The 57,671-nt window shown below is 58.0% G+C and carries 47 protein-coding genes and 1 pseudogene (1 of these 48 running past the window's edge); 28 read left to right on the top strand and 20 right to left on the bottom strand.

Annotated elements, in window-relative coordinates; translation table 11 throughout:
* A protein-coding gene (gene secD, locus VGN12_22335; protein HEY4312203.1) for a protein translocase subunit SecD crosses the window boundary here: on the top strand, positions 1–725 show its final stretch. The gene continues 2,530 nt to the left of window position 1, outside the view; 725 of the gene's 3,255 nt are visible here — the last part of the coding sequence; the start codon falls outside the window, past its left edge; it ends in the stop codon at positions 723–725.
* Positions 726–976: 251 nt separating this feature from the next.
* On the top strand, positions 977–1,648 hold the full coding sequence (locus tag VGN12_22330; protein HEY4312202.1) for a LysM peptidoglycan-binding domain-containing protein: 672 nt from the start codon (positions 977–979) through the stop codon (positions 1,646–1,648).
* A 9-nt stretch (positions 1,649–1,657) separates the two neighbouring features.
* Here the strand turns inward: VGN12_22330 and VGN12_22325 are convergent, their stop codons facing one another.
* Positions 1,658–2,590, bottom strand: a complete 933-nt coding sequence (locus tag VGN12_22325) for an alpha/beta fold hydrolase (GenBank protein HEY4312201.1) — start codon at positions 2,588–2,590, stop codon at positions 1,658–1,660.
* A gap of 337 nt (positions 2,591–2,927) precedes the next feature.
* On the opposite strand from VGN12_22325, the gene VGN12_22320 reads away from it, so the two are divergent.
* From VGN12_22320 to VGN12_22310, 3 genes are all read left to right on the top strand, one after another.
* A complete protein-coding gene (locus VGN12_22320) occupies positions 2,928–4,886 on the top strand; it encodes a vWA domain-containing protein (GenBank protein HEY4312200.1) in 1,959 nt (652 codons plus the stop codon).
* A gap of 299 nt (positions 4,887–5,185) precedes the next feature.
* Positions 5,186–5,569, top strand: a complete 384-nt coding sequence (locus tag VGN12_22315) for a carbon storage regulator (protein HEY4312199.1) — start codon at positions 5,186–5,188, stop codon at positions 5,567–5,569.
* Positions 5,570–5,596: 27 nt separating this feature from the next.
* The gene (locus tag VGN12_22310) at positions 5,597–6,547 is read left to right on the top strand and encodes a polyphosphate kinase 2 family protein (protein ID HEY4312198.1); all 951 of its coding nucleotides are present in this window, start codon (positions 5,597–5,599) and stop codon (positions 6,545–6,547) included.
* A 17-nt stretch (positions 6,548–6,564) separates the two neighbouring features.
* Here the strand turns inward: VGN12_22310 and VGN12_22305 are convergent, their stop codons facing one another.
* A complete protein-coding gene (locus VGN12_22305; GenBank protein ID HEY4312197.1) occupies positions 6,565–8,613 on the bottom strand; it encodes an alpha/beta fold hydrolase in 2,049 nt (682 codons plus the stop codon).
* A gap of 263 nt (positions 8,614–8,876) precedes the next feature.
* Here VGN12_22305 and VGN12_22300 point away from each other — a divergent pair, with 263 nt between their 5' ends.
* Positions 8,877–9,338 (top strand): MaoC family dehydratase, encoded by a 462-nt coding sequence (locus VGN12_22300; protein ID HEY4312196.1) that lies wholly within the window; start codon positions 8,877–8,879, stop codon positions 9,336–9,338.
* Between the two features lie 62 nt (positions 9,339–9,400).
* Positions 9,401–10,210 carry a hypothetical protein gene (locus VGN12_22295; protein HEY4312195.1) on the top strand — a complete coding sequence of 270 codons (810 nt, stop codon included), beginning with the start codon at positions 9,401–9,403 and terminating at the stop codon, positions 10,208–10,210.
* A gap of 57 nt (positions 10,211–10,267) precedes the next feature.
* Here VGN12_22295 and VGN12_22290 read toward each other — a convergent pair whose 3' ends face one another.
* Complete coding sequence (locus tag VGN12_22290; protein ID HEY4312194.1) at positions 10,268–11,287, bottom strand: TIM barrel protein; 1,020 nt, start codon at positions 11,285–11,287, stop codon at positions 10,268–10,270.
* A gap of 216 nt (positions 11,288–11,503) precedes the next feature.
* On the opposite strand from VGN12_22290, the gene VGN12_22285 reads away from it, so the two are divergent.
* The 4 genes from VGN12_22285 (at position 11,504) to VGN12_22270 (ending at position 17,624) form a co-directional block, all read left to right on the top strand.
* Complete coding sequence (locus VGN12_22285) at positions 11,504–12,799, top strand: Gfo/Idh/MocA family oxidoreductase (protein ID HEY4312193.1); 1,296 nt, start codon at positions 11,504–11,506, stop codon at positions 12,797–12,799.
* 149 nt (positions 12,800–12,948) lie between these two features.
* Positions 12,949–14,355 carry an aminotransferase class III-fold pyridoxal phosphate-dependent enzyme gene (locus tag VGN12_22280; protein HEY4312192.1) on the top strand — a complete coding sequence of 469 codons (1,407 nt, stop codon included), beginning with the start codon at positions 12,949–12,951 and terminating at the stop codon, positions 14,353–14,355.
* 169 nt (positions 14,356–14,524) lie between these two features.
* Positions 14,525–16,927 carry a molybdopterin-dependent oxidoreductase gene (locus VGN12_22275; GenBank protein HEY4312191.1) on the top strand — a complete coding sequence of 801 codons (2,403 nt, stop codon included), beginning with the start codon at positions 14,525–14,527 and terminating at the stop codon, positions 16,925–16,927.
* 10 nt (positions 16,928–16,937) lie between these two features.
* Entirely contained in the window at positions 16,938–17,624 is a 687-nt protein-coding gene (locus tag VGN12_22270; protein HEY4312190.1) for a TetR/AcrR family transcriptional regulator, read from the top strand.
* Here the strand turns inward: VGN12_22270 and VGN12_22265 are convergent.
* The 3 genes from VGN12_22265 to VGN12_22255 form a co-directional block, all read right to left on the bottom strand.
* The gene (locus VGN12_22265) at positions 17,621–20,431 is read right to left on the bottom strand and encodes a beta-1,3-glucanase family protein (protein ID HEY4312189.1); all 2,811 of its coding nucleotides are present in this window, start codon (positions 20,429–20,431) and stop codon (positions 17,621–17,623) included. The genes VGN12_22270 and VGN12_22265 overlap by 4 nt on opposite strands.
* A 268-nt stretch (positions 20,432–20,699) precedes the next feature.
* The gene (locus tag VGN12_22260; protein HEY4312188.1) at positions 20,700–22,094 is read right to left on the bottom strand and encodes an FAD-dependent oxidoreductase; all 1,395 of its coding nucleotides are present in this window, start codon (positions 22,092–22,094) and stop codon (positions 20,700–20,702) included.
* Positions 22,095–22,165: 71 nt separating this feature from the next.
* Entirely contained in the window at positions 22,166–22,624 is a 459-nt protein-coding gene (locus VGN12_22255) for a DUF417 family protein (GenBank protein HEY4312187.1), read from the bottom strand.
* A gap of 799 nt (positions 22,625–23,423) precedes the next feature.
* On the opposite strand from VGN12_22255, the gene VGN12_22250 reads away from it, so the two are divergent.
* The 4 genes from VGN12_22250 (at position 23,424) to VGN12_22235 (ending at position 27,936) form a co-directional block, all read left to right on the top strand.
* Entirely contained in the window at positions 23,424–24,140 is a 717-nt protein-coding gene (locus tag VGN12_22250; GenBank protein ID HEY4312186.1) for a hypothetical protein, read from the top strand.
* A gap of 104 nt (positions 24,141–24,244) precedes the next feature.
* Positions 24,245–25,135, top strand: coding sequence for a hypothetical protein (locus tag VGN12_22245; protein HEY4312185.1), 891 nt, complete (start codon positions 24,245–24,247; stop codon positions 25,133–25,135).
* 63 nt (positions 25,136–25,198) lie between these two features.
* Positions 25,199–26,134: a hypothetical protein gene (locus VGN12_22240; protein ID HEY4312184.1), complete on the top strand. Its 936-nt coding sequence runs from the start codon at positions 25,199–25,201 to the stop codon at positions 26,132–26,134.
* A 443-nt stretch (positions 26,135–26,577) separates the two neighbouring features.
* Positions 26,578–27,936, top strand: coding sequence for a DUF4375 domain-containing protein (locus VGN12_22235; protein ID HEY4312183.1), 1,359 nt, complete (start codon positions 26,578–26,580; stop codon positions 27,934–27,936).
* Positions 27,937–27,999: 63 nt separating this feature from the next.
* Here VGN12_22235 and VGN12_22230 read toward each other — a convergent pair whose 3' ends face one another.
* The 3 genes from VGN12_22230 to egtB form a co-directional block, all read right to left on the bottom strand.
* Positions 28,000–28,680 (bottom strand): type 1 glutamine amidotransferase domain-containing protein, encoded by a 681-nt coding sequence (locus VGN12_22230; GenBank protein ID HEY4312182.1) that lies wholly within the window; start codon positions 28,678–28,680, stop codon positions 28,000–28,002.
* Positions 28,681–28,826: 146 nt separating this feature from the next.
* Entirely contained in the window at positions 28,827–29,825 is a 999-nt protein-coding gene (egtD, locus tag VGN12_22225) for an L-histidine N(alpha)-methyltransferase (protein ID HEY4312181.1), read from the bottom strand.
* Positions 29,826–29,840: 15 nt separating this feature from the next.
* Positions 29,841–31,103 carry an ergothioneine biosynthesis protein EgtB gene (egtB, locus tag VGN12_22220; GenBank protein ID HEY4312180.1) on the bottom strand — a complete coding sequence of 421 codons (1,263 nt, stop codon included), beginning with the start codon at positions 31,101–31,103 and terminating at the stop codon, positions 29,841–29,843.
* Positions 31,104–31,399: 296 nt separating this feature from the next.
* On the opposite strand from egtB, the gene VGN12_22215 reads away from it, so the two are divergent.
* The 6 genes and pseudogenes from VGN12_22215 to VGN12_22190 all read left to right on the top strand — a co-directional run bounded on the left by VGN12_22215 (position 31,400) and on the right by VGN12_22190 (position 36,360).
* Positions 31,400–32,131 (top strand): ATP-binding cassette domain-containing protein, encoded by a 732-nt coding sequence (locus VGN12_22215; GenBank protein ID HEY4312179.1) that lies wholly within the window; start codon positions 31,400–31,402, stop codon positions 32,129–32,131.
* Positions 32,128–33,669 carry a glycine betaine ABC transporter substrate-binding protein gene (locus VGN12_22210; GenBank protein HEY4312178.1) on the top strand — a complete coding sequence of 514 codons (1,542 nt, stop codon included), beginning with the start codon at positions 32,128–32,130 and terminating at the stop codon, positions 33,667–33,669. Before VGN12_22215 ends, VGN12_22210 begins: the two co-directional genes overlap by 4 nt.
* A 194-nt stretch (positions 33,670–33,863) precedes the next feature.
* Positions 33,864–35,516: a cellulase family glycosylhydrolase gene (locus VGN12_22205; protein HEY4312177.1), complete on the top strand. Its 1,653-nt coding sequence runs from the start codon at positions 33,864–33,866 to the stop codon at positions 35,514–35,516.
* Positions 35,482–35,643 (top strand): hypothetical protein, encoded by a 162-nt coding sequence (locus tag VGN12_22200; GenBank protein HEY4312176.1) that lies wholly within the window; start codon positions 35,482–35,484, stop codon positions 35,641–35,643. Before VGN12_22205 ends, VGN12_22200 begins: the two co-directional genes overlap by 35 nt.
* A 12-nt stretch (positions 35,644–35,655) precedes the next feature.
* Positions 35,656–35,979: pseudogene (locus tag VGN12_22195) on the top strand (DUF1214 domain-containing protein).
* A 168-nt stretch (positions 35,980–36,147) separates the two neighbouring features.
* On the top strand, positions 36,148–36,360 hold the full coding sequence (locus VGN12_22190) for a hypothetical protein (GenBank protein HEY4312175.1): 213 nt from the start codon (positions 36,148–36,150) through the stop codon (positions 36,358–36,360).
* 431 nt (positions 36,361–36,791) lie between these two features.
* Here the strand turns inward: VGN12_22190 and VGN12_22185 are convergent, their stop codons facing one another.
* Complete coding sequence (locus VGN12_22185; protein HEY4312174.1) at positions 36,792–39,542, bottom strand: PAS domain S-box protein; 2,751 nt, start codon at positions 39,540–39,542, stop codon at positions 36,792–36,794.
* A 384-nt stretch (positions 39,543–39,926) separates the two neighbouring features.
* Here VGN12_22185 and VGN12_22180 point away from each other — a divergent pair, with 384 nt between their 5' ends.
* The gene (locus VGN12_22180; GenBank protein ID HEY4312173.1) at positions 39,927–41,135 is read left to right on the top strand and encodes a DUF763 domain-containing protein; all 1,209 of its coding nucleotides are present in this window, start codon (positions 39,927–39,929) and stop codon (positions 41,133–41,135) included.
* A gap of 77 nt (positions 41,136–41,212) precedes the next feature.
* Here VGN12_22180 and VGN12_22175 read toward each other — a convergent pair whose 3' ends face one another.
* Both VGN12_22175 and VGN12_22170 read right to left on the bottom strand, forming a co-directional pair.
* Positions 41,213–41,578, bottom strand: a complete 366-nt coding sequence (locus VGN12_22175) for a hypothetical protein (GenBank protein ID HEY4312172.1) — start codon at positions 41,576–41,578, stop codon at positions 41,213–41,215.
* Between the two features lie 396 nt (positions 41,579–41,974).
* Positions 41,975–42,184, bottom strand: coding sequence for a hypothetical protein (locus VGN12_22170; GenBank protein ID HEY4312171.1), 210 nt, complete (start codon positions 42,182–42,184; stop codon positions 41,975–41,977).
* A gap of 108 nt (positions 42,185–42,292) precedes the next feature.
* On the opposite strand from VGN12_22170, the gene VGN12_22165 reads away from it, so the two are divergent.
* A complete protein-coding gene (locus VGN12_22165) occupies positions 42,293–42,574 on the top strand; it encodes a hypothetical protein (protein ID HEY4312170.1) in 282 nt (93 codons plus the stop codon).
* 65 nt (positions 42,575–42,639) lie between these two features.
* Positions 42,640–44,172 carry an FAD-dependent oxidoreductase gene (locus VGN12_22160; GenBank protein ID HEY4312169.1) on the top strand — a complete coding sequence of 511 codons (1,533 nt, stop codon included), beginning with the start codon at positions 42,640–42,642 and terminating at the stop codon, positions 44,170–44,172.
* A gap of 55 nt (positions 44,173–44,227) precedes the next feature.
* On the opposite strand, the gene VGN12_22155 is transcribed toward VGN12_22160, so the two are convergent.
* A complete protein-coding gene (locus VGN12_22155; protein HEY4312168.1) occupies positions 44,228–45,619 on the bottom strand; it encodes a GNAT family N-acetyltransferase in 1,392 nt (463 codons plus the stop codon).
* Between the two features lie 69 nt (positions 45,620–45,688).
* Between VGN12_22155 and VGN12_22150 the strand changes: the two genes are divergently transcribed.
* Positions 45,689–46,093, top strand: coding sequence for a DUF2171 domain-containing protein (locus tag VGN12_22150; GenBank protein ID HEY4312167.1), 405 nt, complete (start codon positions 45,689–45,691; stop codon positions 46,091–46,093).
* Between the two features lie 160 nt (positions 46,094–46,253).
* Here the strand turns inward: VGN12_22150 and VGN12_22145 are convergent, their stop codons facing one another.
* Positions 46,254–47,531 (bottom strand): M28 family peptidase, encoded by a 1,278-nt coding sequence (locus VGN12_22145; GenBank protein ID HEY4312166.1) that lies wholly within the window; start codon positions 47,529–47,531, stop codon positions 46,254–46,256.
* Positions 47,532–47,579: 48 nt separating this feature from the next.
* The gene (locus VGN12_22140) at positions 47,580–48,866 is read right to left on the bottom strand and encodes a CHAD domain-containing protein (protein ID HEY4312165.1); all 1,287 of its coding nucleotides are present in this window, start codon (positions 48,864–48,866) and stop codon (positions 47,580–47,582) included.
* Between the two features lie 152 nt (positions 48,867–49,018).
* Between VGN12_22140 and VGN12_22135 the strand changes: the two genes are divergently transcribed.
* Genes VGN12_22135 through VGN12_22125 form a run of 3 tightly spaced genes read left to right on the top strand, consistent with a single transcriptional unit; the run spans position 49,019 to position 51,948 of the window.
* Positions 49,019–50,377: a DUF2252 domain-containing protein gene (locus VGN12_22135; protein ID HEY4312164.1), complete on the top strand. Its 1,359-nt coding sequence runs from the start codon at positions 49,019–49,021 to the stop codon at positions 50,375–50,377.
* 14 nt (positions 50,378–50,391) lie between these two features.
* The gene (locus VGN12_22130; GenBank protein ID HEY4312163.1) at positions 50,392–50,772 is read left to right on the top strand and encodes a rhodanese-like domain-containing protein; all 381 of its coding nucleotides are present in this window, start codon (positions 50,392–50,394) and stop codon (positions 50,770–50,772) included.
* Positions 50,773–50,811: 39 nt separating this feature from the next.
* Positions 50,812–51,948 carry a Gfo/Idh/MocA family oxidoreductase gene (locus VGN12_22125; protein ID HEY4312162.1) on the top strand — a complete coding sequence of 379 codons (1,137 nt, stop codon included), beginning with the start codon at positions 50,812–50,814 and terminating at the stop codon, positions 51,946–51,948.
* Positions 51,949–52,295: 347 nt separating this feature from the next.
* Here VGN12_22125 and VGN12_22120 read toward each other — a convergent pair whose 3' ends face one another.
* From VGN12_22120 to VGN12_22100, 5 genes are all read right to left on the bottom strand, one after another.
* Positions 52,296–52,820, bottom strand: a complete 525-nt coding sequence (locus VGN12_22120) for a hypothetical protein (GenBank protein ID HEY4312161.1) — start codon at positions 52,818–52,820, stop codon at positions 52,296–52,298.
* A gap of 46 nt (positions 52,821–52,866) precedes the next feature.
* Complete coding sequence (locus VGN12_22115) at positions 52,867–53,271, bottom strand: BON domain-containing protein (GenBank protein HEY4312160.1); 405 nt, start codon at positions 53,269–53,271, stop codon at positions 52,867–52,869.
* Between the two features lie 587 nt (positions 53,272–53,858).
* Entirely contained in the window at positions 53,859–55,469 is a 1,611-nt protein-coding gene (locus VGN12_22110) for an ATP-dependent DNA ligase (GenBank protein HEY4312159.1), read from the bottom strand.
* A complete protein-coding gene (locus tag VGN12_22105) occupies positions 55,466–56,503 on the bottom strand; it encodes a ligase-associated DNA damage response exonuclease (protein ID HEY4312158.1) in 1,038 nt (345 codons plus the stop codon). Before VGN12_22105 ends, VGN12_22110 begins: the two co-directional genes overlap by 4 nt.
* 13 nt (positions 56,504–56,516) lie before the next feature.
* Entirely contained in the window at positions 56,517–57,572 is a 1,056-nt protein-coding gene (locus VGN12_22100; GenBank protein ID HEY4312157.1) for an ATP-dependent DNA ligase, read from the bottom strand.
* Positions 57,573–57,671: the final 99 nt, after the last annotated feature.

The following is a 57,671-nucleotide window of genomic DNA, read 5'->3' as shown; positions in this document are numbered from 1 at the left end:
AGTGGCACGTCCGCACCACGCTGCCGACCGACATCGCCGAGAATGTCTTCAAACAAGTGGATGATGAGCTGGCGCGGCAGCCGTACTTCCCCGCGTCCAGCAATATCGGCGCCGCGGTGGCCTCGGCCACACAGCAGCAGGCCGTAGTGGCGATGCTCGCCAGCCTGGTACTGATCCTGGCGTACATCTGGTTCCGCTTTTCGCAGGTCATGTTCGGCGTGGCCGGCGTAGTGGCCGTGGTTCACGACGTGCTGGTCACGTTGGGGGCCTTGGCGCTCAGCACGTGGCTCGCGCGGATTCCTGGCCTGGAATTCTTGTTGATCGAACCGTTCAAGATCAGCTTGCCGATCATTGCGGCGTTCTTGACGATCATCGGTTACTCGCTGAACGATACGATCGTGATCTTCGACCGCATCCGCGAGATGCGGGGCAAGAGCCCGATCATTTCCGTCAAACTGGCCAACGCAGCCATCAACCAAACGTTGAGCCGGACGATCCTAACGTCGTTGACGGTGTTCATCGTTGTGCTGATTCTGTACGCGGTCGGCGGCGAAGGCATTCACGGCTTTGCCTTTGCGTTGGTCGTTGGTGTCGTGGCTGGCTCGTACAGCACGATCTACATCGCGACGCCAATCGTGTTGTGGATGAATCGCGCGGAAGAGGCGTCGGAACTGCAGCGGCGGACCAAAGAGCAGGGCGTTCCCCAACGCACGTCGCACGCTTAATCGCAATCAGCGCGGCCAGCGGCAGCGTTTGGGAAGCGGCGAGAGTTAAGCGGCTTGCGGTGGGCTAAATCGTCCGCTGGTGCGGCTTACGCGGGGCGGCGCGAGTGGGCCGTAAGGTTCGCGTTCTCGTCACAGCCGGAATTCCGCACCACGTTCTGCGGTGGCGCTATCGCGCCGACCGATGCCCGGATGATGGAACACTCTCGTTCCGTCGATCATTGCGCCGTGGTGTGAGGACAGCGAGGCCGCTGATGCCCGTGCAGAAGAAGCTCTTCGTGGTGGCGCTTGTCGTCCTGGTGGGTGTCGGGGCGGCGTTCGCCTTTCGCAAGAAATCCACGCCCGACGATGAGCAAGCCGTTGCGCCGGCCGGGAATCCCACGGCGCGGGCTGAATTATCATTGCCGCTCGATAAGCCGGCCCCCGTTTCGCACCTGACTGGTCGCATCGATCCGGCCGAGCGGGCGACGGACCTGGGCGGCGCGACGTCGACGTCGGTTGGCGATCGGGCAGGGTTTGGCCTTTCGCCGATGCCTAGCGCAAGCGGCGGATATTCCTCGATTCGACCCGCAAGCGAGGGCGCGGCGTCTGTAGGCGGGACAATCGATGCGGCGCCGGCGAACTCGGCGGTGCCGTCCGGAGCGGGATTTCACGAGCTGCGCCGTCACAAGATCGCGGACGGTGACACGCTTTCCGGATTGGCCGTGCGCTATTTGGGGAGCGCGGACCGGTACCGCGAGATCTACGAGCTGAATCGCGAGGTGTTGGCGAATCCCGACTTGTTGCCGATCGGCACCGAGTTGAAGATTCCCGCCCTCGGCTCGAAGGTATCCACTCCCGGCAGCATCAATAACCGGCCGATGGTGCCCGTGGCACCGCGTCCCACGTCCAGTCCGCCGCCCCTGACAAGCGCCGGAACACCCTGATCCGGCGGGTTACGGCAGCTTGCGATTTTGCCACAGGTAGGGCTGCTTCGCGGCACGCTGTTCGATGAACTCGGCGATGTTGTTCATCAGGCCGTACTCCTTGAATTCCTTACTGAGCAGTTTCGTGCCCTGCAGTTTCGTGGGAATGCGGCTGTCGAAGAACAGGTCCGCATCTTCCTGCTTGATCGGCGGGGGGTGAAATTTCTTGAGCGTGTTGTTGATCTTCGTGGCCTCACGCAGGGCCGTAGGGTCCTGGTTGCCGACCGCGATGTAGAACGAGACGCGCGTCCGCACCGTACGGTCGTTGAGGGCTTCGAGCATCCGCATCGACTTGAACTTCTCAGGCGGCGACAGCATCACGATCGCCTTGACGTCTTGTCCTTGCTTGCCGATGGCCAAGGGGGGCCAGGCCCAATCATCGATGGCCCAGTTGGCGGCCACGACGGCTCCCATATCCGCGCCCACGAGACACAGCTTATCGATATTCAATTCCCCGGCGTTATTCTTGCCCATGAGGAATTTCTTGGCCGCTTCGACGTCGTCGATCATGCCGGCGAACGCCGAGATGTGCATGTTGGCAGCCAAAAGTTGCCGCTGCGTCTCGGGAACCAGTGTGCTTTCGCCGTGGCCGCGTAGATCGGGGGCAATGACGGCGCAGCCTTGTTCTTGCAGGAAGTCCCCCAAGACGTTGAAGTCCTGCCGGACACCGCCGTAGCCGTGCAGCAAAATGACCGGCACGCTCTCTTTGCCATTCGGCCCCGGCCAGAACGTGGCCTTCAGCACCATCTCGTCTTCGGACGAGAGGGTGACCTCTTTTTTCGGGTCGAGCTTGGGCTTTTCCTCTTGCGCCAGGGCCGTCGTGCCCCCGCTTGCCACGACAAGCAAGGCCACGGTCAGCAATTGCGCAAAAATCCGAACGCTCGATTTAAAAAGCGGTGTCACTGATGATGCGTCGTGGTAACGAGCCATGCCGATTTGTGGGCCAACTGCCTGCGCGTTTGAGCCGCTATAAAGACCCGCGTTTATAGATACGACGCGAATCCCTTCGAGAATTCATGGTAGATACCCCGAATTGGGCGGTCAAACAGAGTACCTAAGATCGCCTAGAAGACCGCGGCGCCTCTGGCGTTTCACTTGCAATCGCCGCGAAAACTCTTGACAATAAAGCTAGGGGACCGATTCTGATCGGTCGTCGGAATTCGGCCGGGCCAGCGCGCTACCGGAACGGCGCACTCCGGCGGACGATGCGTGTGAATACGGGTCGAAGAGGTGGCCGTCGATGAGCGGCGCTGTTCGAAATTGGTTGCAGTCCGTTCCCATCGAGCGGGACGGTATCTCTTGGGCCGCCAGCCTGTGCGTCCATCTGACGTTGTTGGTGGCGCTCGCCCTGGTTTGGCAAAGCCTGCCAGGCCGGGAAACGGCCGTCATTCTTTCCTCATCCGACGCGGCCGATGCCACGGCTGACCTGCAGGAAGTGCAGTACGCCGAATCCACGGCTGCGAGTGAAGCCGTGGGCAACGGAGGTCTTGAGGGAACATCGATGTCGCTCGCAACAGGGCCGAGCCTGGCCGACATTTCGCAAATCGAAACGGGACAAATGGAGGCCACGGACGTGGCATCCGTTGATATGCCGGTGATGGCCGAACTCTCGGGCGCATCGAATCTGAACGATCGCCTGGCCGTGGCTGGCGATGCCGGGGTGGGAGTGAAGGGGGCCGAAGGAGCGGTCGACCGCATCACGCAAGAGATTCTCGTTTCGCTCGAAGAACGACCCACGCTGGTCGTCTGGCTGTTAGACCAATCGGAGAGCATGCGGCCCCAGCGAACCGCGATCGAGAATCGTTTCGAACACATCTACAAGGAATTGAACGTCATTCAGTCGCACGGCGAGGACGCTTTTCTCAAACATGGCAGCGCGCCGCTGCTGACCGCAGTGGTCGCCTTTGGACAGGACATCAACTACTGCACCAAAGACCCAACCGACGACCTCGAGGCGATCAAGAAAGCGATCCGCGATATCCCGGTTGACGAAAGCGGTATCGAGTTGACCTTCACGGCCGTGACCGAGGCGGCCAAGAAATATCAAAAGCTCCGTTCGGGCGGGGCGCGCCGCAATGTGATGCTGATCGTGGTTACGGACGAGGCGGGCAATGACGAAGACCGACTCGAATCGGCCATCGATATGTGCAAGCGGCACGCCATGCCGGTGTATGTTATCGGCGTACCTGCTCCCTTCGGACAGCGGCAGGCCTATGTGAATTACGTCGATCCTGATCCCAAGAATGGCCCGCAGATGCTGCCCGTGGATCAGGGGCCCGAATCGGCGATGCCTGAGAATGTGCAGTTGGGATTCTCGTCGCGCGATTGGGACCCCAAGGCCGTGATTGACTCAGGATTTGGACCGTATGGGCTGACGCGGCTGTGCGTCGCTACGCACGGCATCTATTTCGCCGTGCATCCGAATCGACCAACCTCGGCGGGCAAGGTGAAGGACACCGCGGCGATGGCAACGCGGGTCAGCCAGTTCTTCGATCCTTCGATCATGCGCAACTATTTGCCAGATTACGTGGCGCCGCGGCAGTACGAGCTGATGCTGAAAGAAAACGCAGCACGGGCGGCACTGGTCAAGGCATCGCAAAGCTCGCTGGTCGAAGCGATGGACCGGCCGCGATTGATGTTTCCCAAACGAAGCGAAGCGGGTTTGAAGCAAGAATTGGACGTCGCGCAGCGCGCCGCCGCGATTGTCGAACCGCGTCTGCAAGATTTGTACGGCATTCTCAAGATGGGTGAGAAAGATCGTGCCAAGCTGACCGGTTCGCGCTGGCAGGCCGGCTATGACCTGGCGATGGGGCGGGTGCTGGCGATGATGGTTCGCACGACGACGTACAACATGCTGCTAGCCAAGGCCAAAGGGGGCATGAAGTTTGAAAAGGATGACAGCGATACCTGGGTACTGGCTGCGGCCGATGACGTAACGGCGTCGAGCGCCTTGGAAAAGATGGCCGCCCAATCACGCGAGTATCTGACCCGGGTAAAGGATCAGCACCCCGGCACTCCCTGGGCTTATCTGGCCGAACGCGAGTTGACGGAACCGCTCGGTTGGAAATGGACCGAGCGCCACGTGGGTTACGACGAGCCGCGCAAGAACAATGGCGGCGGCGGCAATGGTGGCAATCCCAACGATCGACTGCGCAAGTTGGATAAGCCGAAGCCGGTACGCGAGAACGTGAAGCTGTAGGCGTTCCTGGTCTCGTTCCCCCTTCATGCGTTGCTCGCGACGCTAGTGTGCCGGCAAGGTTTGCGCGATCGCGCCAATTCCGCCATTCTCAGCCGTTCATTCGGTGCCTTTGGCAAGAGTTTACAAAGTTTTTGTAAACATGTGTACACTGCTTTCGGTGGCTTCCGGGGCTAAAAACTCCGTAACTCTCGGTCCTGATTGGCTGTACGCCGTGCGAAATGGGATTGACGCACGACTGGCACGCGTCCTGCATTAGAGACGATTCGAAGGCCAGCACCAGAAAACAAAGGAGTGTGACCATGCTCGTGCTATCGCGAAAGACGCGGCAGCAGATTCGGATCGGCGACGATATCACCGTGACCATTCTGCTCGTGAAAGGGCAGGTGGTTCGCGTGGGAATAGAAGCTCCCCGTGACGTACGAGTGCTGCGAGCCGAGCTCCCGGTCTTTGATGACGAACCGGAAACGGAACCGACCAAGGGCAAGGGCGAATCGACCCGCCCCGCGACCCAAGACGTCGAACCGAATGAGAGCGCTCGCCCCCAGCGTCGCGTACGCACCGACGGAGCTTCGCGAACCTCGCCGGGTTTGCTCGAGTTGCGTCGCCGCGGCAGCCTGGCCGGCCTGACACGTCCCGGCACACGAACATCGACGGCCCTGCGGCCGCTGTTCGATCGCCATTAGGAAGCACCTCTTGATTCGGCACCTGTGATGTGCGCAAGCGCGCTGGCCCGCCAGGGCTCGGTGGACCATAATCAGCAGCTACGGTCCATTGGGCTGCTGGCTGGCCGGCGCGAAGCTGCGAACGGGCCACGATTGTTGCCCGAACCCAGCGAGCACGCACGCATGTCACAGGCGGAGAAGTTCAAAGCTGGATCGCTTCAACCGGGTAAGAAATTCGCGCTCGGCGATATCGATCCGGCGTCCGTAGGCGGGCTGAACAAAGAGGAAGCAGCGCTCGCTACCGAGACGAATATCAAGGCGATCGATGAGTTGTGTTATCGACTCTACGCCGAGGGGCGGCGATCGCTGTTGATCGTGCTGCAAGGGATGGACACCGCCGGCAAGGACGGGGTGATTCGCAAAGTTCTGTCAGGCGTCGATCCAGTCAACTGCCGCGTCACGGCATTTAAGCGGCCGACAGCCGAAGAGTTGCGCCATGATTTTCTGTGGCGCATTCACAAGGCTGTACCGCCGCATGGCGATATCGGCATCTTCAATCGTTCGCATTACGAAGATGTTCTCGCCCCACGCGTCCATCACCTGGTCGCCGAATCGGAATGGAAGAGCCGGTACGATCGAATTAACGACTTCGAACGGCTGCTGTCCGATGCCGGTACGACGATCGTCAAATTCTTCCTGCATATCAGCCGGGACGAGCAGCGCCGGCGCCTGCAAGCGCGCTTAACCGATCCGCACAAGCGCTGGAAATTCGAGCAAGGGGATTTAGCCGAGCGCAAGTTGTGGGACGAATACCAGAGGGCGTACGAGGATTTACTCGTTCATTGCCATAGCGAGCATGCGCCGTGGTACGTCATACCGGCGGATCACAAATGGTTTCGCACGTTTGCCGTCAGCACCGTCCTGCGGCAAACGCTCGAAACGATGGATCCGCAGTTCCCCAAGGAGCAACCGGGGCTGGACGACGTCGTGATTGATTAAACGATCGCGCCGTGCGCTCAGCGCCGCACCGGCGTGACCGGCGGCAACGGGGTCGGGCCCGAGGTGGTGACGGTTTGCAACCGGGGCGGCGGCGCATGCGGGAAGCTGCGTAATTCGTCCAGATGCAACAACAAGATGCGCTGGACTTCGAGCACGCTGAGCGGGTGGCGATGTACGGTCAGATGATCGGCCTCGACCTTGAGGTCGCTTTCGACAGCGTCGCAATGGGCGCTTTCGATCGAGACGACGCCGTCGCTGCCGCTGGCCAGTTTGCCGACGATGCCCTGGTCGGGCACCTCGCCCCAGATGTTGTGGAACTTCACCCACGGCGGCCGTGGCGCGGCGAGCATCACGGAGAAGATCGGATCGTCGGGTGCCAGCGATTGGATGCTGGTAGTCACTTCGACGGGCGACGGATCGTGCAGCTTGCCGGGATTCTGGCGATACAGATCCTGCCGGCCGCGCACGATCTGGTCGGGCATGGAAATCAGCCGCGCGGCCAGCCATTGGGCCGTGCTGTTGGCGAATTTGCTTCCGTGATGCGGCGTGGCAATGGTGATGACGCGGCGGATCGAAGGATTGGGATGGAAATAGAACTCTTGCGACAATTGCTGGCGGTCCGCGTCGGGGACCTTGAGGTCGGCGAGCGGGTAGTCGCTGACGGTGCGCCAGAACGCATCGCCGCTGTCGACCGTTTGCAGCTTGGCCAATAGCCCGCCCATGCTGTGGCCGACGAGCACCATCTGATCGAGCGCCGGATCGATATGCCGGGGATCGAGCACTTCGCGGACTTTGGTCAGGTCGCTGCGCAATTGGGCGGCGCTGACCCAGAACGGTTCGCCGCTGGGGTATTCGTAGAACCAGAATTGGAAGTTCTTGCGTATCTCGGGATTGCTGCGCAGGTCGTTGAACATTTCCATCCACGTGAGCGGGCTGGACCACAGCCCGTGTACCATCAGCACGGGGATTTTGCCCGCGTCGTACGGCTCGAGCATGTACAGGCCGCGCGTCTTCTGCGATTCGTCGGGATGCAACAATCCGTTGGTGGCTGCGCTTTCCAAGCGTGGATCGTTGAGTAAGTAGGCCAACGGCGTGCTCAGGTCCGTCTCCAGCGGCACGCGTCGCCCGCCTAGCACGATCTCGGATGAGACCAGTGGGTCGTACAGTTCCAGCACGCAATGATGCTGCGTCTTGCCACCGTCGGCCGGCTTGTCGCCGTCGGGCAAGACGCGCAACAGCGCACTGACCGGGAAGCTCAACTCAGGCGGAAAGAATTGCGCATCGGGACGCTCGGGTAGATGGTTCTTGCGGATCGCGATCAAGGGAACGCCCAGGCCATAGTTGTGGAACTGGTTGGCGAGCCCGCTGATTTCGAAGTCCGAGACGAACTCAAAGCGGTCGAAATCATCGGGCAGCCAGCGTCCGCCGTGAATGACGACCGTGACGTTCCATTGCTGCGATTCGGATTCGATCTTATGCGTATGTCCTGGCAGCAGTCCGCCGCGCCCGCGGACGATGCGCAGAGCACTTTCGAGCGCTCCGTTGTAGACGTCGCAGGCGCCGCGAAATTCGGGATCGTAGGTATTGCGGTTCCGCGCAAAACGCTCGTCGAACAGATACACGTAGGCGTTCGCCACGGCCGCTCCATACAGGTCGAGCGCCATGCCCTGATCGCGCACCTCGATTTTCTTCGCCCCCAGGTAGTTCAACTCGGCGAGCGAGTAGATCTTCTCGGCCGAGGGGGCCCGGTCAGCGACTGCTTGCAGCTTGTTGACCACGATCCGGGGATCGGTCTTGTTCAGGTCGCGCGTCAGATCGTATTGCCGCAAGATTTGCAGTGTGCGCTCGGTGGGTTGCGGCCCCTGATAGGAGGTCAGCTTCAGCCGATCGACCAGCGGGCTGCGCGGTACGGTGCGAACTTCGACATAGCGGGTCGCGGCGCAACCGCTGGTGAGGAGCGGCAGAAGAAAAAGCAGTCCGTGCCATGCGCGCCGAAGGGCGCGCAGCGGCGCGCGTCGAGCGGAAGAATCTGTCGATTCGTTGGTGTGCCCACCGCTGGAGATCATGACTGCGCGCAATCTGGGCCCGGCATGCAATTAAGACATTCGACGACGCGGTTTCCCGCGCGCTGCCGCATGACCTGCCCGAGAGGTCGCGGAAGCCTCGCACAAATAGGCAATCGCGAGCGATAGGTCAACGTCGCTCGCACGACCTTGGTTAATTAGGGGGAATAGGGTAGAGTTTGGTTTGCGTGTTTTGCCAATTGGGCACGGCAGCGTAAAATCGAGGACCGCCCGAGTTGGGCTCAATGACCTCTAAGGAACCAGGTATGCCGCCGCGTGTGATCGACGGGCTCGAAGGACTTCAAGCCCTGGTGGGCAAATCACTCGGGCAGAGTGAGTGGTTTGAAGTCACCCAGGAACGCGTCAATCAGTTTGCCGACGGCACCGGGGACAACCAGTGGATCCATTGCGATCCGGAGCGGGCCGCCCGCGAGTCCCCCTATGGGACGACGGTGGCGCACGGTTTTTTCACGCTGTCGCTCAGCCCTGTGCTGGCGCAGCAGATTTATAGCGTGACCGGGTTGAAGCTGGTGTTGAACTATGGGTTGAACCGGGTGCGCTTTCCGAGCCCGGTTAAGGTGGGGTCACGGGTGCGAATGTCGTGCGAGTTGCTGGAATTGAAAGTGATGGGGCCGGGGGTGCAGGTCGTCACGCGAAGCGTGTTCGAGGTCAAAGGGGAAGACAAGCCGGTTTGTGTCGCCGAATCCGTGGTGCGCATGTTTTTCTAGCGACTGTTTTTTACGACCGCGCAGGGCAGCGGGCGTCGTCGCGACGGATGCGGGAGCAGAGTGTGACAGGGTCAGTGCGGGCCAGTTTTTTTGCAGTGATCGTCAGCGGCCTGACCGTCGCCGTGGTTTGCTGCGCGCAAGATGTCGATCTCGACGCGCCGCCGGCCCGGAAGAGTCATCCCTGGGCGCGCTTTCGTCCCGGAAGCTGGAAAAAGGTGAGCCTGATTACCGAAACGTTCGACGCTGACGGAAAGTTGATCAACACCAGCGTTGCACGGACGCGGACAACCCTTTCGGGCGTTGACGACAACGGAGTAACTCTGAAGGTCGAGGCCACGGTCGACCTGGCCGGCAAGCAGGTGCAGTCCGAGCCGCAGGTCATGCTGCAAGGGTGGCACGGTGAGACGCCCGAGCGCGAAACCACGGTGACGGACCTGGGCGAGGATTCGGTAACGATCTCGGGCAAGCGCATTCCGTGTCATGTCGAACAGGCCGAAACGACCACGGCCGGCGGACGAATCGTGACCAAGACCTGGCTCTCGGAACGCGTCTCGCCCTATGTCCTGCGGCGCGAATCTACTACCTACGATCGAGATAATGATGAAATCGTCAGTCAGACGCAAGTCGAGGTCGTTGCTCTGTCGCGCGCGATTCGACTGTTGCGCCGGCATCGCCAGGCGGCCGAGCTGCGCGTCGTGCATACGCACCCTGGCGGGATCATCCGCACCACGCTGCTGTCCAGCCTTGAAGTGCCGGGGGGCGTCGTCTCGCACGAATCGGAAGAGTTCAATGCCGATGGACGGCTGGCACGCCGGAGCAAATTACAACTCGTCGGCTTTGCCGGCGAGTTCCAGCCGACGACGTTGCGGTAAGCAACGTGCAGGCAATGTCTGAGAGGATGCCGCGCACAGTCTCGCAGGCGATTGCTCTTAAAACCCGCGTGCGGCGCGGATGTCGTCGAAATCGCGAATGTGGTAGTCGATCTTGGCGAAATCGAGCGTGCGGCACAGGCTGCGCAATGCCACACCCATGCCGTCCGGCCCACTGAAGCCGCCGAATTGGCCGCCCCCTTTGATGTGCGGTTCCATGTCGAGGAACACACCTGGAATGCCGCGGCGACGAAGTTGCTGCGTGAGCTTGGGGAGCGAGTCGCGGAAATCACGCAAGATCAGCTCATGCGTCCCCTGTCCCTGTTCGACGGGAACGAAATTCTTAAGCGCATCTTCATCGACATGTCCCTGCCGCGACGGAGTGCGCGGGTGGCGATAATCTTTGATGTGCATCCAGCCGATGGCCGGCTTCATTGCCAGGTATTGTTCGTAGGTGTCGATGGTCGTGTATCCCTGGCAGAGGATATTCGCGGCGTCGAAGATCAGCATCATTGCTGGGTGATTCACCTTGCGGTGAATCTCGGCCATGAGTTGTCCGGTTTGACCGACCAGGTTCGCCTCGATTTCGAGTCCGAAAGTCAGGTCCGAGCGGTGGCACGTTTCGGCGATCTGGCCGAGTTGATCGATGGCTTGCGGAAGATGCTTTTTGGGGTCCGAACCCTTGGGAGGATAAAACGAGAAGCCGCGGATCAGCTTCGTTTCGAAGGCGTGTGCCAGCTCGCACGCTTTCTTGACGTCCTTCTCGAGGTACTTCTTGAACGGCACGTATGCGTTCTTCGTACCGTCTTCCTCGTCGAGCAGCTTGACCTTGCCGATCGGAGAGCCGAGCGACGCCACGTTCAGCCCGTATTCGTCTTCGAGATGACGAATCTGTTGAATCTCTTTGAGCGTTAGCTTCATGACGTTCTTGATGCCGCTGCCGGCGTCGATGAAGCGGATGCTGTAATATTGCAGCCCCAATGCGGCGAGCGCCGAAAACTGCTGGACGGCTGTCTTTTGATTGGCCGCTTCGTCAGCGAAAGCGCTTAGGATGACGCGGGGCCCGTCTTGATTGCTCATGGTCGTGCTTCCAGGGCGGCGCCTGCCGTAAAGCGAGGCGCGAGTGCGTGCGCGAGAGGAAAGCGGCCATTGTGCTGCGAACGGGCCCTTTACACAAGGCTTTCGGTCTTGCCGGACGGTCTTGTGTTGCCGTGGGGGTGCAATCGCAAGAAGGGCTTGATATCGTGATGAATTAACGATCAACGCTCCCGCCCTTAACCGTTCGCCACCTTTCTCATGACGCCGCGCCCCACCGCTCCGATTCCTCGTCACGAACTGCGCGTCGGCATGGTCGGGCTGGGAATGATTTTCGACGAGACTTATCGGCCGTTTTTCGAGTCCGCGGCACGGGCCGGGCTGTACGACCCAGCGTTCGGCGTATGTGACGTCCGCTTAGCGGCGGTGGCCAGCCGCACGGGGAGCCGCGCGGCGGCACTGGCGAAATCGGCTGGCAACTCGCTGGGCAGCTTTGCAAGTTTCAAAGAACCTAACTCGATCGGCCAGTTGCTGGCTGCGGACGTCGACGTGGTCTGCGTTGCCACGCCCGATGATCGTCACTTCGCGGCAGTTAAGGCGGCGCTTTCGGCCGGCAAGCACGTGCTCGTCGAGAAGCCCTCGGTGCTGACGCTGGCCGAGCTCGACGAGCTTGAGCGTCTGGCGATTGAGCATCAGGTGCTGGCGAAGGTGGTGTATCACAAGCTACTCGACCCCGATCATAAGAAGCTGCGCACTTTAGTCGCGGATGGCGAGTTACAGCACGTGAACAACGGCTATTGCACGTTGCTGGAACCGAAGAGCATCTCGGGCGGACAGTTCACCGAGTGGATTAGCGGGCGCAACCCGGGCACGTATGTGGCCGTGCATTACATCAAGTTGATCGATTTCACCTTCGGTGGACGATTGAAGAGCATTGCCTGCACGGGGCAACGCGGGCTGGTCGGGCCGGCCGACGGTCCGACGTGGGACTCGACGCAGTTGCGGTTGATCTACACCTACGACGATGGTCGCGAAGCGGCGTTCGATATCCATACCAGTTGGGTTACGCCAGATAACTTTCCGGGCTATGTCGAACAGGAAGTGCAATTCCGCTTCGACAATGGCGTGTGGAACGCGCATAGCCGTAAGCGTGGCGTGGAATGCACCGTTGAAGGTCGGACGCCGCTCGCGCGCAAGATCACGATGAACAACCATTACAACGGAACGTTCCTCGAACCGTGGCAAGAGCGGTCGCAGCGCGGTTACGGCATCGAAGTGCTGGAACGCTTTGTGCGCGAAGTGGCGACGGTCGAGTTCGCCGGGCCGGCTGAGGCACGCGACGAGCGACTGCAAGCCGCGCGAACGTTGGCGTACAATGACCTGTCTGCTGATCGACAAACCGTGGCCGCGGTGCAGGGCATGGAGGCGATTCTCGCCCGACATGCCGCCGGCGAACCGAATTGCGTGGTCGAGGTCGATCATCCGCAGGGCGGGCTGGTGCTCTTGCGACCTGGAAAAAGCGAGCTCGAGGTGCTGTATGAGGGGCGCGTGAATTAGCGGCGCGTGGCAGCATTTTGTTTGTGGCTAAGGCTGAGCACTGCCCCCTCACCCTACCCTCTCCCCCCGCGGGGGAGAGGGGTAAACGAGACAACTTTATTCGCGGTGGTTCTTTATTCGCGATTGTTCGTAAGACGAGAGTGACATCTATGGCCCAATCTTTTGAATCCGCGCTGGCTGGAGTGATCGAACATCGCGGTGAAGAGCAATCGAACTCGGTGCGGCGCCGTGCCGCGGCGGTCGAGCCGGTGGCACTGCGAACTTATACGCCGACGTTGACCGTCATCGAGCGCAGTGCCGGATCGTATCACTGGACGCCCGAGGGGCGGATGCTGGCCGACTTCAGCTCGGGCGTGCTGGTGGCGAATCTCGGCCACAATCCGGCCGGCTGGTGGCGACGCGTTATCGAATACTTGGGCATGTGGGACTTCAAACAGTCGGGCGAGTTTTTTCCGGCTGTTCCGCTGACGGCATACAACGCCATCACAGAACTTGATACCCGTGCCAGTGAACGGCTGATTGCACTGTTGCAAAGCCAGCCTGGTGGTGGGCGCTGCGAACAAGTGATGTGGGCGGCCAGCGGCAGCGAGGCGATTCAAAAGGCGTTGTGGACCGCGCTCGATCGCCGGCCTGGCAGCGACATTATCCTGGCCACGCGGCATGGGTTTCATGGCAAGAAAGGATTGGCCGGCGCCGTGACAGGCTGCGAGACCGATCCCGAGCGCGATCCACGCGTGCGCTTCATCGGCTTCCCGCGCGAAGAGTGCGAAAACATCGAGCGGCGCCGACAGCCGCTCGGTCTGGCGCCGTATATTGCGGACCTGGTGGCGTGCCGGAAGGAATTCGGCGAGCGGATCGCGTGCTTGATTACCGAGCCATATCTCGGCGGAGGCGGTTCGTATCATCCGCAGAAGGAATATCTGCAGTTGCTCGAGCGCTTCTGCCGCGACAACGACATTATCTTCATTCTGGATGAGGTGCAGGCCAATTTCGGCCGCACTGGATCGCTGTTCGCGTTTACCGAGTATGGCGTCGAGCCGGATCTGGTGGTGCTGGGCAAAGGGCTAGGAAATGGCGTGCCGGTGAGCGCCGCGGTAGGGCGTGCCGACTTGTTCGCGGCGATGCATTACGGCGAAGGTTCCGATACCTGGAGCGCGAATCCACTGTCGAGTGCCGCGGTGCTGGCTACACTCGACGAGTTCGAAGGCCGCGACATCATCGGTCATGCGCAAGAACTGTCGGCGGTGATCGAAGAGGGGCTGTCACGGCTGTGCGAACTGCCGTGCGTGGCCAACGTGCGTGGCGAAGGTGTGGTGTGGGGCGTTGAATGCGCCACGGTCGGGCAGTATTCGGCCGCGCAGGTGGCAGTTGCCGCGGTCGAAGCCTGCTATCGCGGCGACGATGCCGGATTGGCCATCCATCTGCTGGGGCCATTGGCCGGCAAGGTGCTGCGCGTCAGCCCACCGCTGGTGATGCCGCTGGATGAAGCGCGCACGTATTTCCATGCGATGTATTCGATTTTTGCGGCGCTCGCTGGGCGACTGCAGTCGCGTTGAGGCACGGCCGATGGCCTTGCGATCGTCAATGGGCGCCGCACGTAACACCTCCGTCGACTTCGGTTTTTCTTGCGGCCGATGAGATTATATCTATAATCCAATTCGTTCCTGCGGCCTGAGTCCGTTTCCATTCGATTCGCTCCCGAAGTCTTCTGCTGAGGAGTGCGATATGCCTGGCCATGACGCAACGAATTCCCAGGATGACGTGTCCCGGCTTACAAAAAATGCTGCGGATGTCGGCGGCACGCACCACACGGCCTGCATTCTGTGCAGCTTGAACTGCGGCATCGAGGTCGCTGCGGTCGATGGCCATTTGTTGCGGATTCGCGGAGATCGCGCACATCCGATGTCGCAGGGTTATACCTGTCAGAAAGCGTTGCGATTGGATTACTATCAGAACGGCCGCAGTCGGATAACGCGCCCCTTACGTCGCGCAGCGGACGGGACCTTCGAAGAAATCTCGTGGGCGACGGCCATTGCCGAAATTGCCGCCAAGGCCCAGTCGATTCGCGCCGCACACGGTGGCGACGCTTTTGCGTATTATGGCGGCGGCGGGCAAGGGAATCATCTCGGCGGGGCCCATAGCACCTCGCTGCGGGTCGCACTCGGCACGCGCTACGTCTACACGGCGTTGGCGCAAGAAAAGACGGGCGGCTTTTGGGTCGACGGGAAACTTTTCGGCGATCAGGCCTGCCATCCGACTGAAGACGTTGAGCACGCCGATTTTTTGCTTGTGATCGGCGCGAATCCCTGGCAGTCGCACGGTTTCCCCCGTGCGCGACTCGTGCTGCAGGAGATCGCCAAAGACCCGCGTCGAAAGTTGGTCGTGGTCGATCCGCGCCGCACCGAGACGGCGGAACGTGCCGACGTGCATCTGGCCGTGCGACCCGGTGGCGATGCCCACCTGCTGCTGGCGATGCTAGGGACGATTGTGCAAGAGAGACTGGTCGATCGGCAGTTCATCGCCGCGAGAACCGTCGGCTTCGCCGAAGTCGAGGCGGTGCTGCAAGCGATCCCGGTCGACGATTACGCCCGCGAGGCAGGGCTCGATCCGCACGCCGTGCGCAGCGTGGCCCGCGATTACGCGCAGGCTGAGCGGGCATGCATCCGCACCGACTTGGGGCTTGAGCATTCAACGCATAGCACGCTGAATACTTATCTGGCCAAGCTCTTGTTTCTGATTACGGGCCATTTCGGCGAGCCTGGCACGAATGTGTTTCACTCTGCCGTCGCGCCGCTCGTCCGGCATTCCAAGGATCCGAGCGAAGGGGGAAGAACGACCAAAGTCACCGGCGCGCAGGAGATCGCCGGGCTCTATCCGCCGAATGTGCTGCCGCTCGAGATCGACAACGATCATCCGCAGCGTATTCGCAGCGTGTTCGTGGAAAGTGGTAATCCGCTGATCACCGGCGCTGACACGCGCGCCTATCGGAAGGCGTTTAATAAGCTGGAGCTGCTGGTCGTAATCGACGTCGCCTTGACCGAAACGGCGCGGCTGGCGCATTACGTGCTGCCGGCGGCGACGCAATTCGAGAAATACGAGGCGACGTTCTTCAACCTAGAGTTCCCCGCGAATTACTTTCATCTCCGGCGACCGGTGTTGGCGCCGGCCGGAGAATCTTTGCCCGAGCCCGAGATCCATCGTCGCTTGGCCGTAGCCATGGGTGCGTTGCCCGATCGTTTTCCCTGGCTGCGGAAAGTCGCGAAGATTGATCGCATGTTTCCACGGTTGCGGTTGTTTCCCCTGGCGCTGGCGCTGACGCTCAAGCGGCGACCAAAGCTGCGGGCTCATTTGCCGCTGGTGCTACACGAGACGCTAGGAAAGGCATTACCCAATGGTGCGTCCGCAGCGGCGCTAGTCTGGGGCCTGTGTCAGAATTTTGTCCGCCGTTACGGCAAGGCTTGTGTCGAGCGGGCCGGCATCAAAGATCAGGGGGCCGGATTAGCCGAGGCGCTGTTTCAAAAAATCCTACACAGCCCGTCAGGCACGCTCGTCAGCATGCATGAATATGAGGACACGTGGTCTCTGCTAAAGCATCCCGACGGACGAATTCAGTTAACGATTCCCGAATTGTTGGCTGAAGCGCGATCGCTGGCGCTGATCGACTCCGCTTGTCGGGCTCCGGGTGCGGCAGATTTCCCGCTCGTGCTGCAGGCGGGCGAGCGGCGGAGCTATAACGCGAACACGATTTATCGCGAAGCGTCATGGCGCAAACAGGATCCAGACGGCGCTCTGAAGGTGCACTCGACAGACGCCGCGCGATTGGAGTTGGAGGACGGCGGTCGCGCGTGGTGCGAATCGTCACGGTCCGCAGTTTGCGTACGCGTAGAAGTCACCGACGAGGTCCGCCCGGGACTTGTCTCACTACCGCATGGCTTCGGAATGTACGAAGGGGGCCCTGGCGACGAATCACGGAACGGTCCGGCGATCAATTTCTTGACTGCCAGCGACCACTGCGACCCGCTGTCAAAGGTTCCGTTTCATAAGCACGTGCCCGTGCGGGTGCGGCCGGTCGCACCCGACGAAGAGGCGGCGGTCGGGGAAATACGTGAAAGCTTGCTAACGCCCTGAGAACCTGCCGATGGCTCGTTATAGTCCGGAACACAAAGACGAAACACGACGGCGCATGGTCGAAGCCGCCGTAACGACGTTTCGTCGCGACGGGGTCAGCGCGGCCGGCCTGAAGCAAATCATGGAGGAGTTGGGGCAGACGGTCGGCGGATTCTATCGGCACTTTCCCTCGAAATCGGACCTGGTGCAGGCAGCCGTCGAACACGGCGTCCAACAATCGCTCGACACGATGCGGATGATTCCCGAGGATGACCAGTTCCCTTGGACCGAACGCTTCACGGCCGGCTATCTCAGCAGCGCCCATTGCCAGGAGTTGGCCAATGGATGCGTCTTCGCGGCGCTGGCGTCGGATATCGCCCGCGGTGACTCAAGGGTAAAGCAGTCTTGCGAGGCAGGCCTGCAACAGTTGTGGGCCGAGCTGGGGCGCCATCTGCCGGCCAACGGAGCGCTACCGGTCGAGGAACTATGGGGCCTGGTGGCGCTGGAAATTGGCGGGCTTCTTTTGTCGCGAATGGTCGAGAGCGCCGAAACCTCGGCCGAGATCCTGGCCAGTTGCCGCCGTACGGCGCGACGAGTCTTGGGCTCGAAGCGACAGAATAAGAATGAACGCGTAAGCGTGGGACCAAGGCACAAAGCCGCGTCCAACAAACAGACGAGAGGTAAACTTTCGTCTGTTTCGAAATCGAGAAAGACCTAAAACTTCTTAGCAGGTCCCGTTTGCGTGACGCGGCCTGCCTGCGATTTCGCCTGGGCAGCTTTGGTATCCATCGCGCGGGCGATGTCGTCGAGGATCTCGTCCAGGTCGAGCAACGCCTGCGCGGCGCCCGATTCGTACTCATCGCTCTTGGGGGGCAATTCTTCGACCGGCGCCGTGCCATGCCCACCCCGGCCGAGTTGCTGAAACAGTCCGAGCGGGCCGGTTTCGAGCGAGTCAATACGTGTGACGCCACCAAACGAATTGATCGCGCCGTCGACCGGCATCCAAGGGACAGCATTCGCCCAGGATGTATAGGTCGAGGCGGGCACGTCCGTCGCGGGCAGTGCATTTTGACCCAGCGCTGAGACGTTAACCGTTTGTCCAATCGAGGAGAAATTCAAGGCATCAGTCCCCGGCAGGAAGCCGACAAACACGATGAACATGTCGCTGAACTGAGGGATGCTGTTGTCGTTGAAATCGAGTTCGATGATGTTGCCTCCGACCTCGAAGTTTTTGAACGTGAAGGTTCCGATGCCGGTCACCTGGTCCGTCGTGACGGTGTAGGTATGTAGCTGCTCGGCTTCGACGAATTGGATTCTCACCGTGGCACCGTAAGGAAGCCCCTGGTCGTTGACCGTTTCGAACGTAATCGAGTTGGTCGCGCCGAGTACGCCGGACGTCGGTTGCGCCAAGATTTCGATGTCGGAGGGGTTCGTGGGATTGTGGCTGGGCGAAGGCGTCGTGCTCCAGGGCATCAGGTTGATTTGCACGGCAGTAAAATTCGCCTGGAAGTTGGTCGAATCGCCTCCTTGATCGTCGTACGGGTATCCGTAGGCCAGGCCATTGATGCTGACGCCGGACGTCGGATTGGTGGTGCTGTTCTGATGCAAGAATCCTGCATACCAGTTCGACGTGCTATTAGGGGCGTAATACATCGGAGGCGTCTGCGCGGTGCCCGTGGCCGCGCTATCGATGTAGGTAATGGCGGGGTTTACGCCGTCGTTCAGTGCGGTGCCGACCAATTGGTAGCCGCTGCCCGACGTTAAACTGCGATAAATGTTGTACTGTGTCGGTCCATCAGCATCGCCCTGCGTGGGACCGTCTTCGGGCGTCCAAGAAAGGGTGACCTGGCCGTTGGTGGACGTGGTGGTGGCGGCGCGCTCGATGCTGGTCGTGGTTTCGCCAAAGGTATTCGTGGCGGTGATGACGTAGTAGTAGGTGCCTGCCGGGATTCCACTGCCCGCGGTGGCGGTCACGGAATTCAATGATGGTTCGGCCGCCCAGTTGTTCGGTGCGATCGTGAAGGTATCGGCAATGCCGCGATTGAATGCCGAAACGATCGAGTTCTCCAGGTCGGACAAGGTTCCTGCGTCTACGCCGGGCTCGTAGCCGCCGTCGTTAAACACACCGTCGTTGGCCATAATCATCGCTGCCGGCGATTGATCGGCATGAGGCATCCACGACGGGGCCGGCGGCGCGCCCGCGATATTCGTATTGCTGCTGAAATAAGGTTCGAAAACCAGGAAGGTCTGGCTGGGTAGCGACGTGGACGTCAGCTCGAGAACCGTATATGTGTGGCCTTCGGTCTGGTAATTCGTGTCGACCTGGCCTGTGAATGTGAAGCCGTCGCGATTGATCGTGAACGAGCCGGCGGCCGTGTAATGCGAGAAGAAACTATTGATCGCCGGATTGAAATAGGCGTTCAGCGCGTTGTAGGTGTAGCTGTTCGTGGGAGGCGCCACGCCCGGGGTAGTGCCCGTATCCGAGTAGCTGGTCGTGGTGCTGCTGCCGACCAGGCCGGCCGTTGTGGGATCGTTGGTCTGGCTGCGATAAATGTTGTATCCCGTCGCGCCTGGCGATGCGCTCCAGGTGAGATCGACGGTTGCCATCGGGGTGTTTGAACCGTTCTGCGAGTCGTTGTATGGCACGGCTTGCTGAACGTTGCTGACGGTCGTTTCGCCCGACGCGTCGGTGGCCGTCACCCAGTAGTAATAGGTGTCGCCAATCGTGAGGTTGCCATTCGCTGAATAGGTGACGGAATTCGTCACCGGCGCTTGGGTCCCTTCGATCAAGTGTTGCGGCGCGAGAATACGATAGGGACTTTCGGCCGAGATCGCTTCGTCGAATAGCGCGGCGCCGGTACCTTGAGCGGTAATGTACTGGCTATAGAGACTGAACAGGGTATCGCGATCCTGCGTGATTCCCACACCAGCGTCGGCTGGCGTGGGGGCCGACGGCGTGGTGGTGATGGTGAACGGAAAACCGACCTGGTCGACTTCAGAGAGGTCGATGTCCAGGCCGCCCGAAGTGATTGCGTATTCGAACAACCCCCAGTAATTGGGATCGTTAGTCGCCGACGGGGTCGAAATGCTGCCCGACGAGTAACTGACGGGGGGCGCGCTGCCGACGCCAATCACGATCTGTCCGCCGGTGATCAGGGTATTGGGCAGGTTGATCGTAGCGCCGTTGCCCGACAGCTCGAAAGTGAGCGCCGAAGAGCTGGTGGCGGTGTTGTAATCACCGATCGACGAGTCGTAAAAGACAAGCGTACCCGAGGCGAGCACCTGGTTCTGGTTATTGGTATAGCTAGCGGTCAACGTCCCCGAGACTTCGGCGTAAACGCCCATCGCCGCGACATCGGCCGGAATGTTGAAGGTGACGGGCACGGTCGAGGGGCACCAGCGCGGCTCGAGCGATTCGAGCGCGGTGCTGCGTGATGAGCGGCGTGCCCCTTTGTCCGTCGCGGGCCGGTTGTTTTTGCTGAAGCGCGTGGAAACGCGAGGAAGCCGCATGTCTTGTTGGTTCATGACCAGGCCCTATGAGCGAAATCGTGGCGCGCGTTTCCCGATCCACGGCCACCCCTTGTGGAGCGACCGGTGCGCGCATAATTCCTCACAAAGCTAGCTCGCCCTTGGTCGGCGCTCGCGCGAGAAAGTGCGCGAGAAAGCATCAGGCGTTGCGACCGGCGGAACCGGCACGACCGCGAATCCAGCGACGGCTGTCAGATCAGGTGGCCTGATCAAATCGCCAGATTAAATGACGCTTGGCCGCGGCACTTTCAGGCAGGGGCGACCGTTATGCGGCGTCCGGTGGCGAGGGCTGACCGGCGAACAGCATCATCAGGGCCTCGGCCGTCGTGGGATGTGGGAATATCCCCTCGCGCAAGACGGTATAGGGAAGCTTACCGAGCATCGCGACCTGGACCGCGGCGGCCATTTCGTTCGCTTCCACGCCCAGGGCAGTGAATCCCAGGATGCGATCGTCCTGGCCGATCAGAACTTTGACCATTCCACGCTGATCGCCATGCGTGAATGTGCGCAGGACGGCCGCCATCGGCATTCGCAATAGACGATAGGTCAGTCCCTGCGCCTTGGCTTCGCGCTCGGACAGGCCAACATGTGCCAATTCGGGATCGGTGAACAGGCAGTACGGGATGATGCGATTACGGGTGGTGCGGTGCCCGCCGGCCAGGTTGTCGCGCACTATGCGGTAATCGTCGTAGCTGACGTGCGTGAATTGCGGGCTGCCTGCGCATTCGCCGAGGGCCCAGATGCCGGGGACGCCGGTTTCCAATCGTTCGTTGACTTGAATGTAACCCCGCGCGTCGAGACGGACGCCGGCCTTCTCAGTTCCCAAACGATCAGTATTTGGCGTTCGACCGGTTGCGATGAGCAGGTCTGTCGCCACGATTGTTCGCAGGGCTGGCGATGTCACGGTCAATTGCACGCATTCGCCTGAACGGCCGGTAACCTTTTCGATATTGGTATCAAGCAGGACTTCAATTCCTTCGTCCTGCATGATTTGCAGCACTGCTGCCGAAAATTCTGGGTCTTCGCGTTCCAGTAATTGGCGGCCATGCTGCAGAATTGTCACGCTGCTGCCGAAGCGTCGCAGAGCCTGTGCGAATTCCAACCCAACGTATCCTCCGCCAATAATCACGAGGTGTTCTGGCAAATGATCGAGTTGCAGCGCCTCGACGTGGGTCATCGGTCGAGCGTCGGCCAGGCCGGGGACTTCCGGCAGCGTTGCTCGCGTACCGACGGCCAGGAAGATTCGCTCCGCCGTGACGACGCGCGTGCCCCCTTCGGGCAGTGCAATCTCGACTGTCGAACGATCGAGTAGCCGGGCGTGCCCCATCTGCAGTTCTGCGCCGCTGTCGTGGAAGTTCTTGTGATGAATCTCCATGAGTCCATCAATCATACGCTGCTTGTGCGCAATGACGGCCGGCATGTCGATCTTCACCAAGCCGACATTGACGCCGAACGTGGCGGCGTGATTCGCCAGCGCGGCGACCTTGGCACTGTGAATGACGTTCTTGCTGGGGAGGCAAGCGACGTTCGGGCAGGCGCCGCCCATGAGCCATCGTTCGATGACAAGCGATTTCTCTCCGTGCCTGGCGAGCGTCCAAGCCAGAAACTTGCCAGCTTCGCCACTACCGATCATCACGTTTTGATAATGCTCGATAGCCATTGTAATTTTCCCTTTATCGCTCGACGAGCGAGGTCCGGTCGGTGGATCGCGAGTGGTTCATTTCAATGAGTTCAGGTGGGACGCAAGCGCGGTGCCTGCAACGCTTCGCCTGTGGTGTAGATGGCCGCTCCCAAGAGGACGATGTCCTTCAGGACGAATTGGCCGGGCACGGTCGAGAGAGCCGGAAAGCCGCCCAGACTTGGCTCCCAGCCTGGCGTCGAGATCAGGAACGTGAGCGTGGTGAGAAACATCATGGCCGCCAGGCCGCTGCCGACAGCTGAACTTAGAGGCAACAGTGGTCGCAGGGCGATGAGCAATCCAATCGCAATTTCCACCGCGCCCAGGGCTGACGAAAAGTCGCGCACGCTCAAGACGTTATAGGCCCAACTCATCAACGGACTATTGGCCACGAGCGGTTCGATGCCCTGGGCTTCGTAGGCGGTGAACTTCATGCCTCCGATCCAGATCAGGACGATCACGAGCCCATAACGGGCGACATTCGTGCCGATCACCATCAGTAGATTTGCCATGACAGGACGCCTCCTTGAGATGCCCGGAGCGGGATTCAGAATCAGAGGAATTTCGATCGTCGACCTTGAAGATGGACGTTGCGCTGTGAATCTTCCCGCCCGCATGGTATGCGGTCGCGGCGTTGTGGAGAAGCGCGGAAATAAACATCGCTGGGCTGATCGTTCTTAAAAGACTTTTCCGCTTGCGCACCCACGATCCGTCGAAACCGGACTGCCGCGGCGCGTTCGCCGTCAACTGGCCAATTTGGACAATGGGATTCTCGTCTGCGTTCGGATACGGTCGTTGTGACAGTATCGCGCCCATCGAGTGCGACCTTCGGAATCGCTGCGGAACGAGCGGCTGTCGGTTCCTCCGATACTGTGCTCGTTCAATACAAATAGAAAGGGAAGTGTGATGCCTCGCGATCAGCGCCGATTCGAATCACCGATGGATCCGGACCAGCTAAAGTTCCTCGCGGCTATTTCGACTGAGTGGAGAGCAGAGTTGCAAAGACGGCAAGCTCAGGACGCCGAAGCGGAACGATAAAGAGGGCTAAAAGCGTTTGTCGAGTCGATCACCGCACCTGTCACGCCGGGGCTTGATCGATCCCTGACACGCGAGGAAGTCCAGACGTTTGTCAACGCGATCACGGGGCGCGGCCCATCGACGGTACGCGAAGGAAACTGGAACGCTGCAAAGCATCCACGCCGTGGCGGACCACCGAACGCCGGCTGGTGGGCCTCGACGGGTGGGAGTGGAAAGGTAGGGGATGGCCGTTCGTCGACAATCTATTCGGATACGGGGCACGCGACAGCCAGTTTGACTGCTTGGCCCCAGCCAGTCGGACATCATTGGGTACCAACCGGTGTTGTCCAGGATAAAAAAATTCGCCCACTTCTTTCCGATGAGGCCGCCCAATACGCGGCCGGTGCCTATTCGGGACCAACCAATCCTCCGCATGGAAATGTCACTGGCGGGGGAATCAAACACCCGGAGTACAGTGCGGAAGTGAAGAAACAAATGGAGCGTTACATCAAGGACAACAAGATAACCACATCAAAACCCATGACCAAGGAGCAAATGAAGCAATTCGCCGAATACATGGAGAAAGGACTTGACGCTAGAGGGAATCCTCACGAGGTCATTGGGTCGTACAACAACGCAATTAAAAAAATGCTGCCGAAGGGTGCCGCCGGCACATCAAGCAAGATGGATGATGTGTTGGCCGCGGGCCGCAAGTACATGAAGCACCGAGGTTTTCAGTCGATCGCCGCTGCTGCCGTCCTTTCGAATGTCGTTGGCGAGGTTGTCGCGGGCGAGATCAAGGGGCTGCAGGTTATGGCCGACAGCAGTTACTACAAGAATGCGCTTGCGGCACTTCAACGAGGGGACATTGGCAAGGCGCAAAATCTTCTGACCGGTGACGACAGTCTTTACACGGAGATCATCACCCGAGTCGGCGCCACGGCTGCTTTGAATTTCAAGCGACGCATTGATGAAGCATTCGATGCTGCGCAAAAGCGATCGTATGATTAATAATTCGTGATATACTAGCATGAGAGGCAGGAACTAGTCAGAAGAATCTCTGGTTAGCATTGCTCAATGCATACACGTGTGCGTTCGCACTTCGGCTCGCTCGCATGACCCCCTTATCAGAAGAACAGCGATTTCCTTCACTCGAGGAATTCCAAGGATGGTACAACCTGGGCTACGAGCGGCCCGGTGGCATTCCGGTATTGAATTCGCAGGAGGGGGTGCCGGAATTTGAGCATGGCGAGTTCTTTCATTTGTACGTGGCGGAGAATCCCTGGTTTCAGAAGCTCGTACAGCAATCGCAGCTTAAGCCGTTTGATCCTATCGCCGACCCGCCGATGTTTGTGCACAGTAGCGCCGATGATCGAACGCTCGAGGTCTACCCAGATTTTGACTACGTGACGGAAGACCTGATTCGGCGAATCCAACGGGAGTTTCTAGGGAGGCATCCATTTTGGCGCGTCGTGCTAGTTGCATACGCCCCGTCGTGCAGCATTGTGATCTATCCCGAGGTGGTTCGATTCGGCGGTTTGCCCTTGGGAGTTAATCCGTCCGATGCTCTTCGTGAGCTGCTGCCGCGGGCGATAACGGCGCAGGAAGCGATGCTCCGGCCGACGCGAGCGCAGGTCGAGTTTCTTCGACAGCGATTGCCGCACGCTCTGGACATGATACGCAACCAACCGTTCGTCGTTGTCGGCGTGCTGCAAAGTAAAACAGAGGATGACGTTCGGCTCTTTTTGATGCTTCGCGGTGCGGATGATGATTGCCTAGAGGTGCACGATCCTACTGATGCATTTGCCGGCGTCCTGCCTAGCTCTGGACGGTTTGGTATCGACGAGAATGGCACGATCATCAGCTATATCTCGATCCCGGACTCGGCCACTTTCTGCATCAAGATTTGGCATCCGCCAGTCGACTACCGCGGCCCGTTGACGATCACGAATCGGAAAACGGGCGAGAGTTATGTGTATCAGCTGAAATCTGAGGACATTACGTAAATTGTGGCTGGGGAATAAGAAACGGCCGAATTGCTTCGTATGCACTCGTGGAACAAATTGCCGATGAGCGGCGGTCGACAGTCAGAACGGGTCGTGGCGGCATTGCGGTGCTTGCGAACGTGCAATCAGTTCTTTGAGTTCGACGATCAGGAACGTGTCGTTAAGGTGGCGGTTTACCGCGCAAAGAATGCCGACGAGATTGCGGCCCACGTTGGGCAACTGCGCGACGTGCGGAACCTGATATTCGATGGGACGGACATTTCCGACAAGGGCGTGGCCGCGTTGCAGAATCTCAGCGAGGTGCGCGAACTTTCTCTGCAAAGCCCAAATGTAACTGCGGCTGGATTATCGTGCCTCGTCGGAATGAAGAAGCTTGAGCACTTGGCGCTTGATTCACCGGGGTTCGGTCGCCCCGAACTTGACACCATCTCACGAATTCAGAGTCTCAAAGAATTGGAGATTTGCGGTGGTGTTTATTGCGATGCAGACGTAGCGCCGCTGGCCGATTTGATATCTCTTGAAGAACTCGGGACGGCCGAGAATGAACGAGTTACCGGCACGTACGCTCGATTTCTAACACCGCTCGAACACCTTCTACGTCTGTCCCCGGGAGAATGGGTAACAGACGAGGGAGTGTCGTGCATTTCGCGCCTCTCCACCTTAGAAAAACTGTTTTTGGTGGGCCCCTATTCAAGCTTGGCGCTCAAACAAGTCTCGCAGCTGCATAATCTGCAAACACTGTTCATCACGTCCGATTGCGTTACCGACGCGGACATCGCAGTGCTCGCCGACCTGCCGAAACTGACATGGCTCGGATTGAGAACTCCACGTTTGACGGACGCCGGTGCGCTCCTGCTGCGTCACTGCCGCGGACTTCGATACTTGGGAATATTCCGCTCGGCACTGACGCAGACCGGCATGAAAATGCTGCAAGAGTCGATGCCGGATTGCAATCTGCAACTGGTCGAGGGCCGTCCGTCCGACGACGAAAGCTGCTGAACAGGCTGCATGCTCTTCAAGTAACTTCCTCGGCCGTCGATGCGTTACGCTATTTCGCAGGCGGCAATTTCAAGAGCCCGGGCTGGACAGGGATATACTGGCTCGGGCGCGTGGGTGCGGCCAACGAGGTTGCGCGTGACGCGATCGCTGCCGAACCTGTTGAGAAGCTTGTTTTCCCAAAGGTGTTAGATACAGTCGATGGTGTTGTGAACGTGCTCGTGCCTTCGCTCAACGACCCGACCCGGGACCGCCGAGTTTGGCGCAATGGCCGCCGGTACGACTCGCAGACGTGGGAGCCCATCGAATAGAGGGCGGAGCGCTAGACGCAGACCTTAGGGGCGATCGTTGTGAGCGGCACAGGCAAGACCAACCAAGTCGTCGAGGCGCTAAGATACCTACAAGCCCGGGACATATCTTTCTGGTTTGATAAAAAAGAGCGGGTCGTGGCGGTTTCACTCTCTGGCGATAAGGACGCCGACGAAATTGCCGCTCATATTGGTTGTCTGCACGATTTGCGCAGGTTGCAGTTCGAGAACACGGACGTGACCGATGCGGGGCTTCATCATCTAAGGTCGCTGACGAAGCTTCGAAAGCTGGAACTAGAGAATCCTCATGTCACGGGGGAGGGCCTGGCTTGCTTGGCCGGGATGACGCGTCTGCAAGAACTGAGTCTTGGCGGAGAGCAGCTTGGCGGCCGTGGGTTTCAACACCTGGCGAACCTTCGCAGGCTCGTCGAGCTGGCAATCGACTGTGGTAGATTCAGTGACGATGACTTAGCTCCACTCGCCGCGCTCGCAACGTTGGAAAGCGTGTCGGTGACGAACATTGTAAAAGTTGTTGGCGCTTTTGCCCGACATTTGTCAGGCTCGCCACGGCTGCGACGGATTGTTTGCCTGGACTGTGTTACCGACGAGGGGCTTGCTTCTATCGGCGGACTCACGAGCCTTGAATCGCTTTATCTTGAAGGTCCATTTACAGATGTAGGACTTCGACAGTTTGGCACGCTCTCGCGTTTACGGTCATTAGAAATCGCGTCCGAGCACGTAACCGGCGCTGGCGTGTCGATTGTGGGCGAACTGCTTCAGCTAGAATCGCTCTGCCTGAATACACCTTTGGTAACTGACGACGTGATTCCGTCACTCGAACGATGCCAAGGGCTTGAGCATTTGAGCTTCCGTTCACCCGTCCTGTCGGATTCAGGTTTGCAGAACATCCGTGACGTGATGCCGCGGTGCGAGGTTTTGGATCTGGTTCGGGACCACCACGAGGCTGCGCCCGAGGATGAAGATCAAAAGAACCGCGAGCGTTACGAGAGCGACACACCGTTTTTGAGCTTGCTGGCCAAGGCCAACAATTTGGACCTGTTGAACGGCACGTTTACCAAAATCGGCGACCGATATGATCACTTGGTAGACGCTTTGGCGTATTCACCGATCGAACGCGTGGTCATGCTGGTTTGGCATGTGACGGCCATCATCGGCAATGGTGGATTCGAGTATCTTTTCGGCGGCGAACTTCCGGGCGATCCAGATTTGCAGATCACGGCCGAGGCCTTCAAAGAGGCTGGCCTCGCGCGCAGCTACGAAGCCTTTCAGGAAGCATTCCGCCTGTTTCCCGGCGAAATTGTTCCGCACGATCCTGAAACGCGGTGGCAACAATACGACGCAGCGAATCGATCGGCCAGGAACGCGATCAATCGAAAGTTATGGCAGGACGACTGGGACCATCTAGTCGAGAAAAAAGTGGCCGAGTTCATCCGCCAGCATGCCGCGGAGCTTCTCTACTTGGACGATGGCGAGTAACGTAGTTCGTCTTACGCCGGCTGGGTGCGTTCAGGTCGCCTCGTCGGCCGTCGATGCGTGTTGCTATTTCGCTGCCAGTAGTTTCAAGAGCGCCTGAGCTGCCGAAGTCGAAGAGGCGGGGTTCTGGCCGGTGATGAGGCGGCCATCGGTAATCGAAAATGGTTGCCAGGGGGCAACCTTCTCGAATTTGGCGCCGAGCCGCTTCAATTCGTCTTCGACCAGAAATGGAACGACATGAGTGAGCTGCACTCCCTCTTCTTCTTCATCGGTAAAGCCGGTGACCCGTTTGTCTTTGACGAGTGGTTCGCCCTGAAATTTCACGTGACGTAGCACGCCCGGCGAGTGACATACGAGCGCAATCGGCTTCCCCGAGTTATAGAACGACTCGAGCAAGGCGATCGAGACCGGGCTTTCGGCGAGATCCCACAGCGGACCGTGCCCTCCGACATAGAACACGGTGTCGAAGTCTGCGGATTTGGCTGATTCTAACTTGATCGTATGGGCCAGCGCTTGCTGGGCCGACGCGTCCTTCTTGAAGCGAGCCATGGCCGGCGTTTGATTTCCTGGCAGGTCGCTTTTCGGGTCGAGAGGTGGCTGACCCCCATTGGGAGAAGCGAGCGTCAGGTCGACGCCGGCATCTTTAAACACAAAATAGGGCGCGGCGAATTCTTCGAGCCAGAAGCCGGTTTTGCGTCCGGTGTTTCCGAGCTGATCGTGCGACGTGAGCACCATGAGAATCTTCATTGTTGGTTTTTCCTGTGTATTGGCGAATCATGGCAGTAAGAAGCCGCCTGCGAGGCGAATTCAGTTCTACCGAAGCGTCGCAGCGATCCTTTTTTGAGGCCGATGGATGAGGAACCCAAGCGGCACATGGATGGACATGTCGGTTGTTACCGAACGCGGGCTAAGGTGACCGAATACCAATCGAGCGTGTCTTGCCACGTGCGTTCGACGTTGAAGCCTGCGTCTGTCAGAAGATCATGGATGGTCTCGCGAGTGAATTTGTAGCTGTTCTCGGTATGAATGTCCTCGCCTTTCGCAAAATTCACAACAAGGTCCGCGGCAGCGATGCACACCCGTTGGTCGCAAGCACTTTCCAGGTGCATCTCGATGCGCGAATGCTCGCGGTTCCAAAGAGCTCGATGGCGAAAGTGTCTGGGAATAAAATTCGCGGCAAGTTCACGGTTGAGACGATGCAGCATGTTCCGGTTGAATTCGGCCGTGACGCCACGCCGGTCGTCATAGGCTGCCAGCAATGTCGGCTCATCTTTCACCATGTCCACTCCCAGCAAAAGCGAGTCGCCAGGCTGCAGTTGGCTACCGATATTGCGGAGAATGGTTCGTGCCTCGGCCGGAGTGAAGTTGCCGATACTCGACCCGATATAGAGCGCCAACGTTGTGCCATCGAAAGAGGGGAGCTGCGGCGGATGCGTGACGTAGTTTGCAACGATCGGCGTTACATATATGTCAGGAGATGATGCGGCGATCGTATCGCGAGCCACGGCGAGCGCCTCGACCGATACATCTACGGGGAGATACCGCACCTCGGCCTGCGATCTCGCGGCAGCGTCGAGCAGAATAAGGGTCTTCGAGCCGGTGCCTGCTCCGAGTTCCACCAGACGCACCGGATGTGACCTGTTGGAAAAAGCGGTCACGATGATTTCGTCGCAATAGTTCGCGAGAATCGTGCGCTCGGTGCGCGTCGGGTAATATTCCGGCAGCTGCGTAATTCGCTCGAAGAGACGAGATCCGCGGGCGTCATAAAACATCCACGGCGCGAGAGATCGCGGACACGCGCGCAAGCCACGCCGCACTTCCGAAATCAGCATGTCGCGTGTGTCCAACGAAATGATGCAAGTCGAGTCGACCGCGGTCGAGCATCTAATCATGACGGGGAAGCCTTCTTACATTGCCAGTCTGATGCCGGTGAATTGCCAGCGTGTCGCCGGTTGAAAGAAATTGCGATAAGTCGCGCGAATATGATCTTGCGGTGTGACGCACGACCCACCCCGCAAAACCATCTGGCCGGACATGAACTTGCCGTTGTACTCGCCCAGCGCGCCGGGGAGGGGCTTATAGCCCGGGTAGCCAACGTAGGGGCTGGCCGTCCATTCCCAGCAATCTCCGAACAGTTGTGCGATGCCCGTGCCATGAGCTTGGGCAGTATGTAGCCTGCCCGTGTCGAGTAGATTTCCACGTGTAGGGGTCTGACTTGCCACACGTTCCCATTCCGCTTCGGTGGGAAGTCGGCAGCCGCGCCAGCGTGCAAAAGCATCGGCTTCGAAGAAGCTGATGTGACATACCGGCACGCTGAGAAGCGCGGACAGCCCGATCCAACCTCGTAGCGTGAAGATGCGCCAGCCTGTCTTGTCGCTCGAATCTGGCTGCCAATAGAGAGGTGCTCGCCAGCCCGTTGCTTTTACCGTGTCCCAACCGGCAGAGAGCCAGAGTTCAGACCGTGCATAGGCATCCTCGGACATGAACTCTAGAAACTCAGCACATGTGGCTTCGCGGTTAGCAATTTGAAACGGTTCGAGATACACCTTGTGTCGAGGAGTTTCATTGTCAAAGCAAAAGGCTTCTGTAGTCGTGGCAGGGAGCGGATTGCCGATCTCGATCAGCCCTCCGTCGAATGCGTGCCACTGGAGCTTGTCGCCTGGTGAGTCTCGATCTTCGGACTGAAGGTCGGCTTTGTACGAGGGATGGAGAGGATTCGCGAAAAATGCGTGCTTGATGTCGGTCAGCGCGAGTTCCTGATGTTGCTGCTCGTGGTTTAAGCCTAGGATGATTCGCCGCGTCGCTTCTTCATCAATGGGACGGGCAAGAAGTCTGGCTATCTCCCGGTCGACATGGGCCCGGTAGGCCACGATCTCGTCGAGCGATGGGCGAGAAAATGATGCCCGCAGCTTTTTGTCCGGAATCTCTTCGCCGAGCGCGTTGTAATAGCTGTTGAAGAGCCAGCGAAAGTCTTCGCGAAACGGCGTGTAGTCTGCCAGAAATTCGCGCAGCACAAATGTCTCGAAGAACCACGTCGTGTGTGCCTGGTGCCATTTTGTGGGGCTGGCTTCTGGACACGATTGAACCATCTGGTCTTCGGCCGACAGGCCGGTGGCGAGTGAGCAGGTCATCGACCGGACGGCATGGAACGTCGCGTTCAGACCAGGCATTATGCTCTCCACGGCGTGCGACAGTCTGACGAATTCCGGTACGAGAACCCGCAAAGATTAGAACCTGCGAGCCGGGCCATTGCACTCGGGTATCAGGCCTGCAAACTTGATACCAAAGTGCGATGTCCTGAAGCCTCGAGCGGTATAATATCCGAATCAGATGTACGACATACCCGCCGGCGCTCGCTATAACAGACCAGACTCCGGACCGGAACTACCCCTAATGTTGCAATTCTTCGCTGCTAAGTGTCGTGTAGTCCTACCGCGGATCTGACGCATATCGCGCAGGTGCGAGCATGTTGCGATTTTCGGGAGTTTCGAAAGCCTACGGAAATAAAACCGTTGTACCTCCGTTCGATTTGGCCGTGGAATCGGGCGAGGTTCTCGTGCTGCTGGGCCCCAGCGGTTGCGGGAAGACGACGATTCTGCGCATGGTCGCGGGACTGGTGCAGGCCACGACGGGGCAAATTGTCGTCGACGATTTAGAACTGAGCGAGCGCACTCTGCCCGAGGTGCGACGGCGACTCGGTTATGTGATTCAAGAGGGGGGCTTGTTTCCACATCTAACGGCCGAGGCTAATGCGACCCTCATGGCTCGCCATCACAGGTGGTCCCGCGAGCGGTGCGCAGAGCGATTGGCCGAATTGGTCGAGATGACGCGATTTCCTGCGGATGCTCTGAAGCGCTATCCCAATGAACTATCGGGAGGGCAGCGACAGCGAGTGAGCCTTATGCGCGCGCTTTTCTTGAGCCCACAATTACTGTTGCTTGACGAGGCACTGGGAGCGCTCGATCCAATGATCCGTGCTGGACTGCAGCGCGATTTGAAAGTTGTGTTCGAGCGCACGCGTGCTACGGTGCTGCTGGTTACGCACGATCTGGTCGAGGCAAGCTGGTTTGCCGATCGGGTGTGTGTGCTCGAGAACGGGCGAATTGTTCAACAGGGGGAGTTCGCTAGTATTGTGGACGCTCCGGCCAATGACTTCGTGAGCGAATTCGTCAATTCGCAGATCGTCGCCAAACGATGAACGCAGCGATATTAAAATGGGGAGCACTCTGCATCGCGCTGCTGGTCGCGGGGCTCGCGCCCTTACCCCACCGCCAGGCGACAGTACGCATCGGCTCGAAGAAGTTCACCGAGTCGGTAATTCTGGGAGAGATGCTGAGACTGTTGAGCGAAGATGCTGGCCTGACCGCGGCTCACTACCGCGAATTTGGTGGCACGCAGATTGTGTTTCAGGCGCTTAGGTCGGGCGAGATCGACGCTTATCCGGAATACACGGGAACAATCGTTCAAGAAATCCTGGCAGGAAAAGCGGTGCGCGATGACGAAGCCATGCGGCAAGAGCTTCGCGCGGAAGGCGTCGGGATTTCTGCTTCCTTGGGATTCAGTAATACCTATGCGCTCGCGCTCACCAGGAAACGCGCCGAGGAGTTGGCGATTAAGAAACTCTCGGATCTTCGGAGGTTGCCTGAGTTGCGGCTGGCGTTGACGCATGAGTTTCTCGACCGCGGCGATGGGTGGCGTGCGCTCGTGCGGCACTATGACCTGCCGCAGCAAAATGTTGTCGGAGTCGATCACGATATTGCCTATCCGCAGCTTCTGGCAGGCGAAATCGATGTGACCGACGTCTATTCCACCGACGCGATGGTGCATCGCAACGATTTGATATTGCTGGAAGACGACCTGAAGTTCTTTCCTGGCTACGACGCGGTGTGGCTCTATCGAATTGACACGGCCGAGCATCAACCGGGATTTCTCGAGTGCATCCAAAAGCTCGAAGGGAATATCTCTGAGCAAAAAATGCGTGAACTAAACGACGCCGTCGAGTCCGGGGACCAGTCAGAGTCACAGGCCGCGGCGGGCTTCTTGCGCACGCAAATGGGACTGAAGACAGAGCCGAAAGCAGACTCGTTGAGCCGTGTCATCCTAAAGCACGTCGGTGAACACCTCGACCTGGTGCGTCGTTCGTTGCTGCCGGCCATAGTGGTGGGCACGGCATTAGGCATCTTTTGCCAGCGCTATCGAGGAGCTGGCCGTGTCGTGCTGGCCGCCGTCGGGCTTTTGCAAACGATTCCCGCGCTCGCGCTGTTGGTCTTGCTCATGCCGGTGATCGGCGCCCTTGGCTATCCCAGCATCGGCGAGGGATCGGTAACTGCCGTCGTCGCGCTAATGGCCTATTGTTTATTTCCGATCGTACGAAACACCATCACAGGTTTGGAAGGAATTCCGCGCGGCACGATCGAGTCGGCGACGGTGTTGGGCCTGAGTCCAGCAGCAAAGTTGGCCGAAATCGAACTGCCGATGGCCCTTCCAGTCATGTTGGCTGGCATTCGCACGGCCGCGGTACAGAACGTTGGATTTGCGACCTTGGGCGCCATCATCGGAGCGGGCGGGCTAGGGCAGCCTATCTTGCGCGGCATTCGACTGAATGATCTGAAGCTGATCTTGGCCGGAGCGATTCCCGCGGCGTTGCTCGCCGTCGTCCTGCAACTCGTGATCGACGGTGTCGAGCGAGCTGTGGTGGCGCGTGGCTTAAAGGGCGGCGCGTCACCGGAACAATAATTCCCCGCGCCTGCTGAAATTCTCTGCAGCCCACACGCAGTGCGTTTGCTAACGCGCACTGAACTGGCAGTGAATGCGCCGTTTAGCGATCTTGCGCTGCGATGCAGCTATGATAGCCGCACTGGGCCAGCCAGGATCCGAGCGCGCAGGATGCACCGACTTACAGGTGGCAATAGCGCAAAGCACACCACGAAATGAAGTCTTGCAGAATCTGTTTCAAATTCTTGCGCGGCACTCGGCCGCTGCACGCGTCGATTGTTTGGGTTGCTGCGATTATTGGTCTGGCCGGTAAAGGGGCCAATGGCAGCGACCTCCTCTACACCGGCGTGAGTCTAGCGGGCGCTGAATTCGGCAGTGCGCCGACTCCTACGGACCTCGGCACGTACGACGACGACTACATCTATCCCAATTCCAAAGAGGTGGATTACTTTCTCAGCGAGGGGATGAACACGTTGCGCCTGCCATTCCGTTGGGAGCGCCTGCAGCCGACTTTGAACGGCGCGTTCGATAGCGCCGAGTTTGCGCGTTTCAATAGTTTCATCACGTACGCCACCAGCCATGGGGCGAACGTGATTATCGATCCGCATAACTTCGCGCGATATTATCCCGACCCCAACAACATGGAGGAATCGGCGCAAGGGCTGATCGGCAGCGCCGACGTGCCAGATTCGGCATTTGCGAATCTATGGTCGCGCCTGGCGGCCGATTACAAGGACAATCCGCACGTCATCTTTGGCCTGATGACCGAACCGAATTCCATGCCGACCGAGCAGTGGGTCACGGCGGCTAATACCGCGATCGCGGCCATCCGCAGCGCCGGCGCGCAGAACCTGGTGCTGGTGCCTGGCAACGCCTGGACGAATGCCGATTCGTGGAGCGACAACTGGTACGGCACCCCGAACGCGACCGCCATGCTCAAGATCGTGGACCCCGGCAACAATTTCGCCATCGAGGCGCATCAATATCTCGACCCTGATGGCTCTGGCACTACGGCTAAGATCACGAACAACGATCCGATGATCGGCGTCGAACGATTGACGAGTTTTACGCAATGGCTAGAGGCACACAACTTAAAGGGCTTCTTGGGAGAGTTCGCCGTCGCCAATTCGACGATTGGTACCGCCGCGAATCAAATTGGCGACGAGGCGCTCAACAACATGTTGAATTACGTCGAGGCCCACAGCAATTCGTGGCTCGGCTGGACATGGTGGGCGGCGGGGCCGTGGTGGCAAAACTATCTGTTTACCGCTGAGCCGACGAAGCTGGGAACTGCTAGCCAGGCTGATCGGCCGGTAATGTCCGTATTGCAACCGCACACCTCGGGCGTGCAGCTTCCCGGGGACGCTAACTTCGACGGTATCGTCAACGGGCAGGACATCGCTTTGATGGCCAGCAATTGGCTGCGCTCGGGCAGCGGAATGACGGGAGACCTCAACCATGATGGCATCGTCAATGGTCAAGACATGGCCCTCGCGGCGTCGAACTGGTTACGAAACAGCAGCAACGCGTCTGCCAGCGCACTATCGGTGCCCGAGCCGGCGAGCGTAGCACTGGCGGGCGCGGGGGCCGTCTGCGGATTGAGCCTGCTGCTCTACGGCAGGCATCGCAACCGCTGCGCCGAATGCCGACACGCTCTATACAACCGCCTGGCTGGATGTGGGGCACGAGCCTTGGGTGCTCGGCATCGTGCCCGGCCAGCCGTTCGACAGCAGCAAGTTGAGCAAGCTCGAGAAAGAGGAGTTCTCGCTGGTTCCCAAGATTGCCAACGAGAAGATCATGCTATGGATGAAGGAGGGAATCGTAGATCGCGATATGAAGCTGGAGTACGGCTGGCTATTCACCACTAAGACCGGCCTGTACGGCACCAATTACATTCAACGCGCGCTCATCACGGCGATCGGCCTTGGCGCCAACCGGCCGCAGGACGCCGTTTATCCGACGTCCGAAGGGCCGAATGCGCTCGAGTCCTATTAAGGCCAGAAGAAATATGTGATGCATTTCGCGAAGGGCCAACTTCCGCCGGTGGAGGGTTTCTGGTCGCTGACCATGTACGACAAAAACTATCTCTTCGTGCAAAATCCCATCAATCGACAGAGCATCAGCGCGCGCCAGAACTTGAAGTCAAACGCGGATGGATGTGTGGACTTGTACGTTCAGAACGAAAGCCCGGGCGCGGACAAGGAATCGAACCGGCTGCCCGCTCCGGTGGATAAGTTCATTCTGATGATGCGACTCTACTGGCCGAAGGAATCGTCGCCGTCGATTATCGACGGCACGTGGCGAATCCCCGAAGTAAAGGCGGTCGACTAAGCGGTGTCCCTGATCGCTCTGCTCGGCTAATTGTCGGACTTGTTCTTCTTTCGCGAGCACGGTCAGGCCAACCAGCCATTTTTCCAGCACGGACGTATTTTTTGGGATCCTCTTGACGGCACCAGTGAATAGTGTACAAATGTATACATGGCTCGCTGGCGACAACAAATGCGATTCAGCACGACAACCGAAAATCCGGGGCCGCTGAATCTGCACGAACTGGCCGAGCGTCACGCTAACGAATTGTGGGTGCCCGCAGAGTTAGATGAACGGCAGGCTGTGCAATTCGCCTTGGATCAGTTCCGCAGACAGGTGGCTGCTGAGTTGGAAATGATCGAGATGAGGGCGAGCCATCTGATGGAACGGAAGATCGCCGGTTAAAGGCCGCTGCGGGAAACGGGCCACCGCACTAAAGATCGACGAGCCCATTGGTTCAGTGTTTAAATCTAGCGCCTGAATCGATGTGCAGAAGTACGCCCGACAGGAATCGAACCTGTAACCTGCGGATTAGAAGTAGCGTGAGCGATTGGCGGCGAAATGCGTGAAAAAGCCCTCAAAAACAGAGTTTTTTGGAACAGACGCGCCTCCCGAAGGCTTGCCGTAACTCTCTACATTTTATGGAGAATTCTCACGGTTTCAAACCGATTCTGTACCGCGGTACAGAATGCGCCCGGGCTCAATTGCCGTATCGCGTTCGTTGCGGTCCTGAGCCCGGCGTCCAGAAAAGTCGTTAGTTGGGCTACTTGACCGACAACCACGGCAAATGCTCGTCCGATTGGGATTGAGCCTTTCATTCAACAACGTACGGACGATTACGACTCGTCGCGAATACCTGGGACAATCGTATTCAGGATTTTTATCAGGTCCGCATGATGCACAGGCTTGATAAGGTGGTAATTGAAGCCAGCTTCCTGTGATCGACGACGATCTTCCGGTTGGCCGTATCCAGAAACCGCAATCAGGATCTCGCGAGAAAATCCAGCTTCGCGGAGCTTTTGGGCGACCTCGAATCCATTCAGTCCGGGAAGGCCCAAGTCCAGCAACGCCACGTCCGGCTTAAAGGCCTTGAACGTTTCAAGTGCGGCATAACCTTCGTATGCTTCTCGCACCTCATGTTTGCTGGCCTTTAAGAGCAATGAGGCGGTTGTCGCGGTGTCACGGTTATCGTCGACGACCAAGATGCGTAGCTGATGACTTGTCGCTTGTGCTCGATTGGCGGCGACCGCCGACGACGGTTTCGGAGTCGTGAGGCGCAGCCGCAAGGTGAACTCGGAGCCTTTGCCGAGTCCTTTACTGGCCGCCGAAAGCACCCCGCCCTGCATTTCCGCGAGTCGTCTGGCTACGGTCAAACCGATGCCGAGGCCTCCCTCAGTGCGATCGATGGTCCGGTCGGCCTGGGCGAAAAGATCGAAGACGCGCGGCAAGACTTCGGGCGCAATACCGATACCGGAATCGGAAACGCTAGTGACGGCACATTCTCGGTCGGCTTGTACCCTAAGGCACACGTGTCCTCCGTCGGGTGTGTACTTCGCGGCATTGGTGAGGAGATTAACCACGATTTGCTCGGTGCGTACCGCGTCGACATGAATCGGCAATTCCTCGTCGGTAAGCTCGACGGTGATTTGGTGCCCTTTCAACAACAGAACCGGACGAGCCGTTTCCAGAGCCCGTGAGGCGATAATCTTGGCGTCGGAATCTTCCAGCTGGAGCGAAATCTTGTTCTGGCTGACACGGGATACATCAAGAAGATCGTCGATCAGGCGTGAGAAGTTGCCGAGCTGCCGTTCGACGATGTCAAACAGGTGCGGGTTGTATTCTTGTGCCGGCATGCGGGCGAGGTCGGTCGCGTAGCGAATGGCGGCCAAAGGGTTTCGCAGCTCATGGGCGAGCATGGCCAGGAATTCGTCACGCTGGCCAACGGCTTGTTGAACGGACTGATATAGCTGGGCATTGTCGATGGCGATCGCTGCTCTTCCGGCAATGTTCTCGGCAAAACGGCAGTCGGCATCATGATACGCTTCGCGCCCATCGGACCTCACGAAGGTGATGACGCCAAGGATATGATCTCGCGCCCGCATTGGCACGCTGATCACCGAGCGCGGGCGCAGTTTGTCAAAGAGGGCGCCGACCGCCGGTTTGGCCGAAAAGGTGTTTAAGTGTGATCGGGGGATATCGGCAACGAGATGAGAGGCGTCTTTGCGTAAGGCATTGGCAGCGGACGCCATGGAGTCCCAGCTCAACGGAATAGCCGCGATCAATTCATGCAAGGCGGCGCTATTGTCAGGATCGCGATGATAATATGCCGCGGGTTCGATCTGTCCATCGTCGATTAGGCGGTAAACGATGCACCAGTCCGCAAAATACGGCACGGGCAAGCTGGCAATCAGGTCTTGCACACTCCGCTCGTCCACAAGCGCCGCCAACTTCTGCCCGGAATCTGCCAAAAATTCAACGGCGTTTTCTTCCTTTCGCCGAGCGCTAATATCGCGAGCCACCTTGGAAGCGCCAACCACTTCTCCTTCGGCGTTCTTGATGGGAGAGATGCGCAGTGACACCTCGACCAGCGAACCGTCCTTGCGTTGGCGGACAGTGTCCCAATGCTCGATTCGCTCACCGGCAGAAAGCCGCTGCATAATTTCCTGGAGTTCCGCCCGGTAGTCGGCAGGGACGATGAGGCTAATGTGTTGACCGATAGCTTCGGCTGCGGTGTAGCCGTAGAGTCGTTCGGCGGCAGCGTTCCAGCTAGTGATCGTGCCATCGATTCGTTTGCTGATGATGGCATCGTCAGAGTATTCGACGATGTCGGCGAGCTTTTGCAGTGCTTCTTCCGCCTGGCGCTGCTTGGTGGCGTCACGAAAGACAAGGATGACGCCTTGCACCTTGCCGTGGTCGTCGAAAATGGGGGCAGCGCTATCGTCGATGGGCCGTTCCGTGCCATCCTTGGCAATGAGAACAGTATGATTGGCCAGACCGACGATGGCGCCAGTCTGAATAACTTTGGCACACGGATTCTCGACGGGGCGGCGAGTCTTCTCCTGAATGATGTGAAACACCTCTTTCAGCGGCCGCCCGATCGCTTCGTCGGCTTGCCATCCGGTCAGGGCGGTGGCGATGCCATTCATGAATGTGATGCGTTCACCGGGTCCGGTGGCAATGACCGCGTCGCCGATGCTTGACAGGGTGACGCGGAACCTTTCACGATCCCCGATAGCGCGTCGATTGGCGCGATTCAACAGTTCCGTGAGGATGAGAATGGTGGCGGTGACGACGATGAAGGCAACAAAGGCGTTGACAGTTGTCTCATCCCAGTGCGTAAGAGGGAGTGCGGCATCCGGTGGGATAAAAAAATAGTCTGCCGCCAGATAGCTCAGTATTGCCGCGAAGATGGCTACCCTTACGCCGGCATACCAGGCGGCGAAGCCGATCGCTGCAAAATAGGTCGGTAATAGAAACCGGTCACCAACGAGTGGGTCGAGGAGGAACCTGATCAGCGTGGCGGCGGCGACCGCCAGCGCTGCGATCGCATAATGAGAGGATCGCGAGCGCATGGTCGGTCCAGCCATGGGGAACTTCGTACCCTAAGATCGGAATCAGTATACTAGGAACGGCGCTGCCACCGTTAAAGTGCCTGGCAGCCAAACTCCGTGACGACACTAGCGTTGTGCCGGAGGTAGAAATCGGTGCAGTTGGATTACCAATTCGTTAACCGATTCGCGCGTCGGTCTCACGCATTCAAGCACCGGATCATTTATTGGGAAACGCTTCTGGTGCATTCTGCCTTCAAGGCGAACCAGAAAGTGAAGCTCTTGAATCCACACGCTCAGTAGCCGTTCGACTTGCCATCGCTCCAGATTCGCGCGCTGTTCATCTTTAGCCCTCCGATTGACGGGTTTAGCCGAGAGTGATCAAATGTCCATTATGGTGGACTCCTCTGGACCGGTGGCGCAATGAGACGTTCGGGTCATGCCGATCTGCCGCTGCATGGCGGCCACGTTCCTCAATGGCTCGCCCAGCGTATGGCGGCTCTTGGTGGCGCCATTTCTGAAACGATCATTCAGCAGTACGGCACCGACGAACTACTGGCGCGGCTGGCCGATCCCTTTTGGTTTCAGGCCTTCGGGTGCGTATTAGGAATGGACTGGCATTCGTCGGGCGTTACGACGTCCGTAGTCGGCGCGCTCAAGCGAGCGCTGCGGTCGAAAGCCGGCGAGCTTGGAATCTACATCTGTGGTGGCCGGGGACGCCATTCGCGCCAGACCCCCGACGAACTCATATCCGTCGGAGAGGACACTGGCCTCGATGCCAATGCTCTAGTACGTGCCAGCCGACTTTCCGCCCGCGTCGATAATAACGCCGTGGGTGACGGCTTTCAGCTGTATCTGCACAGCTTCATTGTTGCGCGCAATGGGCAATGGGTAGTCGTTCAGCAAGGAATGAATGTTCAGACAGGCATGGCCCGTCGTTATCATTGGCACTCTCAGCGCCTCAAGAGCTTTATTGAGGCACCCCATAGCGGTATCGCCGGCGAGTCGCAGGGTCAGATCATGAACCTTGTGGATGGCCAAGCGGCTCCAGCACAAGGAGCCATCCTCGATATCCTAAGGCAAAAGCCGGAAACCAATCTGCAAGAGATCCGCAAGCTCATGATGCATCGGCGGCACGAAGTCGGTCGCCACTGCGTCGATCTTAAGCGCCTTGGCGCTGTTTTGCTTACGGCCTACGAGCGAAACCTGTCGGACTTTGCGTCTGCTCTTCTTTTAGAAAAGTTGGGGCCTCGAACGCTTCAATCGCTTGCTCTCGTCGCCGAAGTCATTCACGGAACACCGACAAGATTTCGGGACCCAGCACGGTTCGCTTTTGCGCACGGCGGCAAGGACCGCCATCCATTTCCAGTGCCGACGAAAGTTTACGACCGAACGGTCGAGGTTTTGGAAACGTCGTTGGAAAGGGCGAAACTAGGTGATAAGGAGCGGAGCGAAGGTTTGTCGCGTCTACATCGGTTCGTCAAAACGATAGAGCATACGCTGCAGCCGGAAGCCGATTTTGAAAAACTGATTGCCCATGAATATCAGATCAGCCCGTCGCTTGGTGGGCGTAGTGTCTTCGGACCGGCACGGTCGCCCGAATCCACCAACACACAGCTACGATTGTTTTAAAAGACAGGCGGTACGCTGCAGCGCAAAAAAAGCCGCCCCATCATGGACTGGGACGGCTCCATTCTTTCCACGTTAACCTACGGGTGGTGACCGTAAGTCTTGTTGAATGGCGCGCTTTGTGCGCGAGTTTCATCGTCGACGTCCCCCGCATCCGGGTCGCCGCGGTCGATACGTTCCTGGGTGCGATGGTGCGGATCATGGGCGACGCCAGCAGCATGATATTGCTGTTCATCGTTACGTTTCTGGTCCACCGCGCCATTTTGTCCGCCGGTTCGATCGGGAATGCGGCGCCTGTCGTCCTCGTCTATTTCGGTCGCGGCTCCCCCGGCATTCTGAGTGTCGGATTGCCACGACGGTCGCTCCTCGGGCTGGACCGAGCCGGATTTGTTTGCCTTATCGAAGGCAGGCGGTTTGGGCTGCGCCTTTTGTTTTCGTGTGCTCATGATAATTTCTCTCCACGTAACTCCGATCATTTAACGCTGAAATAAATGCAAGCAAGCTAGCCTCACTTATTCTCCACCTGTTCTAAAGCAGTCTCTCGGCTGACGAACTTGCAGAAGTGGCTCGTTCGCCGTCGGCCGTCTCGTCCTGATAAAAGAGACTAAATCCGATTCGTCGAACTTCTGGAAGAGGTCATCCCACGACAATGGCTCCAGTTTAAGATTGCTTGGTCCCCCGGGCCTATCAATTCGCAGTAAGCAAGCTTCTTCGCCGCCGTGAGCGTGATGGGCAATGGTCGCCGGCTGACCGCCACGCTCGCTAACCGTCCGCTTGATCTCGTCGTCGCTCGTGTATTTGCTGTCATGGGAAATAGCGATCTTCTCCTTTCGAGGGAGGAGTTACCGTCCTGGTTCCATGTTTTTAGGCTCTCCGTAATACATCTCATCCGGCACTTCCAGCCAAATCAGGTCTGGGGAATCGACGGCAATCGCCTCAGCTTCTGCGACTGTCAGACCGGTTGCCGCCTCATCGATGCTGTCGGCGTCTTTGTTGAGCGCCAAGCCTTCTTGCTCTGCGAACTGAATCGCGTCGAATCCTTTAAGTTTCATGATTTGCTCCATTGATAGGACTTTGCGGTAATTACGCAAAACGCGTGCCGATTGGCATTCGACTTGCACGTTCAATCGACACTCGGGCAGCTCAAAAAAGGAAGAGCCATGAAAAGTAGCGACAAAGATCGAGCACAACAACGGGCCGGGCAACGAGACGACGAACTATTGCCAGGCGAGGACAGCGATGTCTGCCAAATCGGCGATGAGGCAACGGGAAGTCCGGCAGGCGGACTTGATTCGAGCGGCCTCGCGGGACTTCCAGCCGGCGATGGAGCACCTGGTGACGCCGAGTTCATTGATCAAGAAGACCCCACCGAGCCGCAATCGGGGATTTCGGGCGGAGCAGTCGGCGGCACACCCGCAAATAAGCGCACTTACGGGGACTAAGGACAGAAGTCGTTCTCTATGCAGATCGCTAACCTCTGATTTCCTTTCTATCATCAGGAAGAGCAATGAGCATTTCGCCTTCTCCCGTTTGGCGAGCTCCAGATGGACCCACATTTCCTGCGTTGGCAAAGTCCCTGAGCGTGGACGTATGCGTGGTTGGTGGCGGAATTGCCGGGATCAGCGCCGCGTATTTCCTAAAGAGAGCCGGAAAAAAGGTTTGTTTACTAGAGCGCGACCACCTTGGCAGTGGGGATACGGGCAGGACGACGGCGCATTTGACGTGCGTAACTGATGTTCGCCTGACTGAGCTCGTCAAGGCGTTCGGACGAGAGTCCGCGACCCTGGTTTGGCGAGCGGGCACCACCGCTGTTAATGCCATTGAGCGCATCGTGGCAGAGCACGACATCGCTTGCGAGTTTCGGCGAGTTCCCGGTTTTCTACACGCCGCGCTGTACGGTCGTGACGACGAAACCGAATCCTTGCGTGAAGAGGCCGAGCTGGCGCGGCAGCTCGGATTTGATGCCGAGTTCGTTGCCGAAGCACCGATCGTCAACAAACCTGGCATGAGAATCAGCGATCAGGCGAAGTTCCGGCCGCTGGAATACGCTTCGACGTTGGCCCACTTCATTGACGGGGACGGCAGCTTCGTTCACGAGCACTCTGAGGTGTCCGAAGTCGAGGACAAGCCATTGGAGGTCGTTGCCAACGGGTGCAAAGTCTCGTGCCAGGACATTGTAATGGCGACGGAGATTCCCCTGATGGGGAAGACGGGCCTTCTGCGAGCATCCCTCTTGCAGACAAAACTGGCGGGTTACTCCTCCTATGTCGTAAGCGGGCTCCTTCCGTCTGGCACGTTACCTGAGATCAGCCTTTGGGATACGAGCGATCCGTACTATTACCTGCGCGTTGACAGGGAGCCGGATCGCGATCGCGTGATATTCGGCGGCAACGATCACAAGACTGGCCAAGTCAACGACACGGAAGATTGTTATTGCCGCCTGGAGAAAACCCTGTCCGAAATCCTGCCGAAGGTCGAGATCGACCATCGCTGGTCAGGTCAGGTGATTGAGACCAACGACGGCTTGCCACTAATCGGAGAAGAATCGCCGCATCAGTTCGTCGCGACCGGATTCAACGGCAATGGAATGACCTTCGCGACCGTCGCTGCAATGGTCATTCGCGATGCCATTCTTAAAAAAGATAATCCCTGGCAAGAGCTCTTTTCTGTGGATCGTAAGAAGATACGTGGCGGCACATGGGACTATATCAAGGAGAACATCGATTTCCCTTACTACTTCGTAGCCGACCGTCTGAAGGTCGCCAAGTCCCCGAATGCCGACGATGTGGAGATAGGGCAGGGAAAAGTCCTAAAGATTGATGGCGTCAACGTGGCCTGCGCGCGCGAGGCGACTGGTCGTTTGCACCGAGTGTCGGCCGTATGCACACATCTCGGGTGCCTTGTGAATTGGAACGACGCTGAACAAACGTGGGACTGCCCGTGCCATGGTTCACGGTTCAAGGCCTCTGGACAGGTTTTGGCCGGCCCCGCTGAATCCCCGCTTGAACCAGTTCCGTGGCCGAGGAAAACCACGGAATGAAATGTTCCTGTCGCGGCCGAACCGAACGCGCGCCAACTTTGGATTCAGTGGAGCGTCAAGTGGCAGAGTGGTAAATTCGGAATCGTTTGTAGGGCACGGCGCCAGCCTTCTGAATGGGCCGGTTGATCAGTGCATTGTCTTCCAAGGTCCACCCTAATTCGGCTCCGACATAGCCTAGCCGCTGCCCTATTTCGCGGGTTCGCAGGATTAACAGCTCGGTGACGCCTCGTCCGCGAAATTCGGGGAGCACCCCCAGGACCAAGACCCTCCCGGCACGAATGCGTCGCATGTTCCGCCACAGGCGGAACAGACCGAGCGGCAAACCAAATGTGGTCAGCCGCCCATTCAAAGGGCGTGTGGCCTGGTTGAAGTCAGGAATCGTAATGGCGAGTCCTGCTGGTCTTCCGGCGACCTCGGCCATAAGCATCAATTGTGGCTCTGCGAATTGCTTCAAATGTTTGGCAAGATCGCGAAACTCCGCCTCGGTCATCTTCACGAAGCCCCAATTGTTTTCCCACGCCTGATTGTAAAGCTCCATGCACCGCGCGACTTCAGCGTCAAAATCCTTAAAAGTGAGTTGACGAATTTCAATCTTTCCGCGACTAGAGGTTCGCGCCGCTCGACTAGCCCACCGCGACATCTTAGGGCATGAGCAGTCAAACCACCATCCATGGAGGTCTTTGACCTTGGTCAGCCCCCAACTCTCAAGCAGCTTTGCGTAGTAAGGCGGGTTGTGATTCATGAGTACTCGTTGCGGCGTATCGAAGCCCTCAATCAGGAGACCGCACGGGTAATTCGTCGAATAGTCGATCGGCCCCATCAGCTCAGTGCGCCCGCGGCGAGCAAGCCATTCCGCACTCGCATCCAGCAAGGCATCGCCAATAGTTTCGTCGTCGAGACTTTCAAACATGCCGAAACAGCCGACATTCGTTGCGTGCGCCTTGTTGTAATTTGGGTCGTCGCTAACTAGTACTCGGCCTACGACGGCCTGCTCCCGTCGCGCGATAAACTGCGTCGCGGCTCCATGAAGGTAGAACGGGTGGCGCCGACGGTCCAAAAATGCTTGCGCCTCCACCCACAACGGAGGCGCCCAATTCCGGTCTCCTTTATAGATCTGCCAGGGTAGGGAGATGAATTCGTTTAAATCTTGCCGGGTCTGCACCTCGGAAACAATTACCGGGATATCGGAGATGGTTCCAGGCGTAGGCGGCGGTCCCAATGGCTGCGCCAAATCGACTGCTAGCGGAGCGATTCTCGAATCGATACGGTTCATATTTCTTCCGAAATCTGCGTTATCCGTTACCGGATTTGAGAGGTGAACGACCGTCGCGGTTTCAAAAACATTTCGCACTTTCTGTGCCAAGACGCGATTGGCGGTAATGAGCTGGTGGATTCCATGATCCGGCGAGGTAAACCCAGCTATAAAGGCATGGCAATTGCTCTTCAAAACCGACGGGTTTTTTTAACCACCAAGGCAGCAAGATGTGCGCTGCCAATACTCTGAAGGAGCCCGATTATGGCGAGTTCGATGAAGAATACTGTGGCGAATGCGGGCCACGCGGTGGCCGACGCCGCGAAGAATGTGGGCGATAAGATTGCCCAAGGCGCCGAAGAGGCTGCTGAGTTTGTGAAAGATAAGACCGGAATGGGCGGCCCGGCCGAAGGGACGGACGTTGGCGTTGCCGGAATTAAGAAACATATGAAGGTCATCGCGTCGTGCGGCAAGACGGTCGGCACCGTAGACGGTGTGGAAAGTAATGCCATTAAGCTGACGAGGAAGGATAGCCCTGACGGGCAGCACCACTTCATTCCAGTCGGATGGGTCGAGCGCGTGGATAGCCACGTCCATCTATCGAAGAACTCCCGGGAAACAGAAGAGAACTGGAAAGCGGACGCCCTGTCGTGCGGTTGCGCTGAGTAATAGGTCCGCGACCAATTGGATTTTGAAACGAGGCCCGTTTCGTTTGGGGACGGGCCTCATCTTTTGGCCTACCGACGTCGGCGAGATGCGTGGCAATGGAATGGGCACGCCCTACGCTGGGCAGGCGTAGTCGTCGAATACGCTCGGCCATTCTACGGCTTTAACGCTGCGCAATCGTCTTGGATTGATTGGTGGCGAATCTCTGCAACAGTTCCCAGCCAAACGAAACTGCCCGCCACGCTTCGTCGAAATCGAGATGATCGGCGGTGTCGCCGGGCAGGTGATACCAGGGCATATAACCATGTGCACGAAAACTGACGATCGTCATGCCGGGTATGCCGCGAACGAGGAATGCTAACCCATCGGTCGGTCCCGGCATCGTATGGGGATCGATGTCTTCGAGCCCGATCGACCGCGCCGTCTCTTTGGCCATGTTGACCATTTCGTCAGGATACATGATCGGCCAACCGAACAAGGGAAGGTCAGCGTCAAAAAACCTCGGTGGACCAACTCCTAGGTTGTCGAAATTCAAGAAGATCGTAGGCAGTTCCTTTAGCTCCTGCCGGTGCCGGTCTGCCCAGGCGGTAGCCCCCAACAAACCCGATTCCTCACAACTCGGAATTAGGATGACGAGTTCCACTCCTTGGACGGGTTCTGTCTGCCAGGCTTCACCTAGCGCGAGCGCCGCGGCCGCCCCGGTCGCATTGTCTGCCGCCCCGGGCACAAAAGGTCCGATCGCCCAGTCAGCCAATAATACGATGGCAAATAAATAGAGGCCGAGCACCACGAGATTGCCGGTCGTGATAGCGGGATGGGGGCCATGGATCATCGCAAAAGCACTTAGCACGCTTTGTCCGACGATCACTACTCCCAAAAGGGTTAAAGGAGGCTTCAAGAATGCCGGCAACCACCAGAAAAGCGGTATCACGTATTTGCCGATGCGCCAGAGAATCCCCGTTCTTTGCGTGTCGTAGTGACCACTGACGATCAAGCGCAGCCTTGGCGCCACGGCGGGGATGGTGGCGGAGAGGTTAATCGACGGATAGCGCACGAGCGGCCGACTAAGCCAAATGCCTCGTGTCGAATTCTCGGCCCACAACGACAGTAGCACGATGATGTCGACGCCGATGGATAACACTGGCCATATCCAGAGGCCCATGGCGCCAACGGTTGCAATCAAGACATGAATGAGAACACGAGCACCGAACGACTTCGAGCCAGTAAACGTCTCGCGTTCCGGCTCAAACCCAACCGATTTGAACTCCTCAAATAGATAGTCGGCGGCGGCCCGTTCCCGGTTTGTCGTGGACCCTCGATGGCCAAAGGCAGCGAGGGCGCGAACTCGCCGCTCAAAAGCCGATCGCTGTTCGTGACGCATTGATAGCCTTTCGGCCGGGCTTCGAGCGGCGTATGCGGTAATGAAGATGAGTGGCAGCAATCCAAGAATCAATCAGGCAGATTGTACTGGAACCGTTTGCCCTGTGCTTTAACTGGAAGCGTGGCTAAGCGGTCTGCCCTTGCGCAGATGTTGATCAAATCGTTCCGACGACTGGTCAAAAAAGTATCGACCCAGCTTAAAGGCTTGTTCCTGAAGTTTGCCGCGCTTACTCATAGTCCCCGCGGCAAAGGTTAGCGCAAAGCCGGAGCGGTCGGCCTCGTCATCATTATCGGTGATTAGCTGCGATAGGTTTGCCAGATCGTGATCGTCTCCGAGGGCCGTCGCGAGCTCATGTAAAACTTTTTCCAACGGCGATATGCGGCGGGCATGCAATGCATGAATGAATTGCATCTGGTGCCAAAGGCATTTTACCTCCTTGCGCCACGAATGGAGATTCTCGATCGATGGATCAGCGATCGCCTTTTTCAGGCAGCTCTGGGACGTGTTATAAGTTGCCATGATTCCCGCTCGAATGAGCGACCAGCCCGATTCGAGTTTCCATTCGCCGATGGTTTTCTTCGACTCCTTCAAGTGTTGCTTAATGCGCTGAACTTTATGCTTTTTGCCAAGCAACTGCACCAACGCGGAGTTGTGACGCGTGGCCAATTGTTCGTGCAACTTGTGGAAATCTTTCCGCGTGATACGGACAACTCTGTCGTTTTTTAGTTTGTCCGCTGTTGTACGCAACACCTCGGCGTCGCGTAATTCCGCGAGCTGTTTGCCGGCTTTTTGGAAGCGGGTATCAATGTACCGAAACGTCTTTGTCCCGATATCGTGGCGAACGAGTCGAAGCAAGGCGCGCATCCGCTTTATTCGCTTGCGGAGTCGGTGGATTAGACCCTCGGCATTTAGGCCATCGAGCTCTCGCAAGGCGCGCTCGATATCGCTTCTGAGGGAGCGTTTTAAGCCTTTGGCGATTGGCTCTTCGGATCGCAGCGCGAACGTCATATCAGGTTCACTTTCCTGGCCTAAGCCGCCTTTTTCGAGTCTCTTTGGTTTGCGCTTTTTGCCCATTGCTGCATCGATCAACTGATGCGCGCGAATCACGTCGCGTCGACCCGGAATGGTAAATGTGCGGCCTTCCATCTCATTGAAAAAGACAAAGAAGTGCTCAATCTCAGTAAGTAGTTGCGGCAGGACATCCCCTAGTGAAAGGTAACGTGGCGGATTGTACCGCGTCTCAAATCCGCCCAATAATCGATCGTTGCGGACCCGTTTTTCCTTTTTCCATCCGCTATGTCTCAACCAATCGGGTAGGAAAAGGAGCGGAAAAAGGAGGGCCGGGGAAGGAAGCAGGTGGATACTCAGCGACCAGGTCGGCAGCCGAAGATTCATTCCGCCCAATGTGTGCCTTTGGCGCCCTCTTGGCGAAGGCTCAACTTTCTGGATAAAGCGAACATCAATCGCAATCCTTATGCCGCAATGGGTCGCGCGACCACCTTCGGGCGCGGCTTTTGCCTATTAGCCGCAAAAACAGGGGACGAGCCATGATTGGCACGACAAAGCAGCCGTCGGTTGAGGCGGGCCGAGAGAAGCGTCTCAATTTTGGCAAGCATTTGCGCGCGGCAGCGCCGCGCTCCGATCATGCCAAGTGGGATATCCGCGGGCCGATGGACCCTCTGCCGCTGGTTGGTGAGTGGTCGGCCGGTCGAATTGTCGGATTGGTGGTGATTCGTCACGGTCGGATGGCCGATTCCCCACTGTCCTTCTTTCGCGGTTCGGCAGTCGTCATGGCCCGCGATCTGGCAAAAACTTCCGTCTCAGGGCTTAGGGTTCAGGCCTGCAACGACGCGCACCTTCTGAACTTCGGACTCTTTGCGAGTCCTGAACGGAACTTGCTCTTCGATATCAACGACTTCGACGAGACGTTGGACGGTCCTTGGGAATGGGATTTGAAGCGTATGGCCGTAAGTTTCGTGCTTACGGGGCGGGAGCATGGCATTTGCGGAGCAGACTGCAAGGACACGATCAGTGCAGCGGCCCGGGCCTACCGCAAAAGCATGTTACGCTACTGCGGGATGTCACCCCTGGATATCTGGTATTCGCGGGTTAACGAAAAAGCGGTACGCAAAGTATTCGCCAGCGACATCCGCAAAGCTGTCGACGACCGCTTAGACAAAGCACATGCCAATGGTCCGACGCAAGCGCAGAGCTGGCTCGTTACCAACAATGGCGATCGTCCTAAACTCGCCGATGATCCGCCCCTGACGCGCCACGCTGGACACCTTCTATCCCGTCACAAGCTCGTCGAGCTACTCGGGCATTATCGCGAGTCATTGCCTGAAGATCATCGCCAGGTCTTTGACCGCTATGAGTTAGTGGACCACGTGTTCAAAGCCGTTGGCTTAGAAAGCATCGGAACACGCTGCTTCGTGGTGTACCTAAGTGGCCCGGAGGGCGCGCCACTCTTTTTGCAAATCAAGGAGGCCACGCCCTCGATCATTGACCGAATTGGAGGTTGTCGCTGGAAGGGCAATCAGGGAAGGCGAACCGTTCTCGGTCAGCGCTTGATCCAGGGAACCACAGACATTTTTTTGGGATGGTCTCATGACGAAGGAAGGGATTATTACCTTCGCCAGTTTCGGGACATGAAGGGAACGCTCGCGCCGGAGGCAACATCCAGCGAAGTTTTGTTGGATTATGCCAAGCTTTGCGGCAGGACTCTGGCGCGGGCCCATGCGCGGTCCGGAGATGCTTGTAGTATTGCCGGCTATCTTGGCGCCGACGATGCATTTGAGAGGGCTCTTTCGAAATTCGCCGGTGCCTATGCGAGCCAAGTCGAGCGGGACTTCGATGCTTTCCGCAAGGCTGCCATCGCAGGCAAATTTCCCACGTCTAAAGGATAACCACTCTCGTTGTCTTGAAAGGAGAAGAGATCATGCCGCAAGGTCCACGTTTTGAAAAACTGGCAAGTGACGCCAAGTCGCGGATTAAAGAAATCTCGCCCGCCGAGGCAGCGAATGAGCAAGCGAGTGGAGCTTTATTGATTGACGTGCGCGAAGCGGCGGATTTTGAGAAGGAGCATGCCGCCGGCGCCGTGCATTTGAGCAAGGGTGTCGTGGAGATGAAGATCGAGCAACAAGCACCCGATACGGCTACCGAGATTATCTGCTACTGCGGCGGCGGTAGTCGATCAGCGCTTGTAGCCGACAATCTGCAAAAGATGGGGTATGAGAATGTCCGCTCAATGATTGGAGGCTTCAAGGCTTGGAAAGAGGCTCGTTTGCCAATCGAGAAGTAACAACTGAGTAACCCATTGATGCTGAGAAAGAGTTCTGCCATGAATCTGATCACAAACTTGCTTCATCTTCACCGTAATGGCAACCCGGTCCGTTTCGCAGTCATCGGATTAGGAAACTTCGCTCAGACCGCCATTTTGCCCGCCTTTGCCAATACTGAGGGCAAAGCCCAACTCGTGGCTCTTGTGACCGGTGACGTCGAAAAGGCGGCCAAGCTCAGCCGCAAGTACAAGACACCGGCCTACAGCTACGACGATTACGAAGGGCTTCTTGCCAGTCGTAAGGTGGACGCGGTTTACGTTGCTACGCCTAATTCTGAGCACCGGACCTATGCCGAACCCGCAGCGCATGCCGGAGTGCACGTATTGTGTGAAAAGCCACTGGCTTATTCGGTGGAAGATGCCCGGGCAATCGTGAACACGTGTCAAAAGCACAAGGTGCGTTTGATGACCGCGTACCGGCTGCATTTTGAGGAAGGAAATCTCGCCGCAATTGAGGCGGCGCATTCCGGCAAGATTGGCGAAGCCAGGTTATTCACTTCGGCGCACACGATGCAGGTTGAACCGGACAACATTCGGGTCCACCTGTCGCTCGGTGGTGGTCCGTTGGAGGATATCGGCATCTACTGCCTGAATGCCGCGCGCTACATCTTTAAGGCTGAGCCGGAGGAGGTAACCGCCTTTGCCGTTCGAAGTAAAGATCGTCGATTCAAAGAAGTCCCCGAGGCGGTATCTGCGACACTTCGCTTCCCCAAGGACAGGCTAGCGACGTTCCTCTGTGGCTTCGGAGAAACGAAGGTCTCTGAGTACCAAATTATCGGCACTGAAGGCATATTGAAGATGGAGCCCGCGTTTACCTGGCATGGCGACATCGAACAGACGATCTCGCATAAGGAGAAATCCACAACCAAGACGTTTAAACACCGCGATCAGATTGCTGCGGAAATCATATATTTCTCTGATTGCATTCGGCAAAACAAGAACCCTGAACCATCTGGCCGCGAAGGATTACTCGATGTGCGGATTATCGACGCCTTACGCAAGTCTTACTTGGGACACCGGACGATCAAGTTACCGCCGCTCGCGAAGACAAAGCGGCCACATCGGAGCCAATCTATCAAGAGAAGTCCTCCCAGAAAGCCCGCGCCGCTGAAGGCTCCTGCTCCTTCTAAGGAATAGCTGCCGCGACAATGATGTGCTTGAATCGTCGTAGGGGAGTTCGCCAATCACTCGGGCCGCATTGCCCGCACCAGGACATTTGCTGGCAGATTGCGCACGACCACAAAGCCAGCGCCGACACGGAGTCGTCACCGATCATTACGTCGGGACAGACGATCACGCCACCGCCGAGCCAAAAGTTGTTGCCGATCGTAATCGGTTGAACACCTTCCACTTGGCCCGCCGCTGTTCTCCTTCCAGGATGGGTCGGACCTGCTATACACGTCACCCTCTTTAATCGCCGAATTAACAAAAGCGGCGGAACCGTCGTCCCGCCGCTGTTTAAGTTGAAAGGCAGATTTGCTCAATTATTTCTTTCCCACAGTTGCTTCGCCGGCGGAGGAAATATCTTCAGCCGCTGCTTCCTTGAAGATATCCTTTGCGCGGGATGTCTCGTCGGAGTTTTCCGAGTGCACCGAAATTAAAATATTTCCGCTCCGCACCTTTCCTTCGTACTGCTTGGCCTCAAACTCCGGAATTCCCATACCGATGAGTGCACCGGTCAGGCCGCCCAACGTGCCCCCCACAGCCGCGCCTGTCAGCGCCGCCAAAATAGGTCCGGCCGCAATGAGGGGCCCCAGGCCAGGAATCGCTAACGCCCCGATTCCCGCCAGCCAACCCAGGCCTCCGCCTACGGCGGCTCCCGTGCCGACGCCCGCAACGGCCCCTTCTGGCGCCTTCGTGTGATGCTCGTGCGCGAAATCCCTCGTCCCCGTTTTATCCGGCATCAACACCGAAATATCATCGTTGACGAAACCTACATGGCGAAGGCGGTCCACAATTCCCTCGGCTTGAATACGCGTCTTAACGATGCAGAAAACTGCTTTGGACATGGTTTTATCCTTTTGTAGGAAGTGATCGATCGTTTGTTTGCAGCCATCAGGGATTGACTTCAAGTTGGCTGTCAACCTTCTCTTTACCTGCGACCTCCCGGGCAATTGCTTCGATCTGGGCTTTCTCTTCAGGCGATTTGACCGGTCCGCGCAGTGTTACGTGACCCTCTTGAGAAATGATTTTGACGTTGTGCGCGTCGGTCGACATTTCGGTTCCGACAACGCGCTTGCGAATCGTCGCTGTGAGATTGATGTCGGATTGATTCTCATTTTGATCAATCGGAGTCTTGGCGGTCTCAGTGCGATCTCGAACATTGACAGCCGTATTCGTAGGCTCGACGGTGCGAGTTCCTCCTTGCCCAGCAGTGGCCGGAATGGACGGGGTCTTGGCCTCGTTACATCCGGCGAGGCCAATAAGGCACAGAATACCGAGGTAGAGAATGCTTTTCATGTTCGCTCTCCATGAAGGACGTAACGCGTAAGTTTTTCGACGAGATGCCGAAAACTTGGTCGTTTGGCTGTGAGGGCACTTGCTATGCCGTTACATGCGAAAGGTGGAGTTTTGACCGGAATTGGGCGGCGAGATGCTGCAATTTGCGCACAGACGGCAAAGTCGCAGACGCGAAGACTTGAATTGGTGGCCCGAACAAACGCACAATGTCCTATCAGAGCGCGAGAGAAATCATGAGCGCCGACTCAAGCAGATCTTGCCATGAAAGCTTGCGATTTCAGACTTCGTTCAGCCGTCGGAGGCTCATCCTCAAACGCGCGTTTCAACGAGACCGTCGCGCAAGCAGAATTAGGCAGCAACTCCTATACCGCGTCGGTCATTGCATGAGTGAGGCTCTTAAAGGTTAATGAGCCGACTAAGTGGCCGATCATTAGACCAACGCCCTGTCGTTTACGATTTGGTCCCCAGACTTGGCACGATCGCGTGCACGGTGGCAGTTACAAAGACAGCCGAAGAACCCTAATGACAGGCTGCAAATCATATGCGAACCATCGATTTATCGCGGTCAACTCAATGGACAATGTCGTCTAGAGTTTCGTCGGGACCTCACACGGAGCCTGCCGTAGCAAAAGTCGAATCGCATCCAACGAATCGGCTTCTTCTGGAGATTTGTCGTGCCGCCATCGCGAAATGCGGGGAAAACGGACGGCGATGCCGGACTTGTGCCGGTTCGATAGCTGAATGTTCTCGAAGGCGATTTCAAAGACCAGTGCTGGTCTGACGTGCCGCACTGGACCAAAACGTTCCGTAGTATTTTGCCGAACGAACTGGTCTACCTCGCGAATTTCGTCATCGGTTAATCCTGAATAAGCCTTCGCAAACGGCACCAGGTTTCCATCGTTCCAGACGCCAAACGTATAGTCAGTATAGAGGCCGGCGCGCCGGCCATGTCCCAGCTGAGCGTAGATCAGAACTGCGTCGATCGTATGTGGATCGATCTTCCATTTCCACCACAGTCCCGTCACTCGGCCGGCTCCATAAGGTGACTGCAGCGATTTGAGCATCAACCCTTCAACATTGAGCTGCCGACTTTGTTCGCGTCGAAGCGCCAATTCTTGCCAGCTTGCCGCAGATTCTAGAGGACTCAGCATGAGGTAACTGTTGGGATCGCGCACCACGGCTTCCAGCAGCTTTCTCCGCTCTGACAAAGGGCGGCCGCGCACATCTTGGTAGCCTTTCTCCAGAAGATCAAAGGCGATGAATCGAACGGGCACCGATTCCAGAATCTTTTTGCCCAGCGTCTTGCGACCGATGCGTTGCTGCAAAAAGGTAAACGGCATCACGTGACCATCTTTCCAGGCAACGATTTCTCCATCGAGAACGGTCCCGCCCGGCAGCTCGGCTGCCATTGGCCCCAGCTCTGGAAAACGATCTGTGACTAATTCCTCGCCGCGGGTCCAAAGTGACACCAACCTTTCGCGGCAGACCAACTGTGCGCGAATCCCATCCCATTTCCACTCTGCCTGCCAGTCCGCGGGATCACCGAGCGCTGCGGGCGATCCTTCGAGCGCATGTGCCAAGCAGAAGGGATAGGGCCTTGATAAGTCAGTATCCTCCGATTCTTTTGCAATCAGGCTGCGAAAGAATTCGGACGAGGGATGCCAGGATCCCATGAGTCGATGCGAGACAGTTGCCATCGGTACTCCGGCCGTTCCCGCCAACGCCCGAGCGACGAGAGTTTGCGAAACACCCACCCGAAAAGCGCCTGTCAGGAGTTTGTTCCAAACCAATCGTTGGAAGCGATCCATCTGATGCCAGGCATTGATCACGAGGCATCGCTGTGACGATGGGTCGAGCTGCGGCAAGCTGAGAAGCCGTTGTTCCACAAGTTCGTGCAGCGGCACATCGCTCGATGCGTTTGGCTCGGGAAGAAGCAAGGCAATTGTTTCCGCCAGATCACCGACCGCCTCGTGGCATTCGTCGAAAAGCCACATCGGTATCTTTGCTTCCTCAACGCACCATTGCCGAAGTTCCGTGTTGCGAAGCAGCCGCTTCGGTTTGCGTCCACTCAAGAAGTAGACGGCCCAGGCAGCGTCTGCAGGATCGGCTGCTTGGAAGTAATTAGACAGGCAGGCGATCTTATGATTCGTCTTGGTCGTTTCATCGAGGCAGCGGTAGAGCGCGGCGAATTGCTTCATGGCTCGCCTCCGCTTTGTGATTCGTCCTGTGGCTCGGCAACTTCGTCAGGTTCGCCACGTAACTCTGTATGCAGTGGATTAGCCTGCCAACCGTTCTCTCTGAGCCACCGGACCACTGGTTCGACAAAACCGTGCGTTACCAGCACGCGCTCGGCGCCGGAGGAACTAATGACATTGAGCAGTTCAGGCCAATCGGCATGGTCGGATAACGCGAAGCCGCGATCCACAGCCCGTCGTCGCCGCGCACCGCGAATCTGCATCCAGCCTGACACGAATGCCGTTGAGAGGTCGCCAAATCGTCTTAACCAAGCTGAACCTTGCGCGGAAGTTGGCGCAATGATGATAGCGCCGGCCCACGCGCGCCTATCGGCAGTTTTGCCAGTGTACGTTGTTTCGGGTAGAGAGACGCCAGCCTCGCGGTATCGCTCATTCATTCGCTCAACGGCGCCATGGCAGAAGATTGGTCCGATCGAAGGATTTAGTCCGCTAAGCAGCCGCTGAGCTTTTCCGAGGGAATAGGCAAAAATCATCGAAGCGATTCCCGCATTGGCGTTCGCCTGCCACCAGGCATTAATCCGCTCGAATGTTAGGGACTGCTGTTCCCAGCGATAGACGGGCAAGCCAAATGTTGACTCCGTAATAAGGGTGTGGCAGTGGAGCGGCTCGAAGGACAAGCATGTCGGGTCATCCGCAGTTTTGTAATCACCGGTTACAACCCAAACTTCGCCTCTGCGCTCGATGCGAATTTGTGCTGAGCCCAAGATATGCCCGGCCGGGTGTAAGGAAACTGTAACGTCACCCAGTGACAGGGGCTCGCTGTACGCGAGCGATTGGATTTGCGCGTCCGCACCGAGCCGCGCCTGCAAAATGCTCATTCCGTCCACGGTCGCCAGGTAATGTTCAGATCCCGGAGTTGCATGGTCACCATGGGCGTGCGTGATTACCGCTGAGCGAACTGGGCACCAGGGATCCACATAGAAATCGCCAGCCGGGCAAAATAATCCGGAGGCAGTCGATACGAGCAGGTCGTCCACATCTGCCTCCGATTTAGCCTAGCAGCTTGAGAGTACTGCCCCTCGGCCGAATGACTTGGTCGAGTTTGCACAAGCGCGCCGCTTTATCGGGACGCCACCTGAGCATCTTGGCGCCATGTCGAAACCGTCCCCCGGTGAAATGATCGTAAACAACTTCAACGACTAACTTGGGACGAAGCGGCTGCCACTCATTGGAGCGTTTCGTGCTCCACCGACTTGGCCCACCCGGCGCGCGGCCCGTAAACCCCGGCGGTGCGATCAATGGCTCGACGAGCTGAGTGATCTTCTTGCGGTCTGCGGCTTTGAAGCTCGACGTGAAGCCCACGTGGTCTAGTAGTCCCTCAGTATCGTAGAGACCCAAGAGCAGCGAGCCCACCACACGTTTCCCCTCGGCGTACCGAAACCCTCCTACCACGCAATCGACGGTGCGATGCTGTTTGATCTTTTGCATTCCGTCTCGCAGGCCGGAGCGGTACGGCAGATCGAGTCGCTTGGCGACAATCCCATCCAGATTCCCGCCGGCTGCTTTGAACCACTTGTTCGCAACACGCATTTCCGCAGTCGCGGGCGACAAGCGTAGATCATGGTGGCCACGCAGGAATTTCGCGGCGAACTGTTCCAGCTGTGGTCGGCGTTTCCGCAATGGCCGATCGAGCAGGCTGGCGCCGCGCTCGTTGGCCAGCAGGTCGAATACGACGAACGTGGCGGGATGTTCCGCTGCCAACTTGCGCACGCGGCTCTCTGCCGGGTGAATTCGCATCAGCAAATCGTCAAAGGACAGCCGTCCGCGAATCGCAATCACGATTTCTCCGTCTAGGACAAACTGCTTCGCTGCTAACCGTTGAAGAGATGCAACGAGATCAGGAAAATAGCGGGCTAAGGGCTGACCAGATTTCGATTGCAAGAGAACCTTGTTGCCATCACGGAACGCCAGACAGCGAAAGCCGTCCCACTTGGGCTCGTATTGCCATTCTTTACCGGTGGGTACTTCGTCCACAGCTAAAGCTTCCATCGGGCGCAACTTAGATTTAGAGCCTATCCGAGTACCGAACCGTTTGGCTGCAAGCATCCGTAGTGCAGGTTGAGGAGACCATTCTCGATTTGCACGGAGGTGCCTGTGGGCGATCAATCGACGTCAAAGTTTCACCACATCCCCGACGCGCTGTGG

This window comes from Pirellulales bacterium (assembly GCA_036499395.1).
GTDB lineage: Bacteria > Planctomycetota > Planctomycetia > Pirellulales > JACPPG01 > JACPPG01.
The sequence above is the reverse complement of the archived record's forward strand: the minus strand, read 5'-3'. Positions and strand labels throughout refer to the sequence as shown.

Bases quoted from the DNA above. Each gene is read 5' to 3' on its own strand.
- VGN12_22330 (HEY4312202.1), top strand. From the start codon at position 977: ATGCCCGTGCAGAAGAAGCTCTTCGTGGTGGCGCTTGTCGTCCTGGTG.
- VGN12_22320 (HEY4312200.1), top strand. From the start codon at position 2,928: ATGAGCGGCGCTGTTCGAAATTGGTTGCAGTCCGTTCCCATCGAGCGG.
- VGN12_22315 (HEY4312199.1), top strand. From the start codon at position 5,186: ATGCTCGTGCTATCGCGAAAGACGCGGCAGCAGATTCGGATCGGCGAC.
- VGN12_22310 (HEY4312198.1), top strand. From the start codon at position 5,597: ATGTGCGCAAGCGCGCTGGCCCGCCAGGGCTCGGTGGACCATAATCAG.
- VGN12_22305 (HEY4312197.1), bottom strand. From the start codon at position 8,613: ATGATCTCCAGCGGTGGGCACACCAACGAATCGACAGATTCTTCCGCT.
- VGN12_22300 (HEY4312196.1), top strand. From the start codon at position 8,877: ATGCCGCCGCGTGTGATCGACGGGCTCGAAGGACTTCAAGCCCTGGTG.
- VGN12_22290 (HEY4312194.1), bottom strand. From the start codon at position 11,287: ATGAGCAATCAAGACGGGCCCCGCGTCATCCTAAGCGCTTTCGCTGAC.
- VGN12_22285 (HEY4312193.1), top strand. From the start codon at position 11,504: ATGACGCCGCGCCCCACCGCTCCGATTCCTCGTCACGAACTGCGCGTC.
- VGN12_22280 (HEY4312192.1), top strand. From the start codon at position 12,949: ATGGCCCAATCTTTTGAATCCGCGCTGGCTGGAGTGATCGAACATCGC.
- VGN12_22275 (HEY4312191.1), top strand. From the start codon at position 14,525: ATGCCTGGCCATGACGCAACGAATTCCCAGGATGACGTGTCCCGGCTT.
- VGN12_22270 (HEY4312190.1), top strand. From the start codon at position 16,938: ATGGCTCGTTATAGTCCGGAACACAAAGACGAAACACGACGGCGCATG.
- VGN12_22265 (HEY4312189.1), bottom strand. From the start codon at position 20,431: ATGAACCAACAAGACATGCGGCTTCCTCGCGTTTCCACGCGCTTCAGC.
- VGN12_22260 (HEY4312188.1), bottom strand. From the start codon at position 22,094: ATGGCTATCGAGCATTATCAAAACGTGATGATCGGTAGTGGCGAAGCT.
- VGN12_22255 (HEY4312187.1), bottom strand. From the start codon at position 22,624: ATGGCAAATCTACTGATGGTGATCGGCACGAATGTCGCCCGTTATGGG.
- VGN12_22245 (HEY4312185.1), top strand. From the start codon at position 24,245: ATGACCCCCTTATCAGAAGAACAGCGATTTCCTTCACTCGAGGAATTC.
- VGN12_22240 (HEY4312184.1), top strand. From the start codon at position 25,199: ATGAGCGGCGGTCGACAGTCAGAACGGGTCGTGGCGGCATTGCGGTGC.
- VGN12_22230 (HEY4312182.1), bottom strand. From the start codon at position 28,680: ATGAAGATTCTCATGGTGCTCACGTCGCACGATCAGCTCGGAAACACC.
- egtD (HEY4312181.1), bottom strand. From the start codon at position 29,825: ATGATTAGATGCTCGACCGCGGTCGACTCGACTTGCATCATTTCGTTG.
- egtB (HEY4312180.1), bottom strand. From the start codon at position 31,103: ATGCCTGGTCTGAACGCGACGTTCCATGCCGTCCGGTCGATGACCTGC.
- VGN12_22215 (HEY4312179.1), top strand. From the start codon at position 31,400: ATGTTGCGATTTTCGGGAGTTTCGAAAGCCTACGGAAATAAAACCGTT.
- VGN12_22210 (HEY4312178.1), top strand. From the start codon at position 32,128: ATGAACGCAGCGATATTAAAATGGGGAGCACTCTGCATCGCGCTGCTG.
- VGN12_22205 (HEY4312177.1), top strand. From the start codon at position 33,864: ATGAAGTCTTGCAGAATCTGTTTCAAATTCTTGCGCGGCACTCGGCCG.
- VGN12_22200 (HEY4312176.1), top strand. From the start codon at position 35,482: ATGAAGCTGGAGTACGGCTGGCTATTCACCACTAAGACCGGCCTGTAC.
- VGN12_22190 (HEY4312175.1), top strand. From the start codon at position 36,148: ATGCGATTCAGCACGACAACCGAAAATCCGGGGCCGCTGAATCTGCAC.
- VGN12_22185 (HEY4312174.1), bottom strand. From the start codon at position 39,542: ATGGCTGGACCGACCATGCGCTCGCGATCCTCTCATTATGCGATCGCA.
- VGN12_22180 (HEY4312173.1), top strand. From the start codon at position 39,927: ATGAGACGTTCGGGTCATGCCGATCTGCCGCTGCATGGCGGCCACGTT.
- VGN12_22175 (HEY4312172.1), bottom strand. From the start codon at position 41,578: ATGAGCACACGAAAACAAAAGGCGCAGCCCAAACCGCCTGCCTTCGAT.
- VGN12_22170 (HEY4312171.1), bottom strand. From the start codon at position 42,184: ATGAAACTTAAAGGATTCGACGCGATTCAGTTCGCAGAGCAAGAAGGC.
- VGN12_22165 (HEY4312170.1), top strand. From the start codon at position 42,293: ATGAAAAGTAGCGACAAAGATCGAGCACAACAACGGGCCGGGCAACGA.
- VGN12_22160 (HEY4312169.1), top strand. From the start codon at position 42,640: ATGAGCATTTCGCCTTCTCCCGTTTGGCGAGCTCCAGATGGACCCACA.
- VGN12_22150 (HEY4312167.1), top strand. From the start codon at position 45,689: ATGGCGAGTTCGATGAAGAATACTGTGGCGAATGCGGGCCACGCGGTG.
- VGN12_22140 (HEY4312165.1), bottom strand. From the start codon at position 48,866: ATGAATCTTCGGCTGCCGACCTGGTCGCTGAGTATCCACCTGCTTCCT.
- VGN12_22135 (HEY4312164.1), top strand. From the start codon at position 49,019: ATGATTGGCACGACAAAGCAGCCGTCGGTTGAGGCGGGCCGAGAGAAG.
- VGN12_22125 (HEY4312162.1), top strand. From the start codon at position 50,812: ATGAATCTGATCACAAACTTGCTTCATCTTCACCGTAATGGCAACCCG.
- VGN12_22120 (HEY4312161.1), bottom strand. From the start codon at position 52,820: ATGTCCAAAGCAGTTTTCTGCATCGTTAAGACGCGTATTCAAGCCGAG.
- VGN12_22115 (HEY4312160.1), bottom strand. From the start codon at position 53,271: ATGAAAAGCATTCTCTACCTCGGTATTCTGTGCCTTATTGGCCTCGCC.
- VGN12_22110 (HEY4312159.1), bottom strand. From the start codon at position 55,469: ATGAAGCAATTCGCCGCGCTCTACCGCTGCCTCGATGAAACGACCAAG.
- VGN12_22100 (HEY4312157.1), bottom strand. From the start codon at position 57,572: ATGCTTGCAGCCAAACGGTTCGGTACTCGGATAGGCTCTAAATCTAAG.